The organism is Rhizorhabdus argentea (genome assembly GCF_037861105.1).
In the GTDB taxonomy this organism is placed as follows: domain Bacteria; phylum Pseudomonadota; class Alphaproteobacteria; order Sphingomonadales; family Sphingomonadaceae; genus Rhizorhabdus; species Rhizorhabdus argentea.
In genome coordinates this window covers 1-57,671 of sequence record NZ_JBANFK010000018.1, presented here as the reverse complement: position 1 = coordinate 57,671, position 57,671 = coordinate 1, and the positions used below count along the sequence as shown (strand labels likewise).

The 57,671-nt window shown below is 66.6% G+C and carries 50 protein-coding genes (1 of these 50 running past the window's edge); 31 read left to right on the top strand and 19 right to left on the bottom strand.

Going from position 1 to position 57,671, the window contains the following annotated elements:
- Both recF and gyrB read left to right on the top strand, forming a co-directional pair.
- On the top strand, positions 1-679 hold the 3' portion of the coding sequence (gene recF, locus AAC645_RS15490) for a DNA replication/repair protein RecF (RefSeq protein ID WP_340317322.1). It extends 401 nt beyond the left edge of the window; the window shows 679 of its 1,080 coding nt (coding positions 402-1,080); its start codon lies beyond the left edge, outside the window; its stop codon occupies positions 677-679.
- A 42-nt stretch (positions 680-721) separates the two neighbouring features.
- Positions 722-3,220, top strand: coding sequence for a DNA topoisomerase (ATP-hydrolyzing) subunit B (gene gyrB, locus AAC645_RS15485; RefSeq protein ID WP_422785845.1), 2,499 nt, complete (start codon positions 722-724; stop codon positions 3,218-3,220).
- A gap of 27 nt (positions 3,221-3,247) precedes the next feature.
- On the opposite strand, the gene AAC645_RS15480 is transcribed toward gyrB, so the two are convergent.
- The gene (locus AAC645_RS15480) at positions 3,248-4,597 is read right to left on the bottom strand and encodes a DUF3999 family protein (protein ID WP_340317320.1); all 1,350 of its coding nucleotides are present in this window, start codon (positions 4,595-4,597) and stop codon (positions 3,248-3,250) included.
- On the bottom strand, positions 4,594-7,380 hold the full coding sequence (locus tag AAC645_RS15475; RefSeq protein ID WP_340317319.1) for a DUF2339 domain-containing protein: 2,787 nt from the start codon (positions 7,378-7,380) through the stop codon (positions 4,594-4,596). The genes AAC645_RS15480 and AAC645_RS15475 overlap by 4 nt, the downstream gene beginning before the upstream one ends.
- 88 nt (positions 7,381-7,468) lie before the next feature.
- On the opposite strand from AAC645_RS15475, the gene AAC645_RS15470 reads away from it, so the two are divergent.
- Positions 7,469-7,936: a YaiI/YqxD family protein gene (locus tag AAC645_RS15470; RefSeq protein WP_340317318.1), complete on the top strand. Its 468-nt coding sequence runs from the start codon at positions 7,469-7,471 to the stop codon at positions 7,934-7,936.
- 12 nt (positions 7,937-7,948) lie between these two features.
- On the opposite strand, the gene pepN is transcribed toward AAC645_RS15470, so the two are convergent.
- Positions 7,949-10,546 carry an aminopeptidase N gene (gene pepN / locus AAC645_RS15465; RefSeq protein ID WP_340317345.1) on the bottom strand — a complete coding sequence of 866 codons (2,598 nt, stop codon included), beginning with the start codon at positions 10,544-10,546 and terminating at the stop codon, positions 7,949-7,951.
- A gap of 72 nt (positions 10,547-10,618) precedes the next feature.
- On the opposite strand from pepN, the gene AAC645_RS15460 reads away from it, so the two are divergent.
- Positions 10,619-11,401 (top strand): Rossmann-fold NAD(P)-binding domain-containing protein, encoded by a 783-nt coding sequence (locus tag AAC645_RS15460; RefSeq protein WP_340317317.1) that lies wholly within the window; start codon positions 10,619-10,621, stop codon positions 11,399-11,401.
- Here AAC645_RS15460 and AAC645_RS15455 read toward each other — a convergent pair.
- From AAC645_RS15455 to AAC645_RS15440, 4 genes are all read right to left on the bottom strand, one after another.
- On the bottom strand, positions 11,398-11,943 hold the full coding sequence (locus AAC645_RS15455; protein WP_340317316.1) for an LptA/OstA family protein: 546 nt from the start codon (positions 11,941-11,943) through the stop codon (positions 11,398-11,400). The two genes, AAC645_RS15460 and AAC645_RS15455, sit on opposite strands and share 4 nt — an antisense overlap.
- Positions 11,944-11,975: 32 nt before the next feature.
- Positions 11,976-12,614, bottom strand: coding sequence for an LPS export ABC transporter periplasmic protein LptC (lptC, locus tag AAC645_RS15450; RefSeq protein WP_340317314.1), 639 nt, complete (start codon positions 12,612-12,614; stop codon positions 11,976-11,978).
- Positions 12,607-13,224: a ribonuclease D gene (locus AAC645_RS15445; protein WP_340317312.1), complete on the bottom strand. Its 618-nt coding sequence runs from the start codon at positions 13,222-13,224 to the stop codon at positions 12,607-12,609. The genes lptC and AAC645_RS15445 overlap by 8 nt, the downstream gene beginning before the upstream one ends.
- 69 nt (positions 13,225-13,293) lie before the next feature.
- Positions 13,294-14,034 carry a TerC family protein gene (locus AAC645_RS15440; protein WP_340317311.1) on the bottom strand — a complete coding sequence of 247 codons (741 nt, stop codon included), beginning with the start codon at positions 14,032-14,034 and terminating at the stop codon, positions 13,294-13,296.
- Positions 14,035-14,372: 338 nt separating this feature from the next.
- Here AAC645_RS15440 and AAC645_RS15435 point away from each other — a divergent pair, with 338 nt between their 5' ends.
- Positions 14,373-15,209, top strand: a complete 837-nt coding sequence (locus tag AAC645_RS15435) for a cold-shock protein (RefSeq protein ID WP_340317310.1) — start codon at positions 14,373-14,375, stop codon at positions 15,207-15,209.
- A 197-nt stretch (positions 15,210-15,406) separates the two neighbouring features.
- On the opposite strand, the gene msrB is transcribed toward AAC645_RS15435, so the two are convergent.
- Entirely contained in the window at positions 15,407-15,889 is a 483-nt protein-coding gene (gene msrB, locus AAC645_RS15430) for a peptide-methionine (R)-S-oxide reductase MsrB (RefSeq protein ID WP_340317309.1), read from the bottom strand.
- Between the two features lie 87 nt (positions 15,890-15,976).
- Between msrB and queG the strand changes: the two genes are divergently transcribed.
- Both queG and AAC645_RS15420 read left to right on the top strand, forming a co-directional pair.
- A complete protein-coding gene (queG, locus tag AAC645_RS15425) occupies positions 15,977-17,128 on the top strand; it encodes a tRNA epoxyqueuosine(34) reductase QueG (RefSeq protein WP_340317308.1) in 1,152 nt (383 codons plus the stop codon).
- A gap of 31 nt (positions 17,129-17,159) precedes the next feature.
- Entirely contained in the window at positions 17,160-18,029 is an 870-nt protein-coding gene (locus AAC645_RS15420) for a 3-hydroxyacyl-CoA dehydrogenase family protein (RefSeq protein WP_340317306.1), read from the top strand.
- Between the two features lie 224 nt (positions 18,030-18,253).
- On the opposite strand, the gene AAC645_RS15415 is transcribed toward AAC645_RS15420, so the two are convergent.
- Complete coding sequence (locus AAC645_RS15415) at positions 18,254-19,672, bottom strand: helix-turn-helix domain-containing protein (protein ID WP_340317304.1); 1,419 nt, start codon at positions 19,670-19,672, stop codon at positions 18,254-18,256.
- A gap of 195 nt (positions 19,673-19,867) precedes the next feature.
- On the opposite strand from AAC645_RS15415, the gene AAC645_RS15410 reads away from it, so the two are divergent.
- From AAC645_RS15410 to AAC645_RS15375, 8 genes are all read left to right on the top strand, one after another.
- Positions 19,868-21,400 carry an acyl-CoA carboxylase subunit beta gene (locus AAC645_RS15410; protein WP_340317343.1) on the top strand — a complete coding sequence of 511 codons (1,533 nt, stop codon included), beginning with the start codon at positions 19,868-19,870 and terminating at the stop codon, positions 21,398-21,400.
- Between the two features lie 143 nt (positions 21,401-21,543).
- Positions 21,544-22,722 (top strand): beta-ketothiolase BktB, encoded by a 1,179-nt coding sequence (gene bktB / locus AAC645_RS15405; RefSeq protein WP_340317303.1) that lies wholly within the window; start codon positions 21,544-21,546, stop codon positions 22,720-22,722.
- Positions 22,722-23,147, top strand: a complete 426-nt coding sequence (gene mce, locus AAC645_RS15400; RefSeq protein ID WP_340317302.1) for a methylmalonyl-CoA epimerase — start codon at positions 22,722-22,724, stop codon at positions 23,145-23,147. The genes bktB and mce overlap by 1 nt, the downstream gene beginning before the upstream one ends.
- Before the next feature lie 10 nt (positions 23,148-23,157).
- The gene (gene scpA, locus AAC645_RS15395) at positions 23,158-25,308 is read left to right on the top strand and encodes a methylmalonyl-CoA mutase (protein ID WP_340317301.1); all 2,151 of its coding nucleotides are present in this window, start codon (positions 23,158-23,160) and stop codon (positions 25,306-25,308) included.
- Entirely contained in the window at positions 25,305-26,297 is a 993-nt protein-coding gene (gene bioB, locus AAC645_RS15390; protein ID WP_340317300.1) for a biotin synthase BioB, read from the top strand. The genes scpA and bioB overlap by 4 nt, the downstream gene beginning before the upstream one ends.
- Before the next feature lie 143 nt (positions 26,298-26,440).
- A complete protein-coding gene (locus AAC645_RS15385; RefSeq protein ID WP_340317299.1) occupies positions 26,441-28,423 on the top strand; it encodes an acetyl/propionyl/methylcrotonyl-CoA carboxylase subunit alpha in 1,983 nt (660 codons plus the stop codon).
- 242 nt (positions 28,424-28,665) lie between these two features.
- A complete protein-coding gene (locus tag AAC645_RS15380) occupies positions 28,666-30,540 on the top strand; it encodes a methyl-accepting chemotaxis protein (RefSeq protein WP_340317297.1) in 1,875 nt (624 codons plus the stop codon).
- Between the two features lie 86 nt (positions 30,541-30,626).
- Positions 30,627-30,977: an energy transducer TonB family protein gene (locus AAC645_RS15375; RefSeq protein WP_340317295.1), complete on the top strand. Its 351-nt coding sequence runs from the start codon at positions 30,627-30,629 to the stop codon at positions 30,975-30,977.
- Between the two features lie 80 nt (positions 30,978-31,057).
- Here AAC645_RS15375 and eda read toward each other — a convergent pair whose 3' ends face one another.
- The 5 genes from eda to zwf all read right to left on the bottom strand — a co-directional run bounded on the left by eda (position 31,058) and on the right by zwf (position 37,065).
- Positions 31,058-31,669, bottom strand: a complete 612-nt coding sequence (gene eda / locus AAC645_RS15370) for a bifunctional 4-hydroxy-2-oxoglutarate aldolase/2-dehydro-3-deoxy-phosphogluconate aldolase (protein ID WP_340317294.1) — start codon at positions 31,667-31,669, stop codon at positions 31,058-31,060.
- Positions 31,669-32,643, bottom strand: a complete 975-nt coding sequence (locus tag AAC645_RS15365) for a glucokinase (protein ID WP_340317292.1) — start codon at positions 32,641-32,643, stop codon at positions 31,669-31,671. The genes eda and AAC645_RS15365 overlap by 1 nt, the downstream gene beginning before the upstream one ends.
- 106 nt (positions 32,644-32,749) lie before the next feature.
- Entirely contained in the window at positions 32,750-34,570 is a 1,821-nt protein-coding gene (gene edd, locus AAC645_RS15360) for a phosphogluconate dehydratase (RefSeq protein WP_340317290.1), read from the bottom strand.
- A gap of 195 nt (positions 34,571-34,765) precedes the next feature.
- Positions 34,766-35,470 (bottom strand): 6-phosphogluconolactonase, encoded by a 705-nt coding sequence (gene pgl, locus AAC645_RS15355; protein ID WP_340317288.1) that lies wholly within the window; start codon positions 35,468-35,470, stop codon positions 34,766-34,768.
- Positions 35,471-35,607: 137 nt separating this feature from the next.
- A complete protein-coding gene (gene zwf, locus AAC645_RS15350; protein WP_340317286.1) occupies positions 35,608-37,065 on the bottom strand; it encodes a glucose-6-phosphate dehydrogenase in 1,458 nt (485 codons plus the stop codon).
- Positions 37,066-37,229: 164 nt separating this feature from the next.
- Between zwf and AAC645_RS15345 the strand changes: the two genes are divergently transcribed.
- From AAC645_RS15345 to AAC645_RS15335, 3 genes are all read left to right on the top strand, one after another.
- Positions 37,230-38,012, top strand: a complete 783-nt coding sequence (locus AAC645_RS15345) for a GNAT family N-acetyltransferase (RefSeq protein ID WP_340317283.1) — start codon at positions 37,230-37,232, stop codon at positions 38,010-38,012.
- 85 nt (positions 38,013-38,097) lie between these two features.
- On the top strand, positions 38,098-40,116 hold the full coding sequence (locus tag AAC645_RS15340; RefSeq protein WP_340317281.1) for a TonB-dependent receptor plug domain-containing protein: 2,019 nt from the start codon (positions 38,098-38,100) through the stop codon (positions 40,114-40,116).
- A 260-nt stretch (positions 40,117-40,376) separates the two neighbouring features.
- Positions 40,377-41,654 (top strand): dicarboxylate/amino acid:cation symporter, encoded by a 1,278-nt coding sequence (locus AAC645_RS15335; protein ID WP_340317279.1) that lies wholly within the window; start codon positions 40,377-40,379, stop codon positions 41,652-41,654.
- A gap of 6 nt (positions 41,655-41,660) precedes the next feature.
- Here AAC645_RS15335 and AAC645_RS15330 read toward each other — a convergent pair whose 3' ends face one another.
- A complete protein-coding gene (locus AAC645_RS15330) occupies positions 41,661-41,957 on the bottom strand; it encodes a hypothetical protein (protein ID WP_340317277.1) in 297 nt (98 codons plus the stop codon).
- A gap of 134 nt (positions 41,958-42,091) precedes the next feature.
- Complete coding sequence (panC, locus tag AAC645_RS15325; protein ID WP_340317275.1) at positions 42,092-42,934, bottom strand: pantoate--beta-alanine ligase; 843 nt, start codon at positions 42,932-42,934, stop codon at positions 42,092-42,094.
- 112 nt (positions 42,935-43,046) lie between these two features.
- Between panC and AAC645_RS15320 the strand changes: the two genes are divergently transcribed.
- The 6 genes from AAC645_RS15320 (at position 43,047) to AAC645_RS15300 (ending at position 48,859) form a co-directional block, all read left to right on the top strand.
- Positions 43,047-43,838 carry a division plane positioning ATPase MipZ gene (locus AAC645_RS15320; protein ID WP_340317273.1) on the top strand — a complete coding sequence of 264 codons (792 nt, stop codon included), beginning with the start codon at positions 43,047-43,049 and terminating at the stop codon, positions 43,836-43,838.
- Positions 43,835-44,233: a J domain-containing protein gene (locus tag AAC645_RS15315; RefSeq protein WP_340317271.1), complete on the top strand. Its 399-nt coding sequence runs from the start codon at positions 43,835-43,837 to the stop codon at positions 44,231-44,233. The genes AAC645_RS15320 and AAC645_RS15315 overlap by 4 nt, the downstream gene beginning before the upstream one ends.
- A gap of 44 nt (positions 44,234-44,277) precedes the next feature.
- The gene (gene pgmG / locus AAC645_RS15310; RefSeq protein WP_340317269.1) at positions 44,278-45,660 is read left to right on the top strand and encodes a phosphoglucomutase/phosphomannomutase PgmG; all 1,383 of its coding nucleotides are present in this window, start codon (positions 44,278-44,280) and stop codon (positions 45,658-45,660) included.
- Between the two features lie 123 nt (positions 45,661-45,783).
- A complete protein-coding gene (locus AAC645_RS15305; RefSeq protein ID WP_340317267.1) occupies positions 45,784-48,186 on the top strand; it encodes a ligase-associated DNA damage response DEXH box helicase in 2,403 nt (800 codons plus the stop codon).
- Between the two features lie 183 nt (positions 48,187-48,369).
- Positions 48,370-48,648 (top strand): BrnT family toxin, encoded by a 279-nt coding sequence (locus AAC645_RS20485; RefSeq protein ID WP_422785844.1) that lies wholly within the window; start codon positions 48,370-48,372, stop codon positions 48,646-48,648.
- A complete protein-coding gene (locus AAC645_RS15300) occupies positions 48,602-48,859 on the top strand; it encodes a BrnA antitoxin family protein (RefSeq protein WP_340317265.1) in 258 nt (85 codons plus the stop codon). Before AAC645_RS20485 ends, AAC645_RS15300 begins: the two co-directional genes overlap by 47 nt.
- 17 nt (positions 48,860-48,876) lie before the next feature.
- On the opposite strand, the gene AAC645_RS15295 is transcribed toward AAC645_RS15300, so the two are convergent.
- Positions 48,877-49,365, bottom strand: coding sequence for a hypothetical protein (locus tag AAC645_RS15295; RefSeq protein WP_340317342.1), 489 nt, complete (start codon positions 49,363-49,365; stop codon positions 48,877-48,879).
- Positions 49,366-49,515: 150 nt separating this feature from the next.
- On the opposite strand from AAC645_RS15295, the gene AAC645_RS15290 reads away from it, so the two are divergent.
- The 4 genes from AAC645_RS15290 (at position 49,516) to AAC645_RS15275 (ending at position 53,126) form a co-directional block, all read left to right on the top strand.
- Entirely contained in the window at positions 49,516-50,082 is a 567-nt protein-coding gene (locus AAC645_RS15290) for an outer membrane protein (RefSeq protein WP_340317263.1), read from the top strand.
- Between the two features lie 185 nt (positions 50,083-50,267).
- Positions 50,268-51,383: a DNA polymerase III subunit beta gene (gene dnaN / locus AAC645_RS15285; protein ID WP_340317261.1), complete on the top strand. Its 1,116-nt coding sequence runs from the start codon at positions 50,268-50,270 to the stop codon at positions 51,381-51,383.
- A gap of 48 nt (positions 51,384-51,431) precedes the next feature.
- Positions 51,432-52,388, top strand: coding sequence for a glutaminase (locus tag AAC645_RS15280; RefSeq protein WP_340317259.1), 957 nt, complete (start codon positions 51,432-51,434; stop codon positions 52,386-52,388).
- Positions 52,389-52,511: 123 nt separating this feature from the next.
- Positions 52,512-53,126 carry a DedA family protein gene (locus AAC645_RS15275; RefSeq protein ID WP_340317257.1) on the top strand — a complete coding sequence of 205 codons (615 nt, stop codon included), beginning with the start codon at positions 52,512-52,514 and terminating at the stop codon, positions 53,124-53,126.
- Here AAC645_RS15275 and AAC645_RS15270 read toward each other — a convergent pair.
- A complete protein-coding gene (locus tag AAC645_RS15270; RefSeq protein ID WP_422785843.1) occupies positions 53,106-53,840 on the bottom strand; it encodes a DODA-type extradiol aromatic ring-opening family dioxygenase in 735 nt (244 codons plus the stop codon). The two genes, AAC645_RS15275 and AAC645_RS15270, sit on opposite strands and share 21 nt — an antisense overlap.
- A 111-nt stretch (positions 53,841-53,951) precedes the next feature.
- Positions 53,952-54,503: a TlpA family protein disulfide reductase gene (locus tag AAC645_RS15265; protein ID WP_340317253.1), complete on the bottom strand. Its 552-nt coding sequence runs from the start codon at positions 54,501-54,503 to the stop codon at positions 53,952-53,954.
- A gap of 16 nt (positions 54,504-54,519) precedes the next feature.
- On the opposite strand from AAC645_RS15265, the gene argH reads away from it, so the two are divergent.
- From argH to lysA, 3 genes are all read left to right on the top strand, one after another.
- On the top strand, positions 54,520-55,899 hold the full coding sequence (gene argH / locus AAC645_RS15260; protein WP_340317251.1) for an argininosuccinate lyase: 1,380 nt from the start codon (positions 54,520-54,522) through the stop codon (positions 55,897-55,899).
- On the top strand, positions 55,896-56,141 hold the full coding sequence (locus AAC645_RS15255; RefSeq protein WP_340317249.1) for a hypothetical protein: 246 nt from the start codon (positions 55,896-55,898) through the stop codon (positions 56,139-56,141). The genes argH and AAC645_RS15255 overlap by 4 nt, the downstream gene beginning before the upstream one ends.
- Positions 56,142-56,272: 131 nt before the next feature.
- Positions 56,273-57,544 (top strand): diaminopimelate decarboxylase, encoded by a 1,272-nt coding sequence (lysA, locus tag AAC645_RS15250; RefSeq protein WP_340317247.1) that lies wholly within the window; start codon positions 56,273-56,275, stop codon positions 57,542-57,544.
- Positions 57,545-57,671 lie beyond the last annotated feature (127 nt).

The following is a 57,671-nucleotide window of genomic DNA, read 5'->3' as shown; positions in this document are numbered from 1 at the left end:
CCTCGACCGGCTGGTGTTCGCGATCGAACCCGGCCACGCCCATCATGCCAGTCGCTACGACGCGGCGATGCGCGCGCGCAACAAGCTGCTTGGGCAGGAGGGGCGACCTGATACCGCCTGGCTCGATGCGCTGGAGATCCAGCTGGCCGAGCATGGCGCCGCCATCGCCGAGGCGCGCGCCCGCACCGTCGCGGCGCTGGCCGAGCGGATCGCCGCCGAGCCCGACGCCCCCTTTGCCCGCGCCGCGCTGGCGATCGATGGCTGGCTGCCCGGCGCGACGCCGCTGGCCGACGAGCTGCGCCAGGGCCGCATGCGCGATGCCGCGGCGGGCCGCACGCTGGCGGGGCCACACCGCCAGGATCTCGCCGTCTCCCATACCGCAAAGGCGCAGCCTGCCGCGCGCGCCTCGACCGGCGAGCAGAAGGCGCTACTGCTCGGCATCGTCCTGGCCCATGCCGATCTTGTCGCCGAGCGGCGCGGCACCCGGCCGGTGCTGCTGATGGACGAGGTCGCCGCGCATCTCGATCCGCTGCGCCGCGCCGCGCTGTTCGAGCGGCTGGCGACGAGCGGGGGCCAGATCTGGCTGACCGGCACCGAGCGCGCGCTGTTCGCCGGGATCGGCGACGCGACCTGGCTGGCGGTGCGGGCGGGGATGGTGGAGCCCTCCCCCCACCGATAAGGCGGAGCGCTTTTTGTTGGGTTTTATGACAGCCATGGCTATATGCTCGGCATGACGAGCGAAAACGAAAACACCCCGAACACCAACAGCTATGGCGCCGATTCGATCAAGGTCCTCAAGGGCCTCGATGCGGTGCGCAAACGGCCCGGCATGTATATTGGCGACACCGACGACGGCTCGGGTCTCCACCACATGGTGTTCGAGGTTTCCGACAACGCCATCGACGAGGCGCTGGCCGGCCATTGCGACCGGATCATCATCACGCTGAACCCCGACGGCTCGGTGTCGGTCGAGGATAACGGCCGCGGTATTCCGACCGGTATCCACACCGAGGAAGGCGTGTCCGCCGCCGAAGTGATCATGACCCAGCTCCACGCCGGCGGGAAGTTCGACAACACCAACGACGCCAATGCCTACAAGGTCTCGGGCGGCCTGCACGGCGTCGGCGTGTCGGTGGTCAATGCGCTGAGCGACGTGCTCGACCTGACGATCTGGCGCGACGATCTCGAACATTATATGCAGTTCCGCCAAGGCGACGCCGTGGCGCCGCTCAAGGTCGTCGGCCCGGCCAACGGCAAGAAGGGCACCAAGGTCACCTTCCTGCCGTCGGCCGCGACCTTCAAGATCCTCGAATTCGACTTCGACAAGCTCGAGCACCGCTATCGCGAACTCGCCTTTCTCAATTCGGGGGTGCGGCTGTTCCTTGCCGACGAGCGCCACGCCGAGCGCAAGGAGGTCGAGCTGTTCTACGAGGGCGGGATCGCCGCCTTCGTCAAATATCTCGATCGCACCAAGGTGCCGCTGATGCCCGATCCGGTGGCGATCAACGGCCAGCGCGACGATGTCGGCATCGATGTCGCGCTGGAATGGAACGACAGCTATTATGAGCAGGTCCTCTGCTTCACCAACAACATCCCGCAGCGCGACGGCGGCACGCACCTCGCCGCGTTCCGCGCGGCGCTGACCCGCACCATCAACAACTATGCCGAGAAGTCTGGCGCGCTGAAGAAGGAGAAGGTCAGCCTCACCGGCGACGACATGCGCGAGGGGCTGACCGCAATCGTCTCGGTCAAGCTGCCCGATCCGAAATTCTCGTCGCAGACCAAGGACAAGCTGGTCTCGTCCGAGGTGCGCCAGCCGCTCGAAAGCCTGATGGCCGACAAGCTCGCCGAATGGCTCGAGGAAAATCCGGCGCATGGCCGCTCGATCGTCCAGAAGGTGATCGACGCCGCCGCCGCCCGCGAAGCGGCCAAGAAGGCGCGCGAGCTGACCCGGCGCAAGGGGGTGATGGACATCGCCTCGCTACCCGGCAAGCTGGCCGATTGCCAGGAGCGCGATCCCAGCAAGTGCGAACTGTTCCTGGTCGAGGGTGACTCGGCCGGCGGCTCGGCCAAGCAGGGCCGCGACCGCGTCTATCAGGCGATCCTGCCGCTCAAGGGCAAGATCCTCAACGTCGAACGCGCCCGCTTCGATCGCATGCTGTCCTCCAAGGAGGTCGGCACGCTGATCCAGGCGATGGGCACCGGCATCGGCCGCGACGACTTCAACCTCGAAAAGCTGCGCTACCACAAGATCGTCATCATGACCGACGCAGACGTCGACGGCGCACATATCCGGACGCTGCTGCTCACCTTCTTCTACCGGCACATGAAGCCGATCATCGAGGCCGGCCATCTCTATATCGCCCAGCCGCCGCTCTATAAGGTCACTAAGGGCCGGTCCGAAGTCTATCTGAAGGACGATGCCGCGCTCGACGAATATCTCGTCACCGCGGGACTTGGGTTGATGGTGCTCGAGACTCCGGGCGGGGCGCGTTCGGGCGACGATCTGCGCCAGCTGGTCGAGCATGCCCGGCGGATGCGCTCGCTGATGCGCTTCGTGCCACGCCGCTACGATCCGGTGATCATCGAGGCGCTGTCGCTGACCGGAGCACTGGACCCGGCCGCCGACGAAGCCCGGCACCGCGCCGCCGCCGGCAAGATCGCGGAGTGGATGGGCAGGATCGATCCCGAGGCGGTCTGGTCGGGCGACATGTCCGAAGAGGGCGGCTATCACCTGCGCCGGCTGTGGCGCGGCGTGACCGATCACCACATCATCGATGCCGCGTTCATCCGTTCGGCCGAGGCGCGCAAGCTCCACGCCCTCTCCACCGAACAAGCCGAAGCCTATGGCGCGACCGCGCGGCTGGTGGCGATCAAGAGCGCGGCAGCCTCTGCCGCCGCGGCGGAAGAGGACGATGACGCCCCCATCGTCGATACCAAGGGCACCGCGATCAACCAGCCGTCCGACCTGCTCGACGCGATCCTCGCGGCGGGCCGCAAGGGCATGTCGATTTCGCGCTACAAGGGCCTCGGCGAGATGAACGCCGAACAGCTCTGGCAGACCACGCTGGACCCCGCCAACCGCGCGATGCTGCAGGTCGAGGTCGAGCAGGCCGACGTTGCCGACGAGATCTTCACTCGGCTGATGGGCGACGTGGTCGAACCACGCCGCGAGTTCATCCAGGAAAATGCGCTGAACGTCGCCAATCTGGACGTGTGATCCCATCCCTCGCCGATCGGCGGGGGATTATTTCGCTGGCTTCCAAAGCCGCCAGACCATCACCGCCAGCGCGGCGACGCCGAGCAGCAACAGGCCCCAGAGCAAGGTCTTGCGCCCGGACCAGCGCGACTCCTCGCCGCTCGCCAGCGCGACGCGCGACGCGGCGCGCGCATCGACCATCGCTGCCGGCAGCGCGGCGATGCCGCCGGGCGGTGCGTCGCCCAGCAGCTCCGACGGCGCGAGGAAGCGATTCTCGGCATCGATGGCGCCTACCGCGAGCGTATAGGGCGGCTTGCCGCTGAACAGCGCGAGCAATTGCATCGACTCGAACAGCAGCTCGAGCCGGGGCGGCGCGATGAAGCCCGTCGTGCGGCGATCGGCCTCGATCCGATAGTGGGTGAAGGCGATCCCACTGAGGCGGACCGGTTCGGCCGTCGGCTGGCGTAGCGTGCCCTCGCCGAGTCTCGTCCAGCCCTGGTCGGGGGCGTTGCGGCCGAAGATGCGGATCGGGACGAGCATCTCGCCGGCGGCCGGCGTCACCCGCAGACCTGCCAGCGCAGTGGCATGATCGAGATCGAAGCGGACATCATGGGCGTCGATCCGGCGCGGTTCATCGGTCTCGATGCCGGGCAGCCCGCCACCGATCCGGCGCGCGCTGACCAGTGTCGCGCCGTCGATCGTCACCGGGCCGAGCAGCTTCGACGGGCTGCTCCAGCTGATCCGCAGATAGCGCCGCCGCAGATCGGCGCCGCCGAGATCTATTTCCTCGGTGCCGATCGCGCCCGCCGCATCGGCGGTCTTGCGGTAGAGGGTGCGTGCGCCGATTGGTACCCAACTGCGCAGATCCTCGCTGGCCTCCACCACGAACTCGACCGGCTGTTGCGCCGGCCAGCGCGCCTCGAGGGTGAGGCTGCGCGCGGGATCGGCTAGGGTGCGGGTGTCGAGCAGGACGCCGAGCAGCCTCGGAGCACCGTCTTCCTCCTTCGCCGCGCCGCTGACCCGCACGACCCGGCGCCCGCCGGCGTCCTCGATGCTGAGCACGGCACCGCTCGCAGTGAGCGAGCGGCCCGCGCCGAGGATCGGCAATGCATCGAAGTGCTGGCGGCTAAGCTCGGCGCGGCCGCCCGATGGGCGTGTCGCCGCGAGCGGGAGCGCCGAGCCCTCGCCATCGAACAGCCGCAGGTCCGACCGCTCGGGTGTACGCAGCGCCGCCAGTGCTTCGGCCGGTACCGACAGGCGCTGGAGCGGTGCGCCCGGGGCGGGGGTCACCGCCAGCCGGACGGCATAGCCGTCGGGCCGCGCCGGATCATGCGCCACCTGATCGCTGCAGGCCGTAATGGCGCACAGCATGGCGATCGGGAGCGCCCAGCGGCTCATGGCTCCTTCTCCTCCGCCCCGCCCGTGCGGGGCGGCAGCGGCGCGAAATAGCCCACGACCAGCATCAACACGCCGACGACGATGAAGATGACGATCCGGGCGCCGCTGCTCGCATTGGAAAGGTCGACGAAGAACAGCTTGAGCACCACCACCATGAGCAGGCCTGCGCCAGCGAGCCAGGCGCCGCGCTCGCTCCGCCGATGCGCGAACAGCATCAGGCCGAGCGCGAGCAGGGTCCAGAGGATGGTGAGCCCCGCTTGCACCACCGAGGAGCCGAGCAGCGCGTCGGCATCCCAGGGAACGCCGATATAATGGTGGGCGACGCGGAGCCAGACCATGTTGACCTCAACGAACGCCAGGCCGGCGACCGCAATCCAGGCGGGACGCGAGGCGAGCCAGCCGGTACCGCGATGGGGCGGATCGAGCGCGATAAGGCTGCGGCGCCACAGCACCAGCGCGGCGAGCCCGAGCGCGAGGGTGAGCTCGACCGGATTGATCAGCGGCACATAGGGCAGCGGCGCGGCATCGCCCTCGGCGATCAGCGCGGCGGCAAGCGATCCGAGATAGACCAGGCCCGCGATCGGCAGCGCGGCATCGGCCTGATAGGCGGCGAGGTGGCGATCGAGCGGCCAGACCCGCTCGGCCGGGGCCTGCCGCGAGGCACGGGCGGTCCACAGCGTCAGCAGACCGAGCATCGCCACCCCGGCGACCAGGAAGATGACCCCGGCCCAGCTGCTGTTCCACAGCGAGCCGCGATCGACCCCGAGCCAAAGGATGTCGACGAGCAGCAGCGCCGCGAGCCAGACGCCTCCGACATGGCTCAGCCGCTGGAGCAGCCGCGCGCCCGGCCCGGCGGCGGGATCGCGATCATTGGCGTGGAGGAGATGGACATGGAGGCCGATCGCGACGAGCCAGAACGCCCAGGCGGGGTGATAGAGGATGTGATTGCCGGTGGTTGCCTGGGCGAACCATGTTCCGAACAGGACAGCCAGCGTCACCCGGCCGGGCCAGGTTGCGACCGTCCAGTTCCAGCGCCGGCCGGCGAGCGATGCGACCCAGGCGCTCGCGACGAGGCCGACCATCGTCAGCAATTGCTGGAGGCTCGCGGAGAAGACCGGCACCGGCCATTCGCCGGTGACCGCGGCGGGGGCCTGACGGCAGATCTCGGCGATCAGCGCGAGGCTCCAGATCAGGAAGCCGAGCAGGAAGGCCGGCTTGCCGAAAAGCCGTTCGCCCGTCGCATAGCCCAGGGCCCAGCGCGATCCGCTGTGCGGCAGCTCGCTGCGCAGCCACCAGGCGGTCTCAAGGATCGGCAGCGCGACCAGCAGGCCGGTCAGGAACAGCGGGTTGATCAGCGGCAGGTCGTAAACATTGTCCTCGATCATCGTCAGGAACAGCAGTGCCGCAAGCAACTGAAGCGCGATCCCGAAGCCGCGCGACATCCAGCGCGCCTGCCGCATGCCGAGCCAGAAGGCACCGGCACCTTCGAGTGCCCAGGCCGACCCCGTCCAGCGCGCGCCGAGCGCGAGCGGGATCGCCAGCGTCGCAAAGCCGACGCCGATCGCCAGCATCGTTTCGGCGAGCAGGCGATAGTCCCGGCCGCCGCGCCGCATCACTGCGGTGGCGAGGATCAGATAGGCGGCACCGAAGCCGAGCGCCGAGAAGGCGGCGCCATAGTCGTAGCGCGCGACCAGCCCCGCCTGCAGCCCGAAGCCGACCAGCGCGACCCCGAACAACAGGCTCGAGTCGACGATGTGCCCGGCCCGGCTGGCGCTGTTGCGCGCGTACAGGATGGCGATGGCGAGATAGATCGCCACCGACAGCAGCAGGAAGCTCTCGGCGACTGCAAAATCCTGCGGCCGATAACCGAAGCCGCCCCAGGCGCTGGCAATGCCGAAGGTGGCGACGAAGCCGATCAGGTTGATGCTGCGCCACGCCTTGCGCCATGCGAGCGCGAGCACGCCGAGGTTGAGCAATGCATGATAGCCGAACATCACCGCGACCGGCCCGCCATGGCCGCCCAGCAGCAGCGGCACGGCATAGCCGCCCGCAAACGCCGCCGCGGCGAGGCCCTGCGCATCCTGCAGCAGCGCCAGCGCAACCGCCCCGGCACAGATGATGACCATCAGCGCGAAGGCGGCGGGCAACAGCAGGATCGGGTAGAGCGCCGCGGCCGCGAAGATCGTCAGATAGAGGATCGCGACGCCGCCGCCCTGCAGGGTGAGCGCGAAAGCGGGGCGCGCGGCGCGCCGGTTGAAGCCGATGACGAGCAGCGCGATGCCCGCGGCGGCGACCAGCGCGAGCCGGATCTCGATCGGCAGCAAGCCGGCGCCGGCCGCCCAGCGCGCGAGGAAGGCCAGGCCGATGAACAGCACGACAAGCCCGACGCGGACGATCGTGTTGCCGCCGAGCAGCCAGTCGCGCGCGGCAGCGACGCCGCGCTCGATGATCCCGGGTTCGGCGGGAGGCGGCGGTAGCGCGGGTTCGGCCGGTGGCGAGAGAGCGGGCGACGCAATCGATGGCCCAGTTGGTTCGGCCGGCGCGTCGATCACTCGGACACTGCTCGGCACGACCGTTCGAGGACGTGGCACCGGCTCGGCTTCGACGGGCAGCACCGCCGCCGCGCGTCCATCGAGCATCGCGGCGAACTCGGCCCGGACCGCCCTGCGCAGCCCCCAGCCGGCACCGGCGCCCAGCGCGACGCCCAGGATCATGCCCCATTGCTCGAAATCGGCCGCGAACAGGCCGAGCAGGCCTCCGACGATCAGCCCCCACAAGATCATCCGGTTTTCTCCGTCGGCCCCGTAGTCAGGGTCTAGCCTAGGCGGTGCCGCCGGTCGACTCCGCACGGCGGGGTGCTAAAGGGCAGGGATGAGCACAGTCCTTCGCATCCTGGTCGACGCCGATGCCTGTCCGGTGAAGGACGAGATCTACAAGGTCGCCTGGCGCCATGAGGTGCCGGTGACGCTGGTCAGCAACCAGCATCTGCGCATCCCTGCCCACCCGCTGATCGACAAGGTCGTGGTAGGATCGGGTTTCGATGCCGCTGACGACTGGATCGCCGAAGCGAGCAATGCCGGTTCGGTGGTAGTCACCGCCGATATCCTGCTCGCCGATCGCTGCCTGAAGGCTGGCGCGACGGTGATCTCGCCGACCGGCAAGCCGTTTACCGCGAATTCGATCGGCTCGGCGGTGGCGACCCGAGCGATCATGGCCGATCTGCGCGCTGGTGCGGTCGGCGACGGTATCGGCGGGCCCGCGCCCTTCGCCAAAGCCGATCGGTCGCGTTTCCTGTCGGCGCTCGATGCCGCGCTGGTGCGGATGCGGCGCCAGGCCTGAGGCCTGTTGGGATCAGGCCAGACTCTTCGACACCTGCTCGAACACGTCCTTCGACAGGCCGGGCGTGTCCATCATCCGCTGCAGCTCCGCCTTCATCAACTTTGCGCGCGCCTCGTCGAAGCGGCGCCAGCGGCCAAGCGGGGGGACGAGCTTGGCCGCGGTCTGCGGGTTGAGGCTGTCGACCTTCAGCAGCATGTCGGTCAGGAAGCGATAGCCGCGGCCGCTCGCCTCATGGAAGATCAGTTGGTTGCCGGACATCGCGCCGACGACCGAGCGTAGCCGGTTCGGGTTGGCGATGGTGAAGTCGGGGTGGCGCACCAGCTCCTCGACGCGGTCGAGCGTATCGGGGCGGATAGAGAAGGCCTGGGTCGAGAACCATTTGTCCATCACCAGCCCGTTGTCGCGGAAGCGCTCGTAGAAGGCGGCGATGGCGATGTCCCGCTCCGCGGTCATGCTGTTGGCCAGCGTGCCGAACGCGCCCTGGCGGTCGGTCATGTTGTCGGCTTCGCTGAATTGCTTGAGCGCCAGCGCCGGCGCATCCTCCGCGCCGCTGGCCATGATGAAGCCCAGCGCGATCGAGCGCAGTCGGCGTGCGCCCTTCGCCTGCGGCGACAGCTCGAAGCGGTTCGCCTGGGTGCGGTCGTAGGCGTGGCGCCACTCATCCTCCAGGGCGGTGCCGAGATCGCGGCGCAATGCCTCCCGCGCACGATGGATCGCGATCGGATCGACCACCGGCATCTGGTCGCCGATGAAGGATTCGGAGGGCAGCAGCATCGTCTCGCCGATGAAGGCGAAGTCGAGCCGCGGATCGGTCAGCGTGTTGCGCACCGCGTCGATCACCGGGTCATGATCGGCCTTTCCGGTCGAAACCGTGGCGATCATCGTATCGAGCATCAGCTGCTGCATCGCCTCGTAGCGGCCGAACGGATCGTCGTCATGCGCGGACAGGAAGGCGAGATCGGCGGCAGAGCGGTCCGCATCGATCACCACCGGCGCCGAAAAGCTGCGATTGATCGACAGCACCGGCCGCTCGGCGATGCCTTCGAACATTATCTCGTGGCGGTCGCTGTCGAGCAGCACCAGCCGCTCCTCCTCGAACGGCTTGGCGCTCAGCTCGCCGAACAGCGATATCTTGAGCGGGATCAGCATCGGTTGCTTCTCGGGTTGCCCCGGCGTCGGCGGCACGGTCTGCTCCAGCGTCAGCAGCGCCCGGCCACCCGCCGGCTCATGAGTCAGCGTGGCGCGGACGCGGGGGGTGCCGGCCTGCGAATACCATAGCCGGAACTGGGTCAGGTCGATGCCGCTCGCCTCCTCCATCGCCAGCACGAAGTCCTCGCAGGTGGCGGCAGTGCCGTCATGGCGGGAGAAATAGAGGTCGGAGCCGGCCCGGAATCGCTGCGGCCCCAACAGCGTGTGGAGCATGCGGATCACCTCGGCGCCCTTGTTATAGACCGTCGCGGTGTAGAAGTTCGAAACCTCCATATAGCTTTCGGGACGAATCGGGTGCGCGAGCGGCCCGGCATCCTCGGGGAATTGCGCCGCGCGCAGCAGCCGCACATCCTCGATCCGCTTGACCGCGGCAGAGCCCTGGTCCGCGCTGAAAGACTGGTCGCGGAAGACCGTGAAACCTTCCTTGAGCGACAGCTGGAACCAGTCGCGGCAGGTGACGCGGTTGCCCGACCAGTTGTGGAAATATTCATGCGCCACCACGCCTGCCACGCCGTCATAATCGATGTCGGTGGCGGTGTCCGGATCGGCGAGAATGTAGCGCGAATTGAAGATGTTGAGGCTTTTGTTCTCCATCGCGCCGAAATTGAAGTCGCTCACCGCGACGATGTTGTACTCGCCCAGGTCATATTCGAGGCCGTAGACCTTCTCGTCCCATGCCATCGACGCCTTGAGCGCCGTCATCGCATGGCCGGTCTTGGGCAGATCGCTCTCGACCACCCATATCGCCAGCTTGACCTCGCGGCCGCTCTTGGTGGTGAAGCTGTCGACATTGGCGGCGAGGTTGGCCGCGACCAGCGCGAACAGATAGCTGGGCTTGGGGAAGGGATCGGTCCACTCGGCGAAATGGCGACCGCCGGGCATGTCGCCGCTCGCGGTCAGGTCGCCGTTCGACAGCAGCACCGGGAAGCGCGCCTTGTCGGCGTCCATTCGCACCCGGTAGCGGCTGAGCACATCCGGCCGGTCGAGAAAGAAGGTCATCCGGCGGAAGCCTTCGGGCTCGCACTGGCTGCACAGATTGCCGCCCGAAGCGTAGAGCCCCATCAGCTGCAGGTTCGCCTCCGGGCTGATCTCCACCTGCGTCTCGATGCTGTGGGCATTGCCCGGCAGGTCGATCACGAGGTCCGACCCATCCATCCGCCAGGCATCGGCCTGCGACTCCCCGTCGATCAGCACGACCAGCGGAGTCAGGCCATCGCCATGCAGCCGCAACGGATGGTTGTGCGATCCGTTGCGGGTCACGTCGAGCCGGCCTGTCACCCGGGTCCGGGCCGGGTCCAGCGAGAAATCGAGGAACACGTCCGGCATCAGCCAGTCGGGCTTGCGATAATCGGCGCGACGGATGACCGGGGGATTGGCGGCTGCGTTCTGGATGTCGAGCATGGCCACAGTCTAAGCCCCTCCGTTTGGACAAACAATGCTGCGGCTCTTCGCGAACCTGTCTACAGCGAGGCCATGGCGACATTTCTGATCTTTGGCCCCGGCTATACAGCATCGCACATATCGACGGCCGCGCAAGGCCGTGGTTTCGACGTCGAAACGGTTGGCCGTGCAGAGATCGAGCGGGGCGACCCGGTGGTCGCGGCGATCGGCCGGGCGAGTCATATCCTGTCTTCAGTCCCGCCCGACGGCGCCGCCGACCCGGTGCTCGCGCGCTATGGGGCGGCGCTCGCCAGCTGCCGCGCTACATGGATCGGCTATCTCTCGTCGAGCGGAGTCTATGGCGACACCGGCGGTGCCTGGGTCGATGAAAGCGCCCCGATCGGCGCCGGCCGGCGCAGCGCCCGCGCCGCCGCGGACCGCGCCTGGGCGGCGCTCCATCGGCAGGCCCGCATATTCCGCCTGCCAGGTATATACGGCCCCGGCCGCTCGCCGCTCGACCGGGTGGCGACCGGCACCGCGCATCGCATCGACCTGCCCGGGCAGGTGTTCAGCCGCATCCATGTCGACGATATCGTCGGTGGGGTGCTGGCCAGTCTGGAGCGGGGGCCGCCGGGCGTCTATAATCTCGCCGACGACCTGCCGATCGGCCAGAATCGGGTTATCGAAGCGGCCTGCGACCTGGTCGGCCTGCCCTATCCACCGTTGCAGAGCCTCGAGGAATCCGGCCTCTCGCCCGCCGCCCGCGCCTTTTACGGCGAGAACCGGCGTGTCGCCAACGGCAAGGCGAAGCGCCTGCTGGGCTGGACGCCGCGCTACCCGGATTACGGCGCGGGGCTGCGATCGTTGAGAGTCTAGTTCTTGCCGGGTGCCGCAGTCGCCCGCGGGGGCGGGGTGAAACGGCCGGTCACGCGGCCGCCACCGCTGCCGCCGACCGCGCCGCCGTCCAGCGTGGCGAAGCCGGTATTCATGTTGAGCACCATGCGGTTGCCGCGGGTTTCGCCCTGGCCGGGGCGCGACAGCACGACGCCGCCGATCATAGTGACGAGCCGGCTGCGCAGATCGTAGATGCCGAACTGGGCGCGCGCGGTTTCGGTGCGGCTGGTCAGGGTCACGCCGCCCGAGGCGTCCATGCGGGTGACCTGGGTCTGGTTGGCGGAGGTATAGGCGATGGTCACGCGGCTGGCGCGCAGCCGCATGTCGCCCTGGGTGATGTCGACATTGCCGGTCAGCACCGCACGATCGGCGCGGTCCTGCAATTCGATCCGGTCCGCGGCGAAGTCGACCGGAGCGTTGGCGTCGTGATTCTTGAGAGCGGACACGGCCTGCGCCGAAGCGGACGCCGCCGCTCCGGCGAAAAGCGCGACCAGCAGCGTCTTCGCCAGCACCGCACGCTGCATTCCATCGTTCCTTCCGCTCGTCATATCGCCGTTCACTTGGCGCGCCGCTGGTCGATATGCAAGCGCGCACGCCCCTGCAGCACCACCACCCTCGAGTTCAGATCGGCGATGAAGCGGTCGCCCGCGAAGGTACCGATGTTCATCCGCCCGTCGACGCGGCCCTTGCTCGCGGCGGTGCGGCTCTTGAGATCGATGTCGACGTCACGCGTCTCGATGCGGTAGCCGTCGGACGAACGGAACAGCACCGGCCCGTCGATCGCCACCTTTTCGCTGTCCATGTCGTAGCGGCCATGGCCGGCGTCGACCCGCGCCGGACCATCCTCGAGCCGGATCGTCGCGGCCAGCTTCTGCAGCCGCACCACGGGGTCGCGCGACGAGACCTGCACCGCCGAACCTGCGTTGAGCTGGAACGGCTGCCCCTTCGAATCCTGACCGCGATAGGTGGCGGCGGTGACACGCATCCGTTCGCGCGCGACGTCGACACGATCCTTGGACAGCACGAAGCTGATGTCCCGGCCGACGGTGAGCGGCGCCAGGGCGAGCAGGATCACCAGAGCGACGATCGCCACCGGCAGCACCAGCCGCAGGATGGCGATGACGCGGTCGTGGCTGCTGCCGGTCGCGGCCCAGAGCTGGCGTTCGCTCCTGGCGCGATCGGCTAGTTCAGACATGCGCGAAGATGTCGATCTCGGGCCAGCCGGCGAGATCGAGCTCGGCGCGGGCGGGCAGGAAGTCGAAGCAGGCCTGGGCGAGCGCCATGCGGCCTTCCCGGATCAGCCGCTCGTCGAGGATGGTTCGCATCGCGTGGAGATAGCGCACATCGGATGCCGCATAATCCTTCTGCGCGTCGGACAGTTCGGCCGCGCCCCAGTCGGAGCTTTGCTGCTGCTTCGACACTTCCTGGCCGAGCAGCTCGCGGACCAGCTCCTTGAGGCCGTGGCGATCGGTATAGGTGCGGATCAGGCGCGACGCGGTCTTGGTGCAGTAGACCGGCGCGGCCACCACGCCGAGATAATATTTGATCGCGGCGAGATCGAACCGCGCGAAATGGTAGAGCTTGATGCGTTCTGGATCGGCCAGCACGGCGCGCAGGTTGGGCGCGGCATAGTCGCCGCCGGCGGCGAAGCGGACGAGATGCTCGTCGCCCCCTCCATCGGAAATCTGGACCAGGCACAGCCGGTCGCGCGGCGTGACCAGTCCCATCGTCTCGGTATCGACCGCAACCGGCCCGGGCGCGAGAACGCCTTCAGGCAGGTCCTCCTGGTGCAAATAAACTGTCATCGGGCCGCCTTAGGGCGCTGGCAGGGACAGGGCAAGAACCCCCCTCGCCGACGGCGGGGGCGACAGGGCTTATCTCGCCTTTTTCTTCCGCGCCTTCCGCTGGACCATGTTCAGGCTTTCGACCAGCGCCGAGAAGGCCATTGCCGCATAGATATAGCCCTTCGGCACATGGACGCCGAAGCCCTCGGCGATCAGCGTCATGCCGATCATGAAGAGGAAGGCGAGCGCGAGCATCACCACGGTCGGGTTCTTCTCGATGAAGCGCGACAGCGGTCCGGCCGCGGTCATCATCGCGCCGACGGCGGCGATCACCGCGATGAACATGATCGGGACATGATCGGTCATGCCGACGGCGGTGATGATCGAGTCGATCGAGAAGACGAGGTCGAGCAGGATGATCTGGACGATCGCCGCGCCGAAGCCGAGCCCGGCCTTCTTCGCGTCGAACATATCGCCTTCGTCGTCATGATCCACGCTGTGGTGGATCTCCTTGGTCGCTTTCCACACCAGGAACAGGCCGCCTGCGATCAGGATCATGTCGCGCCACGACAGCGGATGGCCGAACGCCTCGAACACCGGCCGCGTCAGCGTGACGATGAACGCGATCAGGCTGAGCAGCACCAGCCGCAGGCCCAGCGCGAGGCCGATGCCGATCATCCGGGCCCGCGCGCGATACTGCTCGGGGAGCTTGTTGGTGAGGATCGAGATGAAGATGAGGTTGTCGATGCCGAGCACCACCTCCATCGTCACCAGCGCGGCCAGCGCCGCCCAGTTGGCGGGGTCGGCGAAGATGGCGGCAAAATCGGGCATGATGTCCTTCGGATTCGTTCAGCGGGGGATCAGCTTCAGGTTCACCGCGAAGGTCGGGTGGGCCCTGCGACTCGGCAAGCTCCTTGCGGCGAATCGTGCGGCGAACGAAGCCGGGAACCGTGAGAAAACACGGTAACATTCTCGATCCGGCGGCATTTTCGCCCCTGTCGGCGTATGTATGCAGGCTTATCGGCGGTGAAAGCACTCGCAGCCGGGCGCTAATTGCTTTATGGCTTTTCTTTGGCGCGACTGGTTTTCACGCCCGGAGGATGATGCGCCAGCGCCCGGCGCATGGTCCTTTCGAGATATGGGGCGAGATTCGGGAAGAACTGCAAGGCATGGGTTTCGATAGAGGTAAGCGCGGTCCGCGCGGCGGCAGGGACAAGCGCGACGGCTTCGGTGACGAGAGTTACGGCGGCTATAGTGGAGGCGGTTTCGGCGGTGGCGGTGATCGCTTCGGTGGCGGCGGCGGCGGCGGTTATGGAGGCGGCGGTGACCGCTTCGGCGGCGGCGGCGGCGGCGGTGATCGCTTCGGCGGCGGTGGCGGCGGCGGCGGTTTCCGCGGCGGCGGCGGCGGCGGTGGGTTCGGCGGCGGTGGCGGCGGCGGAGCCCGTGGCGGCATGCCTGCCCAGGTCATCGGCGAAGGCAAAGGCGTCGTAAAATTCTTCAATGGCCAGAAGGGCTTCGGCTTCATCGTGCGCGATGATGGCGGGGAAGATGTGTTCGTTCACATCTCTGCGGTCGAGCAGGCTGGGCTGACCGGTCTGGCCGATGGCCAGCCGCTCGAGTTCACTCTCGTCGATCGCGGCGGCCGGGTCTCGGCGACCGATCTCAAGATCGACGGCGAGCCGATGGCGGTCGAGGAACGCGCTCCGCGCGAGCCTCGCGAAGGCGGCTTCGGCGGTCCTGCTGGCGGCGCCGGCGGCGCTCCGCGTGGCGGCCCTTCGCGGCAGCTCACCGGCGAGAAGGCGAGCGGAACGGTCAAGTTCTTCAACGCGATGAAGGGCTTCGGCTTCATCCAGCGCGACGATGGACAGCCGGACGCTTTCGTCCACATCTCGGCGGTCGAACGCGCAGGGATGACCAACCTCAACGAGGGCGACCGACTCGAGTTCGAACTCGAGGTCGATCGTCGCGGCAAATATGCCGCGGTGAACCTCACCCCGCTCAGCTGATCCCAGGATCGGACGCGAAAAAGCCCGGCTTCCGCAAGGAGGCCGGGTTTTTTGTGTGCCAGCCTCGCGGCAGGAGCACCACCCTCTTGATCGTCATCCCGGCTGAGACCGGGATCTCAGGAGGTGACGCGCCGCCTATCGCCTGAGATCCCGGCCTCCGCCGGGATGACGCTTGGGGCGGCCGCCAATAGCGCCACTCAACCCTTCGGCACGAACGCCAGCGCCACGCCATTCATGCAGTAGCGCTTACCGGTCGGCGGCGGGCCGTCGTCGAAGACATGGCCGAGATGGCCGCCGCAGCGGCGGCAATGGACCTCGGTGCGGGCAAAGCCGAGCATGTGATCGGTACTGGTTCCGACCGCCTTGGGCAGCGGCGCCCAGAAGCTGGGCCAGCCGGTGCCGCTGTCGAATTTGGTGCGCGACGAGAACAGCGGCAGCGCACACCCCGCACAGGCGAAGGTGCCGGCGCGATGCTCCTTGTTGAGCGGGCTCGAAAAGGGCGGTTCGGTCGCCTCGTGGCGCAGAGTCTGGTAGGCGGCGAGGCTCAGCCGCTTGCGCCATTCGGCATCGCTGAGACTGACCTCGAACCGGCCTTCCGGCGCCGACATCGCCCTGCCCGCGATGATGGCCGTAACGGCAGTAGCCATCCCTGCGCCCAGCAACGTCCTGCGATCGATCATCCCGCCTCTCCTCTCCACCCATGTGGGAACGGGGCAGATACGCATCAACCTTGGCGAAGGTTACGCAACATCCTTAGATAGGCGCCGATGATTATCGACTATCCGATCGCGCTGCGCGAAGCGATCCGCGCCGAGGCCTTGGCACTGGGCTTTGCCGCCTGCGGCTTTGCGCGCGCCGACGCCGCGCCGGAGAGCGCGGCGCGTCTCGACGCTTGGCTGGAGTCGGGCGCGCATGGCTCGATGGACTGGATGGAGACGCGCAAGGGGCAGCGCGGCCGGCCGCAGGCGCTATGGCCCGAAGCCGCCAGCCTGATCATGCTCGGCATGAGCTACGCCCCCCGCGAGGATCCGATGCGGCTCGCCGGCGAACCCGGCATCGGGCGGATCTCCACCTATGCGCAGGGGGCCGACTATCACGACGTCGTCAAGAAGGCGCTCAAGGCGCTCGCGCGCTGGATGATCGAGCGCAGCGGCGGCGAATTGAAAGTGTTCGTCGATACCGCTCCGGTGATGGAGAAACCGCTCGCGGCGGCGGCAGGGCTCGGCTGGCAGGGCAAGCACAGCAATGTCGTCTCGCGCGACTTCGGCAACTGGCTTTTCCTCGGCGCGATCATGACCACGCTCGACCTGCCGCCCGACGAGGCGCATGATGATCGCTGCGGTAGCTGCACCGCCTGCCAGGCCGCCTGCCCGACCGACGCCTTCCCTACCCCCTATGTCGTCGATGCGCGCCGCTGCATCTCCTATCTCACCATCGAACATCGCGGCCCGATTCCACAGGAGTTTCGCGCACCGATCGGCAACCGGATCTACGGCTGCGACGATTGCCTTGCCGTCTGCCCCTGGAACAAATTCGCCGAACATGCCGCGGCGAACAGGGCCTTTGCGGGCCGCGCCGAGCTCGCCGCGCCCGAACTCGCCGACCTGCTCGCGCTCGACGATGCCAGCTTCCGCGCGATATTCGCAGGCTCGCCGATCAAGCGGATCGGCCGGGACCGGATGGTCCGCAACGCTGCCATCGCCGCGGGCAACAGCGCGCTGCCGGCGTTGCTGCCGGCGATCCGCCGCCTGCTCGATGATGAAGCTTCGATCGTGCGGGGCGCCGCCATCTGGGCGCTGTCGCGGCTCGATCCGTCCGGCTTCCGCGGCGAACGATCGATACGGCGGCCCCTCGAGCATGACTCCGCTGTCCTCTCCGAATGGGATATGGCGATTGCAGCCGAGGCATCTGCCCGATAACAGGCGCCGAAGCATAACGGCGGAGGCAGGCATGGACATCATCGGAGTGGTCGGCGCGGGGCAGATGGGGGCCGGAATCGCCCAGATCGCCGCACAGGCCGGCATGAAGGTGTTCCTGTCCGACGTGTCGCTCGATGTCGCCGCCAAGGGCAAGGCCGGGATCGTCAAGATGCTCGACAGGGCGGTCGAGCGCGGCAAGCTGGAAGCCGAGAAGCGCGATCGCGCCGCGGACCTGCTGGTGCCGGTCGCCGATCTCGAGCCGATGCGGGCGGCCGACCTCATCATCGAGGCCGCAACCGAGCGTGAAGCGATCAAGCGGCAGATCTTCGACACGATCGGCAAGGTGCTGAGTCCCACCGCGATCCTCGCCACCAACACCTCGTCGATCTCGATCACCCGGCTGGGCCAGGCGGTAGCCGATCCCGCCCGCTTCATCGGCATGCACTTCTTCAATCCCGTGCCGCTGATGCCGCTGCTCGAACTGATCAAGGGCCTGGCGACCGGCCCGGCCGCGGTCACCGCCGCCGAGGAATTCGGCCGCCGCACCGGCAAGACGACGATCCTCGCCACCGACAGCCCCGGTTTCGTCGTCAACCGCATCCTGCTGCCGCTGCTCAACGAGGCCTGTTTCGCCGCCGGCGAACGGCTCGCGTCGATCCCGGATATCGATGCCGGCCTGAAGCTCGGTGCGGGCCACCCGATGGGTCCGCTTACCCTGGCCGACATGATCGGTCTCGACACCATCCTCGAGGTGCTGCGCGTCTTCCAGGGGGATTTCGGCGATCCGAAATACCGCCCCGCGCCGATTCTGCTGAAGATGGTCGAGGCCGGCTGGCTGGGACGCAAGAGCGGCAAGGGCTTCTATGACTATTCCGGCGAAACCCCGGTGGCGTCTTTTTAGCTCGGCCTCAAACGCCGGGCGGGCGGCCTCCGCCGCCCTTGGCTTCCTCGCAATAAGCTCGGACGCGCTGTTCGCGCTTGTCTCTTCGGGCCTCTGGAGCTTTGCGGTGGCCGAGGCGTAGCCGAGAAGCTGCCGACCGGCAGCCGCGCCTTATTGGCGCGAAGCCAAGACCGGCGGAGGCCGGCCGCCCGGCGTTTGAGGGCCAAGGTTCAGACCCTAAAACATTACCCCACCCGGTAGGGCACCACGTCGCGGCGATCGGCATCGACCGTGACCGGCCGACCGGCCGGCGGGAAGGCGCGCTGGTCGCAATGCTGCCGCGGACAGAGCCGGCAGGAGATGCCGATCGGCGTCGCCGCTTCGACATTGGCGATGTCCAGCGCATCGGCATAGATGAAGTCGCGGGCGTGCTCAGCCTCGCAGCCGAGCGCTACCGCGAAGCGGCGCGGTGCGCGCGTGAAGGACCCGGAGGGTTTCACCAGCCCCTTGGCCATCGAGACATAGCGCACGCCATCGGGCATCTCCGCCATCTGGACGAGGATACGGTCGGGAATCGCGACGGCCTCATGCACGATCCACAGCGGGCAGGCGCCGCCGAAGCGGGCGAACTGCAGCCGCGTCGCGGAATGGCGCTTGGTGATGTTGCCGGCCATATCCACCCGACAGAAGAAGAAAGGCACGCCGCGCTCGGCCGGGCGCTGCAAGGTCGACAACCGGTGGCAGGCCTGTTCGAAGCTGACCCCGAAGCGCTGGCACAGCCGGTCGATGTCGTGACGCATCGCGCGCGCGGTTTCCCGGAAGCGGCCATAGGGCATCAGCAGAGCCCCGGCCGCATAATTGGCGAGGCCGACCGAGAGCAGCGGATGCGCCTCGGCCGCGCGCAGCTGCGCCTTGCCGGCGACGAGAGCGATCTCCCAGCGGAATTCGAGCAGAGCGAGCTGGTGCGCCATCATGAAGCGCCGGGTTTCGGGCGGCTGCGCAGCGCCGATCGTCAGCAACCCGCGCGACCGGTCGAATCGCCGCAACATGCCGCCGTCGTCGCTCGCGGTCAGCACGTCGACGCCGTGGCGCTCCTTCAGCACATGCGCGATCAGACTGTCGGTCAACGGCTCTGCGTCGAGTTCCTGGGCCAGCGCCTCCGCGGCGCGATCGATGCTGTCGACATAATTGCCCTCCTCGTGGAACCAGTCGCGCACCTCTTCCCACGGCAGCCGGTCGTCGCCGGGAACGCCGATCGCGATCCGATCGTCGACCATCTGCAGCCGCCCCTCGACGCGGCGATAGGCATCATGCAGGCGGACGAAATGGTCGGCGAACAGCGGCTGCTGCTCCACCGCGCGATGAAGCGCCTGCCCGCCGAAGCCTGCGGCGGCGAACAGCGGATCGGCAAAGGCCTCGCGCAGCGCCGCCAGCCGACGGTCGGCGTCGTCGGCCTGCGCGCCGTTCCAGTCGATCGGAAAGGCGCGGGCAAAGGATTCCGTGACCGCCGGCGTCACCGGCCGGTCATCATTTTCCAGCTGCGAGAGATAGGACACCGACAGCCCGACCCGCGCCGCCATGGCCGCCTGGCCGAGCCCGGCACGCTGACGGAGAGCCTTCAGCTCGTGGCCCGCGAATAGTCTGGTTCCAGTGCGTCTCGCCATCCTCAGCTCTCATTTTGCAAAATGCCGATCTTGATCCGCAAATAGCTTGGCACAGCGCTCGGGCGTGGTGAAGAGATCTGCGACTAGGCTATTTGCAAACCTCAATTTCGCAATTCCGCAAATTCACATTTGCGTTATCCCGCAAAGCTTGAAAAGGGGGCCAGCAGAATCATTCAAGGGAGCAGAGTGCCCAAAATGCTGGCGATCCTGCAGAAGCTCGAAGAAAAGCGTACCGCCGCACGGCTGGGCGGTGGCGAAAAGCGCATCGACGCGCAGCACAAGAAGGGCAAGCTGACCGCGCGCGAGCGTGTCCAGGTGCTGCTCGACGAAGGCTCGTTCGAGGAGCTCGACATGTATGTGGAGCATAATTGCACCGACTTCGGCATGGAGCAGGAGCATATCCCGGGCGACGGCGTCGTCACCGGATCGGGCACGATCAATGGCCGGCTGGTGTTCCTGTTCAGCCAGGACTTCACGGTCTATGGCGGCGCACTGAGCGAGCGCCATGCCCAGAAGATCTGCAAGGTCATGGACATGGCGATGAAGGTCGGCGCCCCGGTGATCGGCCTCAACGACTCGGGCGGCGCCCGAATCCAGGAGGGGGTCGCCAGCCTCGGCGGCTATGCCGAAGTGTTCCAGCGCAACATCCTGGCCTCCGGGGTGATCCCGCAGATCAGCGTGATCATGGGGCCCTGCGCGGGCGGAGCGGTCTATTCACCGGCGATGACCGACTTCATCTTCATGGTGAAGGACAGCAGCTTCATGTTCGTGACCGGTCCCGATGTGGTCAAGACGGTCACCAACGAAGTGGTGACCCAGGAGGATCTGGGCGGCGCGGTAACCCACACCACCAAGACCTCGGTCGCCGACAACGCCTTCGACAACGACATCGAAGCGCTGCTCTCGGTCCGCGATTTCGTCGATTTCCTGCCGCTGTCGAACCGTCACGAACTGCCGGTCCGGCCGACCGACGATCCATGGGATCGGCTCGACGCCAGCCTCGACACGCTGATCCCCGACAGCGCCGCCAAGCCCTATGACATCAAGGAGCTGATCCACAAGGTCGTCGACGAAGGCGATTTCTTCGAGGTCCAGCCCAATCATGCCGGCAACATCGTGATCGGCTTCGGCCGTATCGAGGGCCGGCCGGTGGGGATCGTCGCCAACCAGCCGATGGTGCTGGCGGGCTGCCTCGACATCAACTCCTCGAAGAAGGCGGCGCGCTTCGTGCGCTTCTGCGATGCCTTCGACATCCCGATCATCACCTTCGTCGACGTTCCCGGCTTCCTGCCCGGCACGTCGCAGGAGCATAACGGCATCATCAAGCATGGCGCCAAGCTGCTGTTCGCTTATGGCGAGGCGACCGTGCCGAAGATCACCGTGATCACGCGCAAGGCCTATGGCGGCGCCTATGACGTCATGGCCTCCAAGCACCTGCGTGGCGACCTCAACTATGCCTGGCCCACCGCGGAGATCGCGGTGATGGGCGCCAAGGGCGCGGTCGAGATCATCTTCCGCAAGGATATCGGCGACAAGGACAAGATCGCCGCGCGCACCAAGGAATATGAGGACCGCTTCGCCAACCCGTTCGTAGCCGCCTCCAAGGGATTCATCGACGAAGTGATCATGCCGCATTCGACGCGGCGGCGAATCGCCCTGGGTCTTCGCAAGCTCCGCAACAAGAGCCTCGAAAATCCATGGAAGAAGCACGATAATATACCGTTGTAACCCCCAACCCACGTCATGCCAGCGAAGGCTGGGCATCTCAGGAGCAGCGCAGTGCGCGAGCCTCCTGAGACCCCAGCCTCCGCTGGGGTGACGGGTGAATGGGGATCGGGACTGACCCGCGCGCGGGACATGGAGTAAAGACAGTGGAAGATATCTATATCGTCAGCGGTGTGCGCACCGCGATCGGTGACTTCGGCGGGTCGCTCAAGAGCTTCTTCCCGTCGGATCTCGGCACCAAGGTGGTGACAGAGGCGATCGGCCGCGCAGGCGTCGCGCCTAGCGATGTGGAGCACGTCGTCATCGGGCAGGTCATGCCGACCAGCGCCAAGGACTGTTCGCTTTCACGCACTATCTCCCTCGCAGCTGGCATCCCCTTCGAGGCACCGGCGCTTACGCTCAATCGCCTGTGCGGCTCGGGGGTTCAGGCGATCGTCTCGGCGGCGCAGATGATGAAGCTCGGCGAGGCCTCGATCACCGTCGCTGGCGGCGCGGAATCGATGTCAAACGTGCCGTTTCACGACCATGGCAGCCGCTGGGGCGTGAAGATGGGTGACAATGTCCTGGTCGACGCGCTGACCCAGGGGCTCCAGGATGCCACCGGCGGCTACCATATGGGCATCACCGCGGAGAATTGCGCCGAGCGGCATCAGATCACCCGTGAGGCGCAGGACGCGCTCGCGCTCGAGGGCCACCAGCGCGCCTGCCGGGCGATCGAGGAGGGCCGGTTCAAGGAGCAGATCCTTCCGATCGAGATCAAGACCCGCAAGGGCGTGACCCTGTTCGACACCGACGAGCACCCGCGCGCCGATACCAGCATCGAAACACTCACAGCCATGCGGCCGGCCTTCAAGAAGGACGGCACCGTCACCGCCGCCAACGCCTCGGGCATCAACGACGGCGCCGCTGCCGTGGTGCTGGCGACCGGCAGCGAAGTCGAGAAGCGCGGGCTCAAGCCGATGGCGAGGATCGTCGCCTGGGGTCACGCCGGCGTGGAGCCGGAATATATGGGCGAAGGTCCGATCAAGGCCGTGCCGATGGCGCTCAAGCGTGCCGGGCTTACCCTCGCGCAGATGGACGTGATCGAGGCCAATGAGGCGTTCGCGGCCCAGGCGCTATCGGTTGCCAATGCGCTCGGCTTCGACCGCGAGAAGCTCAACCCCAACGGATCGGGCATCGCGCTCGGCCATCCGGTCGGCGCGACCGGTGCGATCCTGACGGTCAAGACGATCTACGAGCTGCAGCGCACCGGCGGCCGCTACGGCCTGATCACGATGTGCATCGGCGGCGGCCAGGGCATCGCGATGGTGGTGGAGCGGGTCTGATGAAGCTTGGCCGTCTCAACCATGTCGGGGTCGCGACGCCCTCGATCGAAAAGAGCATCGCCTTCTATCGCGATATGATGGGTGCCGAGGTGATCCGCGAACCGTTCGACCTGCCCGCGCAGGGGGTCAAGGTGTGCTTCGTCGATACCCCCAACAGCCAGATCGAGCTGATCGAGCCGCTGGGGGACGCTTCACCCATCCACGGCTTCCTCGCCAAGAATCCGGCCGGCGGCCAGCATCATCTCTGCTATGAGGTGCCAGACATCCACGAAGCCAAGGCCTGGTTCGAGTCCAAGGGGGCGAAGGTGCTGGGCGAACCGCGCATCGGCGCGCACGGCACGCCGATCTTCTTCGTCCATCCCAAGGACATGGGCGGAGTGCTGACCGAGGTCATGGAAACGCCTAAAGCTGGCGCGAATCACTGAGGAAGTTTCGATGAGCGACAAGACGCCGGACCTGGCGAGATGGGAAGCCGACGCCGCCAAGGAGGTGAAGGGCAAGAACCTCACCTGGAACACGCCCGAGGGTATCGCGGTCAAGCCGCTATACACCGCCGAGGACGTGGCCGGCATCGATCCCGGCCTGCCGGGTTTCGCGCCCTTCACCCGCGGCGTGCGCGCGTCGATGTACGCCGGGCGGCCCTGGACGATCCGCCAATATGCCGGCTTCTCGACCGCCGAGGCCTCCAATGCCTTCTATCACCGCAACCTGAAGGCCGGCCAGAAGGGCCTGTCGGTCGCCTTCGATCTTGCCACCCACCGCGGCTATGACAGCGATCATCCGCGCGTGACCGGCGATGTCGGCAAGGCCGGCGTCGCGATCGACACGATCGACGACATGAAGATCCTGTTCGACGGCATTCCGCTCGACCAGATGTCGGTGTCGATGACGATGAACGGCGCCGTGATCCCGATCCTCGCCTTCTTCATCGTCGCGGGCGAGGAGCAGGGCGTCCCCCTGGCCCAGCTCGACGGGACCATCCAGAACGACATCCTCAAGGAGTTCATGGTCCGCAACACCTATATCTACCCGCCCGAGCCGAGCATGCGGATCATCTCGGACATCTTCGCCTTCACCTCGCAGAACATGCCCAAGTTCAACTCGATCTCGATCTCGGGCTATCACATGCAGGAAGCCGGGGCGACACAGGTCCAGGAGCTGGCCTTCACCATCGCCGACGGCATGGAATATGTGAAATATGGCGTCGCATCGGGGCTCGACATCGATGCCTTCGCCGGGCGGCTGAGCTTCTTCTTCGCGATCGGCATGAACTTTTTCATGGAAATCGCCAAGCTGCGGGCCGCACGCGTGCTGTGGCACCGGGTGATGACCCAGCTCGGCGCGAAGGACGAGCGCTCGAAGATGCTGCGCACCCATTGCCAGACCTCGGGCGTGTCGCTGACCGAGCAGGATCCCTACAACAACGTCATGCGCACGACCATCGAGGCGATGGCGGCGATGCTCGGCGGCACCCAGTCGCTCCACACCAACGCACTGGACGAGGCGATCGCGCTGCCGACCGATTTCTCGGCCCGGATCGCGCGCAACACCCAGATCGTCATCCAGGAAGAAACCGGGATGACCAAGGTCGTCGATCCGCTCGGCGGCTCCTATTATGTCGAGGCGCTGACCCAGGAGCTGGTCGACAAGGCCTGGGAGATCATCGCGAAGGTCGAGGCCGAAGGCGGCATGGCCAAGGCCGTCGCCGCAGGCTGGCCCAAGGCGATGATCGAGGAGGCCTCGGCCGCCAAGGCGGCGAGGATCGACCGGGTCGACGAGGTGATCGTCGGCGTCAACAAGTACAAGCTCGCGCAGGAAGACCCGATCGACATTCTCGACGTCGACAATGTCGCGGTGCGCGAATCGCAGATCGCCCGCATCGCCAAGGTCAAGGCCGGCCGCGACGAAGCCAAGTGCCGGGCGGCGCTTGCCGCGCTGACCGAAGGGGCGAAAGGCGGCGAGAACCTGCTCGCGCTGGCGGTGGACTGCGCCCGCGCCCGCGCCACGCTGGGCGAGATCTCGTCGGCCATGGAGGACGTGTTCGGCCGCTACGGCACCAATCCCACCCCGGTGAAGGGGATCTATGGCGGCGCCTATGGCGATGACGCGCGCTGGACCGGGCTGATCGACGGCGTGTCCGCGATCGAGCGCCGCAAGGGACGCAAGCCCCGCATGCTGGTCGCCAAGATGGGCCAGGACGGCCATGACCGCGGCGCGAATCTGGTCTCCTCGGCCTTTGGCGATCTCGGCTTCGAAGTGGTGGCCGGACCGCTGTTCCAGACTCCGAAGGAAGCCGCCGAACTCGCGATCAAGGCCGATGTCGACGTAGTCGGCGCATCGAGCCTCGCCGCCGGGCACAAGACGCTGATCCCCGAACTGATCGGCCATCTCAAGGCGGCCGGCCGCACCGACATCAAGGTGATCGCCGGGGGCGTGATCCCGGCGCAGGATTATCAGTTCCTGCGCGACGCGGGCGTGCAAGGCATTTTCGGGCCAGGCACGAACCTCGTCGGCGCGGCGACCGAGGTGCTGCGGCTCCTCGGCCACAACCAGCCGCCCGAAGGTCTCGAAGAGGCCGCGGAATGATCCGCCACGACTGGACCCGCAGCGAGATCGCGACGCTGTTCGAGCTGCCGTTCAACGACCTGCTCTGGCAGGCGCAGGCCGCGCACCGCCAATATCATGACGCCAACGCCGTCCAGCTGTCGACCTTGCTGTCGATCAAGACCGGCGGCTGTGCCGAGAATTGCGGCTATTGCAGCCAGGCCGCGGGCAACGACACCGACCTGCAGGCGACCAAGCTTATGCAGGTGGAGGACGTGCTGGCGGCGGCGCGCGAGGCCAAGGCATCGGGCTCCGAACGCTTCTGCATGGGCGCCGCCTGGCGATCACCCAAGGATCGCGACATGGACGCGATCGTCTCGATGGTCGAGGGCGTCAAGGCGATGGGCCTCGAGACCTGCATGACGCTTGGCATGCTCAGCGACGAGCAGACCGACAAGCTCGCAGCGGCCGGGCTCGACTATTACAACCACAATATCGACAGTTCGCCGGAATATTACGAGAAGGTCGTCACCACCCGCACCTTCGACGACCGCCTCAACACGCTGGAGCGTGTCCGAAAGGCGGGGATCAACGTCTGCTCCGGCGGCATCGTCGGGATGGGCGAGGACCGCGCCGACCGGGTCGGCTTCCTCCACGCGCTGGCGACCCTGCCCGAGCATCCGGGGAGCGTGCCGATCAATGCGCTGGTGCCGGTCAAGGGCACGCCGCTCGGCGACATGCTCGAGGGCCTGCCCGAGGCGCGGATCGACGATATCGAGTTCGTCCGCACCGTCGCGGTGGCGCGGATCACGATGCCCGGCTCGGTGGTCCGCCTCTCGGCTGGCCGCGAGAGCATGAGCGAGGCAACGCAGGCTTTGTGCTTTCTCGCGGGCGCCAATTCGATCTTCACCGGCGACAGACTGCTGACCACGGGCAACCAGGGCAGCGACGCCGATGGCCGCCTGTTCGACAAGCTGGGCCTCACCGGGTCGATCAACACGACGTCGCCGGAGGCGTTAGCGGCGGAATAACATTATCACCGCCGCTCATCCTGAGGAGGGACTGAGCTCTGGCGAAGGCCCGTCTCGAAGGATCCTTCGAGACGCCATTTCGGCAGGCTCAATGGCTCCTCAGGATGAGCGGGGTCGGGGAATAAAAGGGAAATCACAGGCTGATGTTCAAGAAGATCCTGATCGCCAATCGCGGCGAAATCGCATGCCGCGTGATCAAGACCGCGCGCCGCATGGGCATCAAGACCGTAGCGGTCTATTCGGACGCCGATGCGCGCGCGCCGCATGTCGAGATGGCCGATGAAGCTGTCCATATCGGTCCGCCCCCCGCATCCGAATCCTATCTGATCGCCGACAAGATCATCGCTGCCTGCAAGGCGACCGGCGCCGAGGCGGTGCACCCCGGCTATGGCTTCCTGTCCGAGCGGACCAGCTTCGCCCAGGCGCTGGAAGATGCCGGCATCGCCTTTATCGGCCCGCCGATCGGCGCGATCGCGGCGATGGGCGACAAGATCGAATCGAAGAAGCTGGCCAAGCAGGCCGGCGTCAACGTCGTTCCCGGCTTCGTCGGCGAGATCGACTCGACCGACCATGCCGTCGAGATCGCGAACGGCATCGGCTACCCCGTGATGATGAAGGCGTCCGCCGGCGGCGGCGGCAAGGGCATGCGCCTCGCCTATAGCGAGAAGGACGTCCGCGAGAATTTCGAGAGCGTGAAGCGCGAGGGACTCAACAGCTTCGGCGACGACCGGGTCTTCATCGAGAAGTTCATCGAGAGCCCGCGCCACATCGAGATCCAGGTGCTCGGCGACAAGCATGGCAACATCCTCTACCTGCACGAGCGCGAATGCTCGATCCAGCGCCGCCACCAGAAGGTGGTCGAGGAGGCGCCGTCGCCCTTCGTCACCCCGAAGATGCGCAAGGCCATGGGCGAGCAGGCGGTCGCACTGGCTCGCGCGGTGGGCTATTACAGCGCGGGCACGGTCGAACTGATCGTCAGCGGCGCCGACACCACCGGCGAAGGCTTCTACTTTCTCGAGATGAACACCCGGCTCCAGGTCGAGCATCCGGTTACCGAGTGCATCACCGGCCTCGACCTCGTCGAGCAGATGATCCGCGTCGCTTATGGCGAGAAGCTCGCCTTCACCCAGGAGCAGGTGAAGCTCGAGGGCTGGGCAGTCGAGAATCGGGTCTATGCCGAGGACCCCTATCGCGGATTCCTGCCGTCGACCGGCCGCCTGGTGCGCTATCGCCCGCCGGCGCAGATCGACAATGTCCGGGTCGACGACGGCGTCTATGAAGGCTCCGACATCTCGATGTTCTACGATCCGATGATCGCCAAGCTGATCAGCTACGGCGCGACCCGCGAGGAGGCGATCGACAAGCAGATCAGCGCGCTCGACCGGTTCGAGATCGATGGCATCGGCCATAATATCGACTTCCTGTCGGCGCTGATGCAGCATCCGCGCTTCCGCAGCGGCAACATCACCACCGGCTTCATCGCCGAGGAATATCCCGACGGCTTCTCCGGCGCTCCGGCCGGCGAGACGCTGAGCCTGCGGCTGGCCGCGATCGCGGGCGTGCTCGCGAGCGTCGACGCCGCGCGCGGCGCGCAGATCGAAGGCCGGTTGAACGGCCCCGCCGAGCCATCGAGCCGCTGGGTGGTGACGCTCGACGGCATCGAGCGCCAGGTCGAACTGTCCGGGGATGCGGTGATCGTCGACGGAACCTCGGTAGTCGTCGATGCGCCTTATGTTCCGGGACAGCGGCTGGTCGAGGCGCTGGTCGACGGCGAGGAACTGTCGCTGCGCGTCGAACGCAAGCGCACCGGCTGGCGCTTCACCACGCGCGGCGCGAGCCACGATCTGCGCGTGCTGACGCCGCTGGTCGCGACCCTGTCGCACCACATGATCGAGAAGACCCCGCCCGACATGTCGCGCTTCCTGCTCTGCCCAATGCCGGGACTGGTGACCGCGATCCACGTCGACGAGGGCGCCAAGGTCGAAGCCGGCCAGCCGCTGGCGGTGGTCGAGGCGATGAAGATGGAGAATATCCTGCGCGCGGAGAAGGCCGGCGTGGTCAGGTCGGTCGCGGCGAAGCCGGGCGACAGTCTGGCTGTCGACGCGGTGATTCTGGAGTTCGAGTAAGCCGATTCGGCCGGGTCTTGCCGGGTTCCAGCCTCCGCGCCGGAGGCTGCCGGCGCCTGTCGCCCTGAAAATTCGTTCTCAATTCAACCTGTTCCGCCGCAAGCACGCTTTGCGCCGGTAAATCGCCCTTCCTTCTCCGGCATGCGACGATGAATTAACCAATTCACGGCTAAGCTCCGCCATCATTTCCAGGGCGAGGGGTACCTCCCTGGGCGCGGGAGGAGCGAGTGGTGGGTTCTTTGATGGCGAAATTCGGTATTGGCGGGAAAATGGCGCTGGCCTTCCTGACCATGCTGGGCATGATAGCAGGTCTTGGCAGCGTCGCCGTGCTCAAGATCGGCGAGGTCAATGACCTGTCGAGCAAGATGCGCGTGCAATGGCTTCCGGCCACCAAGCTCGTCGGCGATATCCACGCCTACACGTCCCAATATCGCATCAGCCAGGGGCTGCAGGTGATGTCGGAGGATGATGCAGGACGGCGCAAGGCCGCGATCCAGCTCAGAAATGCCGACACTGCGATCAAGGGCATGCTGGCCGACTATGCCGCTTATGCCAAGGATGCCGATCAGCAGGCCGCGTTCGCCGCACTCAAGTCGAGTTGGGACGAATATCTGGCCGCCAACGAGCAGATGATCCAGCTTGGCCAGTCCGGCGATTCGGCGGGCGCCGTCGCGATGTTCCGCGGCGACAGCCTCGATCGATTCTATACCGTCGAAGACAATATCCTCGCACTGGTCGACCTGAACGAAAAGGGTGGCCAGCAGGCTTCGCAGGCCGCCGGCGAGATCTATGCCAAGACCCGTCTTCTCGTCATCCGCTCGATCTGCGCCGCTCTGTTCGTCACCGTCCTGCTGATGGCCATGATGCTGCTGGGCATTGCCCGTCCGCTGTCGAGGATGGGCAATGCAGTCAGGGCGCTGTCCGGCGGCGATCTTTCGGTTGCGATCCCGGCGATGCGTCGCCGCGATGAGATCGGCAGCCTCGCCCGTGCGCTCGACGGTTTCAAGGCGCTGTTTGCCACAGAAAAAGAGCGCGCGCTCGCTGATCAGCAGCGGGCTGCCGAAGACCAGGCACGCAGCCAGGCGACCCAGCGTACGGTCGAGGCGATCGGCGCGGGGCTTGCCGCCGTCGCGCATGGCGACCTCACCGTCCGCGTCCCCGACGATGCCGAAGGGCCGCTCGGCCAGCTTCATCGTGACTTCAACGACGCGTTGGATCGTCTTTCCTCGACCATCACCGAGATCGTCGACGGCTTCGGCACGATCCGCTCGGGTACCGGGGAAATCGCCAAGGCGGCGCAGGATCTGTCGCAGCGCACGGAGCGCCAGGCCAATTCGCTGGCCAGCACGGCGTCGGCGCTCGAACAGTTCATGGGCACCGTCCGGCTGACGGCAGGCAATGCCCGCGAAACCAGCGAGAAGGTCGCGGCCGCGCGGTCGTCCGCCGAAGCCATGGGCACCACCGCCGGCCAGGCGATCGCGGCGATGAAGACCATCGAAACGTCCAGCCGGGAGATGGAAGAAATCGTCTCGACGATCGACAACCTCGCCTTTCAGACCAATCTCCTTGCGCTGAATGCCGGGGTCGAGGCGGCACGCGCTGGCCAGGCCGGCGCCGGCTTCGCCGTCGTCGCCACCGAAGTCCGCGTTCTGGCGCAGCGCTGCACCGAAGCCGCGGGCAAGATCCGCGCCCTGATCGCGACATCGAGCCACCAGGTCGTCACCGGCGTGCAGCTCGTCGAGCGGTCCGGATCGGCGCTGAGCGAAATCGTCGCCGAATTTGCGCAGGTCACCGATCTCGTGTCCGCCATCGCAGCGGCCAATGAGCAGCAGGCGTCGGGGCTGACCGAGATCAGCGGCGGCGTGAACTCGATGGATGGCGTGACCCAGCAGAATGCGGCGATGGTCGAGGAGACCAATGCCAGCGTGCAGAGCCTGTCGGCCGAGGCACAGCGTCTCGCCGAACGCGTGTCCGCCTTCCGCACCAGCACGAACCACCCGCGCGGTTCCGAGGCCCCCGTCCACACGCCGGCGCCGCGTGCGCGCCGCGCTGCAGCTCCTGCGGTCCATGGCGCGCTCGCGCTCAAGGCCGGCGAGGACGACTGGGCCGAATTCTGAACCTCACCAGCGGTTAACCACAGGCCTTATCCGCCTGGAAACCCGAATCATTTATCTCAACGCCCATAGAAACAAGGAGCAAATCCATGACGAATCCTTTGCGCAATCTGATCCTCGGCATGGCCGCAACGCTGCTGTCGGCGAGCGCATGCTATGCAGCCGCCACGCCCGATTGGACCTCGAAGGTTCGCCAGCTGCTCGCTTCGAAGCAGGACTATCCGCGCGCGGCGCAGATGCGGGGCGACGAAGGCACCGCGAAGATAAAGCTTGATATCGCCAACGATGGGTCGGTCGCCGCGGTCTCCCTGCTTGAACCGTCGGGATCGGCGGTGCTCGATCGCGAGGCCCTGGCTCTCGCCAAGCGAGTTGGCACTTTCCCGCTTCCGCCGGGCGGCTCGGCGTCGCTGGTCGTGCCGCTGACCTGGAAAATGAACTAAAGGTCTCGCTGGGCTGAAGCGTCGCCTCGGCAGAGCCGGGGCAGCAACAGAAGCGAAAGCGGCCTCGGAGTTGAGGGCGGTCAGCGCGGCAATCTTGCCGCTGCGGCCGCCCTTTTCCTTATTTCGGCGACGTCGGGTTCGCCGGCCGGCACCACCCAGCTGCCACCGACGCACAGCACGGCGTCGAGCGCCAGCCAGTCGGGCGCCGTCGTTTCGCTGATCCCGCCGGTCGGGCAGAAGCGCGCCTTGTAGAGCGGCGCGGCAATCGCCTTGAGCGCCGGGAGGCCACCATTGGCGACGGCGGGGAAGAATTTGAAATGGGTGAGCCCCATGTCGAGGCCGCGCATGATGTCGCTGGCATTGGCGGTGCCCGGCAGGATCGCGACGCCGGCGTCCTGTGCGGCGCGCACCAGCGGCTCGGTAAGCCCCGGCGAGACGATGAACCGGGCGCCGGCATCGATGCTGGCCTTGAGGTCGTCGGGGTTGAGCACCGTGCCCGCGCCGACCACCGCGCCGTTCACCTTCGCCATTTCGCGGATGACGTCGAGCGCGGCGGGGGTGCGCAGCGTCACCTCCAGCGCGGGAAGCCCGCCCGCCACCAGCGCTTCGGCAATCGGCCGCGCGTGGGCGGCGTCATGGATCACCAACACCGGGATCACCGGCGCCAGGGTCATCACATGCTCGACATTCATTAGCGTTGTTCCTCCTGGAAAGCGGCAGCGGCGCCGAGCAAACCGGCTTCGGGATAGCAGGCGAGGCGGATCGGGAACTCGGCCATGCGCCGTTCGAAGCGGCCCTTGGCGCGAAAGCGGTCATTGAACAGCGGCCCGCTGAGCCGCGTCGCGAAGCGATTGGCGAGACCGCCGGTGATCACCACTGCGTTGGCGCCCTGCGCGAGCGCAAGATCGCCCGCCACCGCGCCGAACGTCATGACGAGGCGGTCGAGCGCTTGCGCCGCGAGTGGATCGCTGGCATCGCAGGCTGCCTGCCACAGGCTGGCATCATCCATCGGCACAATGGCCTGGCTACCGATCAAGGCCAGAGTTGCCCGAATATCGGCGAGCGCCGGGCCCGACACGACCCGCTCGACCGACACCCGGCGATGGCGCTCGCGCAGCCGGCCGAGCAGCCTTTCCTCGAAAGCATCAAGCGCGGCGAAATCGATATGTCCGCCTTCGGTGGCGAGAACGATGTTACGGCCGTCGCGCCGCAACAGCTGAGCAACGCCGAGGCCGGTGCCGGGGCCAATGACCGTCGTGACTCCTTCACCCGGCAACGGACCTTCCGGTCCGCCGATATAAGCCAGTTCGGCCGGCTCCAGCACGCCCACCGCCGCCGCCATCGCCGCGAAATCATTGAACAGGCTGAGCCGTTCGATGCCGAGCTCCTGCGCCAGCGAAGCCGGCCGGATCACCCAGCTATTGTTGGTGAAGCGGATGAGCTCGTCATCGACCGGCGCGGCGATGGCGATGCTGGCGGCGCGGGGCAGCCGGGCGTCCTCATCACGCGCGAAGGCGGCCCAGGCGGCGGCGAGGCCGGGATAGTCGGCGGTCTTGTACTTGCGCGGCGGGTGCAGCGTCGGGCGGCGGTTATCGTGCAGCTCGGCAATGGCGAAGCGCGCATTGGTCCCGCCAAGATCGACCGCGACGATCTTCTCTCCCGTCATCCTGAACTCGTTCCAGGATCCACTCCTCCGCTCGGGAGCGGACCCCTGTGAAGCGGTGGATGCTGAAACAAGTTCAGCATGACGAATGCAGAAACGTCAGATCCGCTCACAGGCCGGCCGCCGCCAGCATCGCCGAACCGCCGCGCTCGGCAGTGTCGGCACCGTGGCGCATGAAGGCGAACAGCTCACGGCCGGTGCCGACATGGGCGGGCGGTGCGGAGGCCGGCGCGCGCGCCTCCCACTCGGCCACATCGACCAGCGCATCGATCGTACCGCTCAGGCCGCACAGCCGCACCATGTCGCCATCGCGCAGCTTCGCGATCGCGCCGCCAGCGAACGCCTCGGGCGTGACATGGATCGCCGCGGGCACCTTGCCGCTCGCGCCCGACATGCGCCCGTCGGTGAGCAGAGCCACCTTGAATCCGCGATCCTGCAGCACGCCGAGCGCGGGAGTCAGCTTGTGCAGCTCGGGCATGCCGTTCGCCTGCGGGCCCTGGAAGCGGACGACGACGATCACGTCGCGTTCGAGCTCGCCGGCCTTGAACGCGGCGTTGACCTTGTCCTGATCATCAAACACTCGCACCGGCGCCTCGACCGTCCAGCGCTCCTTGTCGACGGCGCTGGTCTTCAGCGTGCCACGGCCGAGATTGCCCTGGACGAGGCGCATCCCGCCATCGGGCTGGAACGGGTTCGAGACCGGCCGCAGCATGGTCTCGTCAAGCGGCGCGGCGGGTGCGTCCTCCCAGACCAGGCCATCGCCGTCGAGCTTTGGATCCTTGGCATATTCGCCCAGGTCTCCGCGCGAAACAGTCAGGACATCGCGGTGCAGCAACCCGCCGTCGAGCAGCGTGGCGATCACATAGGCCATGCCGCCCGCCGCCTGGAAATGGTTCACGTCACCCGAGCCATTGGGGTAGACGCGCGCGATCAGCGGGACGGCGGCGGAGAGCCGGTCGATATCCTCCCAGTCGATGACGATCCCCGCCGCGCGGGCGATCGCGGGCAGGTGGATGACATGGTTGGTCGAGCCGCCGGTGGCGAGCAGGCCCACCGCAGCGTTGACGATCGCCTTCTCATCGACGCAGAGCCCCAGCGGCCGATAGTCATTGCCGTCCCAGCCGATCTGCGCCAGCCGGTGGACCGCAGCGCGGGTCAGCTCCTGGCGCAGCTTCGTGCCGGGATTGACGAAGGCGGCGCCGGGGATGTGGAGCCCCATCACCTCCATCATCATCTGGTTCGAATTGGCGGTGCCGTAGAAGGTGCAGGTGCCGGCGCCGTGATAGGAGGCGGACTCCGCTTCGAGCAGCTCGGCACGGCCGACCTTGCCCTCGGCATAGAGCTGGCGGACGCGGACCTTCTCCTTGTTGGCGAGGCCGGACGGCATCGGCCCGGCGGGGATCAGGATCGTCGGCAGGTGGCCGAAGCGCAGCGCGCCGATCAGCAGGCCGGGGACGATCTTGTCGCAGATGCCGAGCAGCGCCGCCGCCTCGAACATGCCATGGCTCAGGCCGACGGCGGTCGACAAGGCGATCGTGTCGCGGCTGAACAGCGACAGCTCCATGCCCCGCTGCCCCTGGGTCACGCCGTCGCACATCGCCGGCACCCCGCCGGCGACCTGGGCGGTGGCGCCGACCTCGCGCGCATAAAGCTTCATCTGCTCCGGGTAGCGGCCATAGGGCTGATGCGCCGACAGCATGTCGTTATAGGCCGTGACGATGCCGATGTTCATCGCCTTGCCGTCGCGGATCGCCGGCTTGTCCTCGCCCGATGCGGCGAAGCCATGGGCGAGGTTGCCGCAGGACAGGGTCGGGCGATCGACACCGGTGTCGCGTTCCCGCAAGATCAGGTCGAGATAGGCTTGTCGGCCGGCTCTGGACCGCTCGACGATGCGAGCGGTGACGGCTTCGACGGCAGGGTGAAGGTTCATCTGAACTACTCCAATCGCTGTGGCGCCAATCTCAACCGTTCATCCCGAGACCTTCGACTGCCTGCAATGCAGGCGCTCAGGATAAACTTCATCCAATGGTTGAAGTCGAGGGACCCGCCTGAGCGAAGCGAAGGTTCCTCGCTATCGCTCGGAGGCGGTTCTCGACTTCGCTCGAACCGAACGGAACAAGGCTGATCATTCGCTCCAGTGGATGTCGATCGCCTGCTCCGCGTCGGCCAGCACCCGCCCGACCGGGAGGGTCGATGAGGCACCGTCCTTGATAGCGCGTTCGAGCAGGGCCTTCTTCTCTGCGCCGGTCAGCACCAGCATCAGCGTGCGTGCCGACAGGATCGCCGCCTTGGTGAGCGTCACCCGCGCGACCGGAGCTTCGGCGGGCAGCGGAGCGGGCAGCACGCCGACTGCGCGGCGCACCTTCGGGCCGTTGAGCGCCTCGTCGAGATCGGGGCCTGGGAAGATCGACGCGGTATGGCCGTCAGCGCCCACGCCGAGCCAGACCAGGTCGGGCGGCCAGTGAAGTTCCTGCAGCCGGGCATCGGCGGCCTTGCCGGCCATGCGGTGATCGGCGGCCTTGTCAGTGGTGATCGGCAGCACCCGCGCGCCCTTGGGGAGGAAGGCCTTTGCAATCAACGCGGCGTTGGACAGCGGATCGGTCATCGCCACCAGGCGATCGTCGGTCGGGATGATCGTCACCCGCTTCCAGTCGATCTTGGCCTTGGCCAGCTTCTCGAAGATCGGCACCGGAGTCTTGCCGCCAGGCAGCGCGATCAACGCCTGGCCGCGAGCGTCGAGAGCCGATTCGATGATGAATCCGACATCGCCCGCCACCGCATCGGCAAGCTCGTCCGCATCGTCATAGTCCCACCATTCGGCTTCGATCATCGTCTTTCCTTAGTCCTTTTCTACATTCCTCCCCGGGGAGGGGGAGGGGTTCGACGCGAGCGGTAGCTAGCGTCAGCCCCCCTCCACCACGCCTTTGGCGCGGTCCCCCTCCCCGGGCCGGGGAGGAATTGCAAGCTTTAGTCGTGCCATGTGACTCCGTCGCGTTCGGTCAAGGCAATGGCGGCGGAGGGGCCCCAGGTGCCGGCGGTGTAGGGACGCGGCTTCATCGCGTTGGCCGCCCAGCCGTCACGAATCGCGTCGACCCATTCCCATTGCGCCTCGACCTCGTCGCGCCGCACGAACAGCGTCTGATCGCCCTCGACCAGATCGAGCAGCAGCCGCTCATAGGCGATGCGACGACGGGTGTCGGCGAAGGCGTTGGGCATCGAGATATCCAGCGGCACTTCCCTCAGCCTTATTCCGTCACGGTCCAGCCCGGGCTCCTTCGACATGAGCAGCAACCGGACATTCTCGTCGGGCTGCAAACGGATGATCAGCTTGTTGGGTTGCAGCACGGCACCGCGCGGATCGAAGATGGAGTGCGGCACGCCCTTGAACTGGATGAAGATCTCCGACTGGCGGCTCGGCAGCCGCTTGCCGGTGCGGAGGTAGAAGGGCACCCCCTTCCAGCGCCAATTGTCGATATTGGCCTTGATCGCGACGAAGGTCTCGGTGTCCGAAGGCTTGCCGAGCTCGTCGGCATAGCCGGGCACCGCACCGCCCGCCATCGCGCCCGGACCATATTGGCCGATGACGCTATGGGTCGCCGCGGTCTTGCGATCGATCGGGCGCAGCGAGCGCAGCACCTTGACCTTCTCGTCGCGGACCGCCGTCGCGTTGAACTGGGCGGGCGGCTCCATCGCCACCATCGCGACGAGCTGGAGCATATGGTTCTGCACCATGTCGCGGATCGCACCGGCACCATCGTAGAAGCCGACACGGCCCTCGAGGCCGACCGTCTCGGAGACGGTGATCTGGACATGTTCGATGCCGCCTTCCTGCCACAGCGGTTCGAACAGGCTGTTGGCGAAGCGCAAAGCGAGCAGGTTCTGGACGGTTTCCTTGCCGAGATAATGATCGATCCGGAAGGTGCGATCCTCAGGGAAAACGGCGGCGACGGCGTCGTTGATGAGGCGGCTCGACGCCATGTCGTAGCCGAGCGGCTTTTCCAGGCCGATGCGGACGCCGTCACCCGCGAGCCCTGCCTTGGCGAGGCCGTCGATCGTCGCCCCGAACAGCGAGGGGGCAGTCGAGAGGAAGATGGACAGGCCCTTGTCGGTCGATCCTACGGCACGCGCGAGCGCCGCGAAGTCCGCTTCGTTCGAGGCATCCACGGGCACATAGCTGAGCCGCGCGATGAAGCTGGCAAAAGTGTCCTCCTGCAGGCGTTCGGAGGGCACGAAGCGGCGTAGCGCGGTTGCGGCGAAATCGCGGAAGGCCGCGTCGTCATGGCTGCTGCGCGCCGTGGCGATGATTGCAAGATTTTCCGGCAGCAGGCCTTCGGCGGCGAGACCGTACAGCGAAGGGAGGAGCATGCGCTGGGAAAGATCGCCAGTCGCGCCGAAAAGAAGCAGCTTCTCGCTGGGGCCCGTCACCGTTCGCCGTCCTTCGCCATGTTTATTGCCCCCGAGGAACGGGATCGGTTCGCGACCGTCACGGCTCCTCAACGCTCTTGTAGCAAAAGCATCGCGAGGTGGTAGCCGCCATGTCGCATCGCCGCATTATTTACCGGACCGATCGGAACATCGGGGGCATCGGCATGTCGGAACGGGTCATATTGCACGAGCGCAGCCTTGCGGTCAGGCTCGCCGCGAGCGAAGCCGACGTGTTTGCGGCGCAGCGGCTGCGCTACGATATCTTCTTTCGCGGCATGGGCGCACAGGGCCAGACCGGCAGCTGCGACCGTGACATCGATCCCTATGACATGCTGTGCGACCATCTGCTGGTCGAGGATCGCGCGCGGCCGGGCAGCCCTGTGGTGGGCACCTACCGGCTGCTCCGCCAGAGCGTGGCCGAGGCACATGCCGGCTTCTACTCGGCCCATGAATTCGATCTGTCGCGGGTGCTGGCGCATGCCCGGCGGGAGGGCGTCGAGCTGCTCGAGCTCGGCCGGTCCTGCGTCGATCCCGGCTACCGCGATGCGGGAACGATCCAGCTGCTGTGGCGCGGCATCGCCGATTATCTGCAGGCGCACCGTATCGGCTATATGTTCGGCTGCGGCAGCTTCCCCGGCACTGATCCGGCCGAGCATGCCGAAGGGCTGTCGCTGCTCGCGCACGACCATCTCGCTCCCGCCGAGCTGCGCGCGCAGGCCATCGGCACCGACGCGATCCCGCTCGCGACCCTGCCGATCGGCGGCTATGATGGCCGGCTCGCACTCCGCCAGCTGCCGCCGCTGATCAAGGCCTATCTGCGCGTCGGCGCCGAACTGGGCGACGGCGCGTATATCGATCGCGCGTTCAACACGATCGACGTGTTCGTTATGATGCCGGTGGCGCGGATCGCCTCGCGCTACGCCCAGCGCTTTGAGGTCGCGGCTTAGCGCCAAACCGGCCGTGTCGTCGATTCTGATTGACGCCGCCATCGCACGGTGGTGTTCCGCCGCGACACAGCGGGGAAAGATCATTGTGCGCCAGCATTTCCGGTTAGGCCTGACAGTAGCCTGCGCCACCCTCGCCTGTACCTCCGCCATCGCCGCGGATAACAGCGAGATCGTCGTCACCGGCCGGGGGCTCGCCGCATCGCCCGGCGATGCCGCTTATGACGTGATCAGCATCGATCGCACCCGGCTAGAAATGTCGGCGAGCGGACGGATGGAGGATATCCTGCGCGATGCCGCGGGCTTCCAGCAGTTCCGCCGCTCCGATGCGCGCTCGGCACATCCGACCAGCCAGGGCGCCACCCTGCGCGGACTCGGCGGCAATGCTTCGACCCGGGCGCTGATCCTGCTCGATGGGGTGCCAATGATCGATCCGTTCGGCGGCTGGGTCAGCTGGGCTGCGCTGGATCCGGCCCGGATCGGCCATGTCCGGGTGATGCGCGGCGGGGGCAGCGGCGTCTATGGCCCCGGCGCGCTGGCCGGGACCATCGAGCTATCGAGCATCGCAGCGGACGAGGCGCCGGCGCTCAGCGCCGGGATCGCCTATGGCAGCCGCGAGTCGATCGATGCCGACGGCACCGTTACGGCGAAGCTCGGCGGCGGCTTCGCCATGTTGTCGGGCGGCTATGCGCGCGGCGACGGCTTCATCCCCGTCGTGGCCGAGGATCGCGGGCCGATCGACCGCCCCGCCCGCTACAAACAGAGCCGCTTGGCGGCGCGCGCGGTGATTCCGGTGAACAGTGACACCGAACTGCAGGCGAACGGTTCCTTCCTGCTCGACCAGCGCGACCGCGGCGTGCCGTTCACCGGCAATTCGAACCTGGCGGTGGACACGTCGCTGCGGCTGGTCGGCAATGGCCCCTGGGGCTGGGAGGCCACCGCCTGGCTGCAGCACCGCGAATTTTCGAGCGGCTTCGCCAGCATCGGCGCCCGGCGAGCGACGGTCAGCGAGTCGCTCGATCAATATAATGTCCCGGCCAATGGCGTGGGAGCACGGATCGAGATCCGGCCGGCTATCGGCGAGGGCAGGACGCTCCGGCTCGGTGGCGACATCCGCCACGTCAGCGGCCGTACCGAGGAAAGGGTGTTCTCGACCAACATCAACCGGCTCGCCGGCGGCAATCAGACGATCTACGGCGCCTTTGCCGAAGCGGCGGTCGTCCCGATCGACACGCTGACCGTGACGGCGAGCGGACGGCTGGACCATTGGCAGCTGCGCGACGGTCGGCGCACCGAGATCAGCCGGGCGACCGGGGCACTGGTCGCCGCCAACAGCGCGGCCTATCCCGACCGCTCGGGAAGCGAGGCGACCGGCCGCGCCGGTGCCGCCTGGACTCCGCTGGGCGCGATCACCGTGCGCGCCGCCGTCTATACCGGCTGGCGGCTCCCTACGCTGAACGAGCTCTACCGCCCGTTCCGGGCCGGCAATGATTCGACGATCGCCAATCCGCTACTCGATCCCGAACGGGTCAAGGGCGTCGAGGGCGGCGTCGAATATCAGCCGCTGCCCGGCTGGCGGCTGGCCGCGACGATCTTCTCGAACCGGCTCGGCGATGCGATCTCCAACGTCACGATCGCCCCCAACACCCGCCGGCGCCAGAATGTCGACGCGATCCGCAGCCGCGGCGTCGAGATCGATGGCCAGGCAACGCTCGGCGAGTGGCGACTGCAGGCGAGCTACTCGCATATCGACCCCCGCGTCAGGGCGAGCGGCGCGGCGCTGGCGCTCGACGGCTTGCGCCCGGCTCAGACGCCGCGCGACCAGGGCAGCGCCTCGATCGAATGGAACCGCCCGGGCACGGCGCGGATCGGCGGCACCGTCCGCTATATCGGCCGCCAATATGAAGACGACCAGAACAGCCGCGTTCTCGATGATGCGCTGACCTTCGACGCCGTGGCGTCGGCGCCGATCGGCCTGGGCCTGACCGCCGAAGTCCGCGGTGAAAATCTCGCGAACAAGCGCGTCGAGGCGACGGTCGGCGCCGACGGCACCGTCGAGCGCGCCACACCCCGCACGCTCTGGGTAGCGCTGCGCTACGAGATGTAGGCAATCGGGTAACGGTGGGTGGCGTTTGATTTGCGGCATCCACCTTCGTCATCCCGATGAAAATCGGGACCCATACGCGCGGAAAGGGAGGTAAGAGTGCCGCCCTGTCAGCGCATATTCGTTTTCGTTGCGCATATGATTCCCGATTTTCATCAGGATGACGAAGAGGGGGCTCACCCGATCGCTCTGAAGCCGAGCCGCCGCCCTTGAAAGGGAGTGGGAAAGAAGTGCATTCTCCACCGAGACGGGGGAGGACTTCGATGATCATCGACGACGACACGGCGCTTCCGGTCCATCCGCCGTTCTGGCGCTCGCTCTATGCCCAGGTGCTCACCGCGATCCTGCTCGGCGTGCTGCTCGGCTGGCTCGCACCCGATATCGGCGCGCAGCTGAAGCCGCTCGGCGACGCCTTCATCAAGCTGGTCAAGATGATCATCGCTCCGGTGATCTTCCTGACCGTGGTCACCGGTATCGCCGGCCTGCGGCAGCTCGGCGATCTCGGACGGGTCGCAGCCAAGACCTTCGGCTATTTTCTCGTCATGTCGACCTTGGCGCTGATCGTCGGGCTGGTGGTCGCCAATGTCCTCCAGCCGGGTACAGGTATGCACATCGCGCCTGCCGCGCTCGATGCCAGCCATGTCGCCGAATATGCCGAAAAGGCGCACGACCAGACGCTGACCGGCTTCCTGACCAACATCATCCCGACCACGCTGGTCTCGGCGCTGAGCGAGGGCGAGATCCTGCAGGTGCTGTTCGTCGCGGTCCTGTTCGGCATCGCGCTGTCGCTGAGCGGCGAACGCGGCGTGCCGCTGCTCGACCTGCTCGAACGGCTGACCGCGGTGGTATTCCGGCTGGTCGCGATCCTGATGAAGGCGGCGCCGATCGGCGCGTTCGGGGCGATGGCCTTCACCATCGGCAAATTTGGGGTCGGCGCACTGGCCAATCTGGGCGGGCTGATCCTCTGCTTCTACCTGACCTCGCTGTTCTTCGTGCTGGTCGTGCTGGGGCTGGTATCCTGGGCGGCCGGTTTCTCGATCTTCAGGCTGATCGCCTATCTGAAGGATGAGCTGCTGCTGGTGCTCGGCACCTCCTCGTCCGAAAGCGCACTGCCCAACCTGATTGCCAAGATGGAGCGCGCCGGCTGCGACAAGCCGGTGGTCGGGCTGGTCGTGCCGACCGGCTATTCGTTCAACCTCGACGGCACCAATATCTACATGACGCTGGCGGCGCTGTTCATCGCCCAGGCCTGCGACGTCCATCTTTCGCTGGGCGAACAGATCAGCCTGCTGCTGGTCGCGATGATCTCGTCCAAGGGCGCGGCGGGCGTGACCGGCGCCGGCTTCATCACCCTGGCGGCGACGCTGTCGATCATACCCTCGGTGCCGGTGGCGGGCATGGCCCTGATCCTCGGGATCGACCGCTTCATGTCGGAATGCCGCAGCCTGACCAACTTCGTCGGCAATGCTGTGGCGACAGTGGTCGTCGCGCGCTGGGAAGGCGCGCTGGACCGGGAGAAGCTCAAGGCCGCGCTCGGCTGAGCTTCCTCAGGCAGCCAGCCGGTTTGCGAAGCCGAGCATCGCGCGCGCCTGGCGCTGCGCTTCGATGATTTCGCGGGCGGTCATGTCCTCGGCGATCTCGGCGCGGCATTCCATCGCGCGGCTGTTGCCGCCGAGGGCCGCGATATTGAACCATTTGTGGGCCGCGATCAGGTCGAGCGGGCAACCGTCGGCACCGGCCGAGAAGGAGACGCCGAGCTCGAAGCAGGCGTCGATGTCGCCGGCCATCGCATCCCGCAGGCGCGATTCGGCAAGGAATTGCTGCGTCTTGAGACTGTGAGTCATATCTCGCTCCAATCAACCGCGGGAGCGTGGCGGTCCTTGCTGGCGGACCCCCGTCCCAACAGAGTTAACGGCGCGATGGGGATGAGTTTTAAAAACTATACCGCTTTTCCTACCCTCCCTTGGAAGGGAAAGGGTCAGTGCGGGCTCACCGCCAGATTATCGATCAGCCGCGTTCGGCCCAGCTTCGCCGCGGCAAGCAGCCGTGCCGGCCCCCGCAGTCGCTCGATCGGCTCGAGCGTCGCGGCGTCGACCAGCGCCACATAGTCGACCGGCTCGAACCCAGCCTCGGCCAGTCGGGCCACTGCCGCCGCCAACGCCGTCGCGACATCGCCGCCGCGCCCGATCGCCGCCGCCGCCTCGCCCAGCGCGCGGGGCAGGGCGCGGGCGGCGATGCGCTCCTCGGGACTGAGATAGGCGTTGCGCGAGGAGAGGGCGAGGCCGTCGTCGTCGCGCTGGGTCGGCACGCCGACGATCTCGATCGGCATGTCGAGATCGGCGGTGAAGCGCCGGATCACCGCCAGCTGCTGGAAATCCTTCTCGCCGAAGAAGGCCGCATCGGGCTGCACCTGCTGGAACAGCTTGGTCACGACCGTCGCGACGCCCGCGAAATGGCCAGGACGGGCAGCTCCGTCCCACCGGTCGCTGACGCCGTTGACGCTCACGCTCGTCGCGAAGCCGGCCGGATACATGGTGGCGACATCGGGCACCCACAGCACCGCGGTGTTGGCCGCTTCAAGCAGCGCCGCGTCGGCGGCCTCGCGCCGGGGATAGGCATCGAGATCCTCGGTCGGGGCGAACTGGGTCGGGTTGACGAAGATCGAGACCACCACCTGGTGTCCGCGCGCGCGGGCCGCATCGACCAGTGCGATATGGCCGGCATGCAGCGCGCCCATGGTCGGAACCAGCGCGACTTTGCCACTTATCCTCAATTTTGCGGCCGCCGCACGGAGATCGGCTATGTTCCGAACGATTTCCACCGACTATAGACCCCCTGGATTGTGTTCCACCGACGTGGAGCGCGGCACCAGCCCGCTCCTTGGACAAGGCCGGCCGCGGGATCAAGCGCGGTGCGGTAAAGGGATATTAGCTTTGCCAAATGCCCATCTGATCGTCTTCGCCAACGAAAAGGGCGGATCGGGGAAATCGACCACCTCGGTCCATGTCGCGGTGGCGCTCGCCGCCGCCGGCAAGCGGGTTGCCGCGATCGATCTCGACACCCGCCAGCGCACGCTGAGCCGCTATCTCGAAAACCGGATCGCAACCGAGCGCCGCACCGGCACGTCGCTGGCTACCCCGACCTTCGAAACCTTCGATGCGGCGCGCGGCCATGTCCTGCCCGATATGATCGCCGCCTTCTCGGCCGATCATGACGTGGTGGTGATCGACACCCCGGGCCGCGACGACGAGCATGCCCGCGCCGCGATCGAGCGCGCAGACACGCTGGTCACCCCGATCAACGACAGCTTCGTCGACCTCGACCTGATCGGCCAGGTCGATCCCGAGACCTTCAAGGTGCGCCGCCCGAGCTTCTATGCCGAGCTGGTATGGGAGGCGCGCAAGGCGCGCGGGCGGGTCGACGGCGGCACGGTCGACTGGGTGCTGCTGCGCAACCGGCTCCAGCATCTCGAGGCGCGCAATATGCGCCGCGTCGCCGAGGCGATGCAGGATCTTGCCAAGCGGGTCGGATTCCGGGTGATCCCCGGCCTGTCCGAACGTGTCATCTATCGCGAACTCTTTCCCAAGGGATTGACCCTGCTCGATCTCAAGGCGATCGGCGGCGATGCCGGTATCGCCCATGTCGCCGCGCGGCAGGAGCTGCGCGAGATGGTTGCGGGGCTCGCCCTGTCGCAATGGCCGCAGCATCAGGCCGCCGCTGGATGATCCTCGCCCTGCTGGTGGCCGGTGCGGTTGCCTGGTGGACCTGGGGGCGTGGCCTCGACCGCAATCGGCTGTTCGCCGGTGCGGCGGCGCTGGCGGGAGTCGGCCTGCTTATCAAGGGCGAGCTATGGCCGGCGCTGGCCTTGCTTCTACCCGGCATCTGGCTTGTCGCACGCAGCCAGGCGCCTGCCCGATCTTCGCGGGCAATGGACGCCGAGGAAGCGCGCCGCGTGCTGGGCCTTTCGAGCGGCGCCGATGCCGACAGCATCCGCACCGCGCATCGCCGGCTCGTCACGCGGGTTCATCCCGATCAGGGCGGCTCGGCGGATCTGGCCGGGCGCGTGAATGCCGCGCGCGATATCTTGCTGGAGGAACTGGCTAGGCGCTATCCACGTTGAGCCGCCGCCACTCGGCTGCCCCTTTCCCTTCCATGGAGGACAATTTGACCCATCGCTTCGACCCGACCTCGCTGCGCGAATATGACATCCGCGGGATCGTGGGGAAGACGCTGGGAACCGCCGACGCCTATGCGATCGGCCGCGGCTTCGCCACCCATGTCCGCCGCGCCGGCGGCACCCGGGTCGCGGTCGGCTGGGACGGGCGGATTTCCTCGGATGCGCTGCGCGACGAACTGGTGCGCGGCCTGGTCGAGAGCGGCGTCGATGTCGTCCGCACCGGCCTCGGCCCCACTCCGATGCTCTACTTCGCCGAGGCGACGCTCGAAGTCGATGGCGGCATCCAGATCACCGGCAGCCACAACCCGGCGGACTATAACGGCTTCAAGATGGTGCTTCACCACAAGCCCTTCTTCGCCGGCCAGATCCAGTCGATCGGCCAGATGGCGGCCGAGCGCGACTGGGAAGAGGGCAGCGGCGCCGTCAGCGACGCCGAGATCGAGGATCTCTATGTCGACCGTCTGGTACAGGATTTCAGCGGCAGCGCCTTCAGGATCGGCTGGGACAATGGCAATGGCGCGGGCGGGCGCATCCTCGAAAAGCTGGTCCAGCGAATCCCCGGCGATCACCATGTGCTCTATGCCGAGATCGACGGCCGTTTTCCGCATCATCATCCCGATCCGACCGAGGAAAAGAACCTCGCCGACCTGAAGAAACTCGTCGCCGACAAGGGCCTCGACTTCGGCATAGCCTTCGATGGCGACGCCGACAGGATCGGTGCGATCGACGGGCAGGGCCGGGTGATCTGGGGCGACCAGATTCTCTCGATCCTGGCCGAACCGGTGCTGAAGGACGTTCCGGGCGGCACGATCATCGCCGATGTGAAGGCCAGCCAGGCACTGTTCGACCGCGTCGCCGAGCTTGGCGGCACGCCGTGCATGTGGAAGACCGGCCACAGCCTGATCAAGGTCAAGATGGCCGAGACCGGCAGCCCGCTGGCCGGCGAGATGTCTGGCCACATCTTCTTCAAGCATCGCTGGTACGGCTTCGATGACGCGCTCTATTCGGCGGTGCGGCTGATCGAGGCGGTCAGCCAGCTCGGCGGATCGCTGACCGCGCTCAAGGACAGGATGCCAAAGCTCGTCAACACCCCGGAGCTGCGCTTCCAGGTCGACGAGAGCCGCAAGTTCAAGGTGATCGACGAGGTGCTCGAACGGCTGGAGGCCAGCGGCGCGACCGTCGACCGCACCGACGGAGCACGGGTCAACACCGCCGATGGCTGGTGGCTGCTGCGCGCATCGAACACCCAGGACGTGCTGGTCGCGCGCGCCGAGGCGAAGGACCAGCCCGCCCTCGACCGGCTGCTCGCGCAGATCGACGAGCAGCTTGCGGCATCGGGGCTGGAGCGCGGTCCGCAGGCGGGGCATTGAATCGAATCCCTTTCGTCAACGTCATCCCAGCGAAAGCTGGGATCTCACTTTTGTTGCTTCGCTCTCCCCGCACGAAGGCAGTGAGATTCCAGCTTTCGCTGGAATGACGGTGGGGTGGGAGGCGTGAATCTCCCCGCCCCCCTTGCCGGCTGGTTCGCGGCAAAGGGCTGGGGGCCGCGGCGGCACCAGCTCGATATGCTTGCCGCCGCACGCGCCAAACGCGACGCGCTGCTCGTTGCGCCGACCGGATCGGGCAAGACGCTGGCCGGCTTTCTGCCCACCATTGTCGAGCTGATCGAGAATCCGCAGGAAGGGCTGCACAGCCTCTATGTCTCGCCGCTCAAGGCGTTGGCAGTCGATGTCCAGCGCAACCTGCTGACGCCGATCGAGGAGATGGGGCTCGCCATCCGCGTCGAGACCCGCACTGGCGACACCCCATCGGACCGCAAGGCGCGCCAGCGGGTGAAGCCGCCGCAGATATTGCTGACCACGCCCGAATCGCTGAGCCTGCTGCTCTCCTATCCCGAAAGCGCGACGCTATTCGCGACCTTGAAGACCATCGTCGTCGACGAGGTCCACGCCTTCGCCACCACCAAGCGCGGCGACCTGCTCGCGCTCGCCATCGCCCGCATCTCGACGCTCGCGCCCGATATGCGCCGGGTGGCGCTCTCCGCCACCATCGCCGATGTCGACGCATATCGCGGCTGGCTGTCGGGCGACGGCGACTTTGAGCGGGTCGCGCTGGTCGAAGGCGAGCCCGGAGCACCGCCGCAGATCGACATCCTCATCCCGGAGGGACGCATTCCCTGGGCCGGCCATTCGGGGCGCTACGCCGCCGAGCAGGTGATGGCGGAGATCGAGACCCACAATACGACGATCATCTTCTGCAACACCCGCAGCCTGGCCGAGCTGATCTTCCAGGATCTGTGGAAGGCCAATGCGATGGGGCTGCCGATCGGCATCCACCATGGCTCGCTGTCCAAGGAAGCGCGCCGCAAGGTCGAGGCGGCGATGGCCGAGGGGCGGCTGCGCGCGCTGGTCGCGACCGCCAGCCTCGATCTCGGGGTCGACTGGGGCGACGTCGATCTGGTCATCCAGATGGGCGCGCCCAAGGGCGCGTCACGGCTGCTGCAGCGGATCGGCCGCGCCAATCATCGGCTCGACGAGCCGAGTATGGCGGTGATCGTGCCGGGCAACCGTTTCGAATATCTCGAGGGCCGCGCCGCGCTCGATGCTATCGAGGCGGGCGATCTCGACAACGAGCCGTTCCGCCCGGGATCGCTCGACGTGCTCGCCCAGCATGTCATGGCGGTCGCCTGCGCCGGTCCGTTTCGGGCGGAGGACATGCTGGCCGAGGTCAACCGCGCCGCGCCTTACGCGACCTTGAGCCCGGAGCAGTTCGACCGTGTCCTCACCTATATCGCCAATGGCGGCTATGCGCTGAAGGCCTACGATAAATATCGCCGGCTGACCCGCACGCCCGAGGGGCTATGGCGGGTGAGCCATCCCAATTTCGCGCTCCAGCACCGGTTGAACGCCGGCATCATCGTCGAGGCGCCGATGCTCGACGTGCGCTTCAAGAATGGCCGATCGCTCGGCAAGGTCGAAGAGGGCTTCGGCGTCACCCTGTCGCCGGGCGACTGCTTCTTCTTCATGGGCCTCGCGCTCGAAGTGCTGAAGATCGACCTCACCGACCTGATCGTCCGCGCGACCTCCAAACCCGCGCGCATCCCGACCTATGGCGGCGCACGGATGCCGATCTCGACCCATCTCGCCGAGCGGGTGCGCGCCTATCTGCACGATCCCTCGCAATGGCCGCGCTTCCCCGACGATGTCCGCGACTGGCTGGAAGTACAGGGCCGCCGCTCGCGCCTGCCCGCGCCCGACGAGCTGCTGGTCGAGACCTTTCCGCACGAGAAGCGCCATTATATGGTGATCTACAGCTTCGAGGGCTGGAATGCGCACCAGTCGCTCGGCATGCTGCTGACCCGGCGGATGGAGAGCCAGGGCCTGTCGCCGCTCGGCTTCGTATCGAGCGACTATGCGATCGCCACCTATTCGCTCGAACCCGTCGCCGACCCCGCCAGCCTGTTTTCCGCCGACATATTGGAGGAAGAGTTCGTCGACTGGGTCGAGCGTTCGGCATTGCTCAAGCGCGCCTTCCGCGAGGTGGCCGTGATCGGCGGGCTGGTCGAGCGCCAGCATCCCGGCAAGAAGAAGTCGGGCCGGCAGGTCACCTTCTCGACCGACCTGATCTACGACGTGCTGCGCCGCTACGAGCCTGATCATCTCCTGCTCGACGCCGCCTGGGCCGACGCCCGCGCCAAGATGACCGATGTCGGACGCCTCGGCGCGCTGATCGAGCGCGCGGCGGAGAAGATCGTCCATGTGAAGCTCGACCGCGTCTCGCCTCTGGCGGTGCCGGTGCTGGTGCTGATCGGTCGCGAGACAGTGGCGCAGGGCCTGGCCGACGACGTGCTGCTGATCGAGGCCGATGCGCTGGCCGCGGTGGCGATGCGGGAATAGCCGATATGTTGTATCTACAAATATTGACATTCGCTATAGATTATTGTATTTACGAAAAATGCGGCAATGAAGGTCGCATCTGCAGCCTCTCTCGTGGCTGCTGCATACCTCGACAGAGAGATAGGGACGATAACATGGCCTTTACTAGTTGCCTGCGGGCGTCGCCAATAGGATCAACAGGAAATGCGGATCACCTACGATGAGGAAAAGCGTCGCAAAGTTCTGAACGAAAGACAGATTGACTTTGATGACGCGGTTGGACTTTTCGAAGCGTTTCATCTCACGAAGCGAGATGACAGAAATTATAATGAGGAACGGTATATTTCGATTGGGGAAGCAAGGGGCCAAGTGTGCTTGGTCGTTTGGACGCTGAGAGAAGATAGCCGCCGCATCATCACGATGTGGAAAGCAGATCATGGAGAACGTGAAAGATACCACCGTCGCCGCAACGATAGCGGATGAGAGCAAGCCCGTCCTCGACGAGGATTGGTTTGAGGAAGCCGATGCGTACATCGGTACCAAATTGGTGCAGCGAGGCCGTCCGAAGTCCGAACGGACGAAGAAACTGGTGTCGTTGCGCCTGGATCAGGACGTAGTCGACTGGTTCAAGCGGGCGGGCCCCAAGTGGCAAACGCGCATCAACGATGAGCTAAGGAAGGCGGCGGGGATCTAACCGCCGCCTTTCTCTGTTTACCGCCGCGCGCAGCCGATCGCCGCAGCGTCGATCGCGGTTGCTACGCCCTTCAGCAGATAGCCGTCGGATCGATCGCGGCCATCCTTCGACACCCACGCTACCCGCATCGACGTGCCGCTCCGCATCGTCGCGATGATCGCTGCGTCGGCGCGGGCGTCGGGCGCCCAGGCGTCGACGCTGGCCGCGACGAGCGGGAAGCTTCTGTCGCCGAAGACCAGCCGGATCGGGCTGTTGCGTGCGCGCGGTTCGCGCAGCCTGAAATGGATTTGCCCGCTGATGCCCTGGCGCGGCCAGATCGCCACGGAGGCGAAGCTCTGCCATGTGCCGCCACCGCGCCGTTCCGGCGTAGCGATCGCATAGCAGCGCGGCGGATCGGTGTCGCGAAAGGCGCCCCAGCCAGAAAAAATTCCGAGCGCCACCCGGCCCGGCGGCGCCGCCGAAACGAGCAGCGGCAGGCAAAGCAGCCAGAAAATCCGGACCCCAATTCTTGTCAACCCCGACCTTTCGAAAGTGGCAGAAATGCAACATTTTTGGCTGTTTATGTGAGGTTCATGCAACCGCCTTCCGGTTCGTGCACTAGGCCCCCCACGTCCCCAACATCCTTCCGGGGACGAGGTTATAGATGGAGTTATACAATGCGTAGCATCGTTGTCGCCGCCCTGTTCGCGGCCAGCGCAGCAGCCCCCGCCCTTGCCCAGGACCAGGCTCCCTTCACCGGGGCCCGCGTCGAAGGCCTTGCCGGCTGGGACCGCGTTTCCAACAACGGTCGTGATGACGCCGTGACCTACGGGCTCGGCGCCGGATATGATTTCCAGACCGGTATGGGCTTGGTCGGCGTCGAAGGCGAAGTCGCCGATTCGACCGCCAAAGCCTGTGTCGGCTCGCGCACGCCCGCCGATCCGCGCCTCTGCGCCAAGGCTGGCCGTGATCTTTATGTCGGCGGCCGGATCGGCACCGTCGTGGGTGGCAAGACGCTGCTGTACGCGAAAGCCGGCTACACCAACGCCCGCGCCACCGGCTCGCTCGACGACGGCACCACCCGCGTCCGCGGCAGCCAGAATTTCGACGGCGTTCGCGTGGGCGCCGGCGCGGAATATGCCGTGACCCAGAACAGCTTCGTCAAGGCCGAGTATCGCTACTCGAACTACGAGCAGGGCTTCTCGCGCAATCAGGTGGTTGCGGGCTTCGGCTTCCGCTTCTGATCGAAGGCGCCAGCTTCTGAGGAAGGGCCGGATCGCGGGAGATCCGGCCCTTTTTCGTGGCTGCGCCATGGCGGACAAGGATAACCGGGATTTATCCCCGGCCAATCGCACCTTTGCACTGGCGAGGCGGCAAAGCCGCGCTATAACCGGGCTCCATTTGAACAGCGGGGATGCCGGGGCAATCCATGAAGGCAACGATCGAACGCGCGACGCTTCTGAAAAGCCTGGGGCATGTCCAGTCGGTGGTCGAACGCCGCAATACGATTCCCATCCTCTCCAACGTGCTGATCGAGGCAACCGCCGAAGGCACGCTCAGGCTGATGGCGACCGATCTCGATCTGCAGATCGTCGAGGTGGTGGCTGCCGCGATCGACCAGCCGGGGGCGATCACCGTATCCGCCCACACGCTGTTCGACATCGCCCGCAAGCTGCCCGAGGGTAGCCAGGTCCAGCTCTCCGCCGCCGACGGCAAGATGCTGGTCGTCGCCGGCCGTGCGCGGTTCAACCTGCAGACGTTGCCCAAGGACGATTTTCCGATGATCGCCGAGGGCGAGCTGCCGACCCGGTTCGAGCTGCCTGCCGAGACGCTCAAGCAACTGATCGACAAGACCCGCTTCGCGATCTCGACCGAAGAAACCCGCTATTATCTCAATGGCATCTTCTTCCACGTCCAGGACGACGGCGCAGCACCGGTGCTCAAGGCGGCAGCCACCGACGGCCACCGCCTTGCCCGCGTCACCATCGCCCGCCCCGACGGCGCCGAAGGGATGCCCGACATCATCATTCCGCGCAAATGCGTGGGCGAGCTGCGCAAGCTGCTCGATGAGGTCGACGGCTCGGTCGGCATCTCGCTGTCGTCGACCAAGATCCGGTTCGGCCTCGGCACCGCGATCCTCACCTCCAAGCTGATCGACGGCACCTTCCCCGATTATAACCGGGTGATCCCGACCGCGAACGACAAGCTGCTCAAGCTCGATCCGAAGAGCTTCATGGACGGCGTCGACCGTGTCGCGACGATTGCGTCGGAGAAGACCCGCGCGGTCAAGATGGCGCTCGAGCGCGACAAGATCACGCTGTCGGTGACCAGCCCGGAAAACGGCACCGCCGCCGAGGAAGTCTCCGGCGACTATAGCGCTGCCGGCTTCGAGATCGGCTTCAACGCGCGCTACCTGCTCGACATCCTCGGTCAGATCGAAGGCGACATCGTCGAAGTCCACCTCGCCGACGCCGCAGCACCGACCTTGATCCGCGAGAATGACAAGGCGGCCGCGCTCTACGTCCTCATGCCGATGCGGGTCTGACACGGCGCAATAAGAGAATAGAGATTTCCACCGGGGGGAGGGACTGACATGCCGCTGACGGTCGCTCCCGATCTGGACGGGCTCGTCCGCCGCATCGCCGACGAAATGGCGCAGCACGAGGATCGCGGCAAGGTCGCCGACTATATCCCCGGTCTGGCGCGGGTCGATCCCAAGCATTTCGGGATAGCCATCGCCACCCATGACGGCAGGATGTACGCGGCGGGCGATGCCGACATGTCCTTCTCGATCCAGTCGGTATCGAAAGTGTTCGCGCTGACGATGGCGCTGGGCAAGGTCGGCGACGCGCTGTGGAAGCGGGTCGGCCGCGAACCGTCGGGCAATGCCTTCAACTCGATCGTCCAGCTCGAGGCCGAGCATGGCATCCCCCGCAATCCGTTCATCAACGCCGGTGCGATCGTCGTCTCGGACGTCGTGCTGGCCGGACATGAACCCAAGGAAGCCATAGCCGAGATATTGCGCTTCATGCGCGAGGTCAGCGGCGACGACAGCATCACCATCGACAATGAAGTGGCGCAGGGGGAGGCCGATACCGGCTTCCGCAATGCTGCGCTCGCCAATTACATGCGGGCCTTCGGCAACCTCCACCATCCGGTCGATCAGGTGCTGGGCGTCTATTTTCACCAATGCGCGCTGGCGATGAACTGCAAGCAGCTGGCGATGGCCGGCCGCTATCTGATGCTCGAGGGCCAGCATCCCGATACCGGCTTCAACGTGGTGTCGCCGATGCGCGCGCGCCGGATCAATGCGCTGATGATGCTGTGCGGGCATTATGACGGCTCGGGCGAGTTCGCCTTCCGCGTCGGCATTCCCGGCAAGTCGGGGGTCGGCGGCGGCATATTGACGGTGGTACCGGGCGTCGCCTCGATCGCGGTCTGGTCGCCGGGACTGAACGACCGCGGCAACTCGACACTTGGATCGCTGGCGCTGGAACGGCTGGCGGTGGCGACCGGCTGGTCCGTGTTCAACCAGCGCGAACCGGGCTGAGACGCGCTATGGCCCGTCGCCAATAAGCACCGGCCTGCGCCGGGATGACGTGACCGGTTGGGTCCGCTATGCCGGCTCGCGCGTCAGGCGCGCCTCCTTCCTCGCATCGGGCATCACGGACATATGAGTTTCGATCAGCTCGTGCAGGACATCGGCCCCTGGGCAATCGCGCTGGGGGCCGGTTTCGAAGGCGAGACCGCCGCGATTGCCGGCGGGGTGATGGCGCATCGTGGAATCTTTCCGGCCTGGGCGGCCTTCCTCGCCACCGCCTTCGGCGCCTTCTTTGCCGATGAGCTGTTCTTCCAGGTGGGCCGCCGCTTCAGGGACCGGCCGTTCGTCACCCACGCCCGCCAGAAGCCCGCCTTCGCGCGGGCGGTGGGCTTCATCGAACGCTATCCCACCGCCTACATCCTGGTTTTCCGTTTCCTCTATGGACTGCGTACCGTGAGCCCGATCGCGATCGGTCTGAGCTCCATCCCGCTCCGGCGCTTCGCTGCGCTGAACGGGCTGGCCTGCATCATTTGGTCGGCGGTGTTCACCACCATCGGCTTCATCTTCGGGCCTGCGGTGGACCGCATGCTTGCCGCGCTCGCGCCCTACAAGACGGAGCTGATGATCGCCTTCCCGATCCCCGGAACGTGCTTCCTGCTCTGGCTGCTCTGGCGTCGGCAGCAGAAGAGGCGGCGCGAACGGCTCAATGAGCCGTTCCACCTGCCGTCAATCGAAGCGGAATCCTGAGATCATCGTGTTCATCACCACCTCGCCATAGACGCGCTCGCCCGGCCCGTTCGAAGCGCCGGCGGCTACCATCAGCGGCAGCAGATGCTCCTCGCGCGGATGGGCGAAGCGCGCCGCCGGAGCATTGACCCAGCCGCCAAGCCCCGCCTCGCGATCGGCCGGAGCGCCCTCCACGACCCCACTCAGCCAGTTGTCAAAGGCAAGCGACGGCTCGGCAGCTTCGGCCCGGCGATAGGCCGGCAGGTTGTGAAAGCTCATCCCAGCGCCCAGGATCAGCACCCCCTCGTCGCGGAGCGGCCGGAGCGCACGACCCGCGCGATAGGCAAGGACAGGATCGAGCTGCCGGTCCAGCGACATCTCGACCACCGGGATGTCCGCATCCGGAAAGGCGACCTTGAGCGGGACGAACACGCCATGATCGAGCCCGCGGTCTGCATCGATATCCGAATCATATCCTGCCGCCCGCAGCAGTTCCGCCGCGCGCCTGGCCAATGCCGGGTCGCCGGGAACATCGTAGCGCAGTTCGTAGGTATGTGGCGGGAAGCCGCGATAATCGAAGATCAGCGGCGGCCGCGTGGCGGCGGTAAACCGGAAGCCCTCGGTTTCCCAATGCCCCGAGACGATCAGGATCGATCGCGGTCTTTCCGGCAGCATCCGGGGTAAGTCGCGCAGGAACGCTTCCATGCCTGTCCAGACGCCATCCGGGTCATCCATGAAGAAGCATGGTCCGCCGCCATGCGGTATATAGAGGCTGGGTTGCCGGGCCATGGACAGGAGATGGTTACGGCACCCGATCTTTCAAGCCGCACGGCCGTTTGCGGCGGGCTAGGCCGGCCCGCCCACCGCGTCGTCGATCAGCTTCTTCGCCGCTGCGCCATGCCAGTCCATCGCCCCATAGACCCGCCACAGTTCCTTGCCCTGCGCATCGAAGAAGATCGTCGTCGGTAGGGTGTCGGTGCCGAACGCCGTCATCAGCACATTCTGCTGGTCGGCATATTGGCTGAGCGCCTTGAAGCCCTTCTTCTGGAAGAAGGGCGCAATCACCTTGGCGCCCTCGAGATCCTGGCTGACCGTGATCAGGCGGAAGCGATCTGCCTCCTTCGTGGCGATCGCATCGAGCGCCGGCAGTTCGGCAATGCAGGGCGCGCACCAGGTCGCCCAGAGGTTGACCATCAGCGGCTTGCCACGGAATTGAGTGAGCGTCGCTGGTCCGCCGCCGGGGCCGCTGAACGGAATGGCGGGCATTTCCTTGCCGCGCTGCGATATATCGATCCTGCCGACCGATTCGGTGGGCACCCCGCCTTGCGGGGGGCTTTGCGGTTTACTATCGCAGGCGGCCAGCGCCAATGCGAGGAGACAGGCAATCAACGGCCGCACGGATAGCTCCAACAAGATGTGGGGAGGGCGCTTCGCTGAAGGGCCCGCCGCGGTGATGCGCGAGATTAACGCTTCGATACCCTTCGACAAGCGGCTTTGGCAGCAGGACATCGCCGGGTCAAAGGCGCACGTCGCGATGCTCGCCCGGCAGAATATCGTCAGCGAAGCCGATGCCGCTGCGATTTCCGCAGGGCTCGACACCATCGCCGAGGAATATCGCACCCAAGGCGTTCCGGTCGACCTGGCCCTCGAAGACATCCACATGGCGACCGAAGGGCGGCTGGCCGAGCTTATCGGCGCGCCCGCCGGCCGTCTCCACACCGCGCGGTCGCGCAACGACCAGGTCGCGACCGACTTCAAGCTATGGGTGCGCGACGCCATCGACGCGGTCGACGCCGGGCTGTCGGCGCTGCAGGCCGCGCTGGTCACCCGCGCCGCCGAACATGCCGCCAGCGTGATGCCGGGCTTCACCCATCTGCAGGTCGCCCAGCCCGTCACCCTCGGCCATCACCTGATGGCCTATTATGAGATGGTATCGCGCGACCGCAGCCGGTTCGCCGATGCCCGCACGCGGCTCAACCGCTCGCCGCTCGGCGCGGCCGCGCTGGCCGGCACCGGCTTTCCGATCGATCGCGAGATGACCGCAAAGGCGCTCGGCTTCGATGGCCCCACCGCCAATTCGCTCGATTCGGTGTCGGACCGGGACTTCGCCCTCGATTATCTGATGGCGGCGACCCAACTCAGCCTTCACCTGTCCCGGCTGGCCGAGGAGTTCATCATCTGGGCCAGCCAGCCCTATGGCTTCGTCAAGTTGCCCGACAGCTACTCGACCGGCTCATCGATCATGCCGCAGAAGCGTAACCCCGACGCGGCCGAGTTGGTGCGTGGCCATTCGGGGCGCATCGCCGGCTGCATGACCGCGTTGGTGATGACGATGAAGGGGCTGCCGCTTGCCTATTCGAAGGACATGCAGGACGACAAGCCGCCGGTATTCGAGGCGCACGATCTGCTTGCGCTGTCGATCGCGGCAATGACCGGGATGATCGAGACCTGCGAGTTCGTCGTGCCCCGGCTGCGCGCTGCCGCCGAAGCCGGCTTCTCGACCGCAACCGACCTGGCAGACTGGCTGGTGCGAGTCGCCGATATCCCGTTCCGCGAGGCGCACCACATTACCGGTACCGCGGTGAAACTGGCCGAGCACGAGGGGCTGGCGCTCGACAAGCTGCCGATCGAAGCGCTGCGGGCGATAGATACGCGAATCGATGACCGCGTCTATGCGGCGCTGTCGGTCGACGCCTCGGTGGCGAGCCGCGCGAGCCACGGCGGCACCGCACCCGAACAGGTTCGCGCGCGGATCGCCGAAGCCGGCGCCGCATTGGGATTGGACCGCGAATGAAGACCCGCATGATCATCGCCACGCTGGCGCTGCTTGGCCTCGCCGCCTGCGGCAAGCGCGATGCGCTGCGTCCCGTCGACGGCCATGCGCTGCCGCCCAAGCCCGCGACCGCGGCCGCGCAACCCAGCGTCGACCAGCTGCTCACGCCGCCGGTCGAGACGCGCCCCGGCCGCAGCGACGATGTGCTGCGCCGGTCGGAAGAACGCCCCGACGATCGCTTCAACCTGCCCCCTCCAGGTTGACCGGCCACTCCTGCCATACATCGTCATCCCGGCGGAGGCGGGGATCTCGGTCGTCAGGGGTGGATTCGCGCCTTGCCAAGCTCTCCTGAGATTCCGGCCTCCGCCGGGATGACGGGAATAACGGGAACCTCATGGACCATTTCAACATCAAGGACGGCGTGCTCCACGCTGAGGACGTGCCCCTGCCCACGATCGCCGATGCGGTCGGTACGCCGGTCTATGTCTATTCGACCGCAACCATCGAGCGCCACGTCGCGGTCTTCAGGGCGGCGCTGGCGGAGGTGGAGTCGGGCGCCGATGGTCCGCTGATCGCCTTTGCGGTGAAGGCCAATCCCAACCGCGCGGTGCTGGCAACGCTGGCGCGCGCCGGGCTCGGCGCCGACGTCGTCTCGGGGGGCGAGCTGCTGCGCGCCCGAGCGGCCGGAATCGCAGCTGACCGGATCGTCTTTTCGGGCGTCGGCAAGACCGCCGAGGAGATGCGGCTCGCCCTTGAGGAAGGCATCTTCCAGTTCAACATCGAGTCCGAACCGGAGGCGGAGATGCTGTCCGAGGTCGCCATGGCGATGGGGGTAAGGGCGCCGATCGCCTTCCGCATCAATCCCAATGTCGTCGCCGGCACCCATGCCAAGATCTCGACCGGCGGTTCGGAGGACAAATTCGGCGTTGCCTATGATCGCGCGCGTGCAGCCTATGCACGCGCGGCCGAACTGCCGGGCCTGGAGATTCGCGGCGTCGCCGTCCATATCGGCAGCCAGCTCACCGATCTCGGCCCATCGCGCGCCGCCTTCGAGAAGATAGGGGCGCTGATCGCGGAGCTTCGCGCCGCCGGCCACGCCATCGCCACCGCCGATCTGGGCGGCGGGCTGGGCGTGCCTTACGATCCGGCCAAGCCGGTCCCGCCGCTGCCCTCCGCCTATGGCGCGATGGTGGGCGAGGTGACGCGCGGCTGGAAGGTGCGCCTCCTGTTCGAACCGGGTCGGGTGATCGTCGGCAATGCCGGCGTGCTGCTCAGTCGGGTAATTCGCGTGAAGCAGGGTGTCACCGATCCGTTCGTCATCGTCGACGCCGCGATGAACGACCTGATGCGGCCCAGCCTCTACGACGCCTGGCACGACATTCGCGGCGTTACGCCCAACAATGGCACTATGACGGCCAATATCGTCGGCCCCATCTGTGAAAGCGGCGATACTTTCGCCAAGAACCGGGTTATGAACAGCGTCGAGCCGGGCGACCTCGTCACCTTCATGACGGCGGGCGCCTATGGTGCGACCATGGGCAACACCTATAATTCGAGGGCGTTGACCCCCGAAGTGCTGGTCCGCGGCGACCAGTGGGCCGTGGTCAGGGAGAGGCAGCCGATCGAGGCGCTGATCGCAGCCGACAAGCTGCCGCCGTGGATCTAGATGGTTCGTCACGATTTCTTGGGTAGCCCGCCTGCTGGGCGATCGTAAAAATGGAGCCCGCATGAAGCCCGTCCGTAAGGCCATTTTCCCCGTCGCCGGATTCGGCACCCGTTTCCTTCCCGCTACC

Excerpts from the sequence above, each read along its gene's own strand:
- gyrB (WP_422785845.1), top strand. The coding sequence starts at position 722 with ATGCTCGGCATGACGAGCGAAAACGAAAACACCCCGAACACCAACAGC.
- AAC645_RS15480 (WP_340317320.1), bottom strand. The coding sequence starts at position 4,597 with ATGAGCCGCTGGGCGCTCCCGATCGCCATGCTGTGCGCCATTACGGCC.
- AAC645_RS15475 (WP_340317319.1), bottom strand. The coding sequence starts at position 7,380 with ATGATCTTGTGGGGGCTGATCGTCGGAGGCCTGCTCGGCCTGTTCGCG.
- AAC645_RS15470 (WP_340317318.1), top strand. The coding sequence starts at position 7,469 with ATGAGCACAGTCCTTCGCATCCTGGTCGACGCCGATGCCTGTCCGGTG.
- pepN (WP_340317345.1), bottom strand. The coding sequence starts at position 10,546 with ATGCTCGACATCCAGAACGCAGCCGCCAATCCCCCGGTCATCCGTCGC.
- AAC645_RS15460 (WP_340317317.1), top strand. The coding sequence starts at position 10,619 with ATGGCGACATTTCTGATCTTTGGCCCCGGCTATACAGCATCGCACATA.
- AAC645_RS15455 (WP_340317316.1), bottom strand. The coding sequence starts at position 11,943 with ATGCAGCGTGCGGTGCTGGCGAAGACGCTGCTGGTCGCGCTTTTCGCC.
- lptC (WP_340317314.1), bottom strand. The coding sequence starts at position 12,614 with ATGTCTGAACTAGCCGATCGCGCCAGGAGCGAACGCCAGCTCTGGGCC.
- AAC645_RS15445 (WP_340317312.1), bottom strand. The coding sequence starts at position 13,224 with ATGACAGTTTATTTGCACCAGGAGGACCTGCCTGAAGGCGTTCTCGCG.
- AAC645_RS15440 (WP_340317311.1), bottom strand. The coding sequence starts at position 14,034 with ATGCCCGATTTTGCCGCCATCTTCGCCGACCCCGCCAACTGGGCGGCG.
- AAC645_RS15435 (WP_340317310.1), top strand. The coding sequence starts at position 14,373 with ATGGGTTTCGATAGAGGTAAGCGCGGTCCGCGCGGCGGCAGGGACAAG.
- msrB (WP_340317309.1), bottom strand. The coding sequence starts at position 15,889 with ATGATCGATCGCAGGACGTTGCTGGGCGCAGGGATGGCTACTGCCGTT.
- queG (WP_340317308.1), top strand. The coding sequence starts at position 15,977 with ATGATTATCGACTATCCGATCGCGCTGCGCGAAGCGATCCGCGCCGAG.
- AAC645_RS15420 (WP_340317306.1), top strand. The coding sequence starts at position 17,160 with ATGGACATCATCGGAGTGGTCGGCGCGGGGCAGATGGGGGCCGGAATC.
- AAC645_RS15415 (WP_340317304.1), bottom strand. The coding sequence starts at position 19,672 with ATGGCGAGACGCACTGGAACCAGACTATTCGCGGGCCACGAGCTGAAG.
- AAC645_RS15410 (WP_340317343.1), top strand. The coding sequence starts at position 19,868 with ATGCTGGCGATCCTGCAGAAGCTCGAAGAAAAGCGTACCGCCGCACGG.
- mce (WP_340317302.1), top strand. The coding sequence starts at position 22,722 with ATGAAGCTTGGCCGTCTCAACCATGTCGGGGTCGCGACGCCCTCGATC.
- scpA (WP_340317301.1), top strand. The coding sequence starts at position 23,158 with ATGAGCGACAAGACGCCGGACCTGGCGAGATGGGAAGCCGACGCCGCC.
- bioB (WP_340317300.1), top strand. The coding sequence starts at position 25,305 with ATGATCCGCCACGACTGGACCCGCAGCGAGATCGCGACGCTGTTCGAG.
- AAC645_RS15385 (WP_340317299.1), top strand. The coding sequence starts at position 26,441 with ATGTTCAAGAAGATCCTGATCGCCAATCGCGGCGAAATCGCATGCCGC.
- AAC645_RS15380 (WP_340317297.1), top strand. The coding sequence starts at position 28,666 with ATGGCGAAATTCGGTATTGGCGGGAAAATGGCGCTGGCCTTCCTGACC.
- AAC645_RS15375 (WP_340317295.1), top strand. The coding sequence starts at position 30,627 with ATGACGAATCCTTTGCGCAATCTGATCCTCGGCATGGCCGCAACGCTG.
- eda (WP_340317294.1), bottom strand. The coding sequence starts at position 31,669 with ATGAATGTCGAGCATGTGATGACCCTGGCGCCGGTGATCCCGGTGTTG.
- AAC645_RS15365 (WP_340317292.1), bottom strand. The coding sequence starts at position 32,643 with ATGACGGGAGAGAAGATCGTCGCGGTCGATCTTGGCGGGACCAATGCG.
- edd (WP_340317290.1), bottom strand. The coding sequence starts at position 34,570 with ATGAACCTTCACCCTGCCGTCGAAGCCGTCACCGCTCGCATCGTCGAG.
- pgl (WP_340317288.1), bottom strand. The coding sequence starts at position 35,470 with ATGATCGAAGCCGAATGGTGGGACTATGACGATGCGGACGAGCTTGCC.
- AAC645_RS15345 (WP_340317283.1), top strand. The coding sequence starts at position 37,230 with ATGTCGGAACGGGTCATATTGCACGAGCGCAGCCTTGCGGTCAGGCTC.
- AAC645_RS15335 (WP_340317279.1), top strand. The coding sequence starts at position 40,377 with ATGATCATCGACGACGACACGGCGCTTCCGGTCCATCCGCCGTTCTGG.
- AAC645_RS15330 (WP_340317277.1), bottom strand. The coding sequence starts at position 41,957 with ATGACTCACAGTCTCAAGACGCAGCAATTCCTTGCCGAATCGCGCCTG.
- AAC645_RS15315 (WP_340317271.1), top strand. The coding sequence starts at position 43,835 with ATGATCCTCGCCCTGCTGGTGGCCGGTGCGGTTGCCTGGTGGACCTGG.
- AAC645_RS20485 (WP_422785844.1), top strand. The coding sequence starts at position 48,370 with ATGCGGATCACCTACGATGAGGAAAAGCGTCGCAAAGTTCTGAACGAA.
- AAC645_RS15300 (WP_340317265.1), top strand. The coding sequence starts at position 48,602 with ATGGAGAACGTGAAAGATACCACCGTCGCCGCAACGATAGCGGATGAG.
- AAC645_RS15290 (WP_340317263.1), top strand. The coding sequence starts at position 49,516 with ATGCGTAGCATCGTTGTCGCCGCCCTGTTCGCGGCCAGCGCAGCAGCC.
- dnaN (WP_340317261.1), top strand. The coding sequence starts at position 50,268 with ATGAAGGCAACGATCGAACGCGCGACGCTTCTGAAAAGCCTGGGGCAT.
- AAC645_RS15280 (WP_340317259.1), top strand. The coding sequence starts at position 51,432 with ATGCCGCTGACGGTCGCTCCCGATCTGGACGGGCTCGTCCGCCGCATC.
- AAC645_RS15275 (WP_340317257.1), top strand. The coding sequence starts at position 52,512 with ATGAGTTTCGATCAGCTCGTGCAGGACATCGGCCCCTGGGCAATCGCG.
- AAC645_RS15270 (WP_422785843.1), bottom strand. The coding sequence starts at position 53,840 with ATGGATGACCCGGATGGCGTCTGGACAGGCATGGAAGCGTTCCTGCGC.
- argH (WP_340317251.1), top strand. The coding sequence starts at position 54,520 with ATGTGGGGAGGGCGCTTCGCTGAAGGGCCCGCCGCGGTGATGCGCGAG.
- AAC645_RS15255 (WP_340317249.1), top strand. The coding sequence starts at position 55,896 with ATGAAGACCCGCATGATCATCGCCACGCTGGCGCTGCTTGGCCTCGCC.
- lysA (WP_340317247.1), top strand. The coding sequence starts at position 56,273 with ATGGACCATTTCAACATCAAGGACGGCGTGCTCCACGCTGAGGACGTG.